We start from the raw sequence: 57,185 nt of genomic DNA on the forward strand, positions 1-57,185 counted from the left end.
AAGCTGAGCAGGTTGGTTTCGCGGGTCTTGATGACGTCCTTCAGGCGGTAGGACGAGAAGGCAGTGTTGCCGACGAACTCGATCGACTTCACGCCGGTCTTCGCGCCTTCCTCGATCGTGAAGATCAGGTCGACGCGGTTGTTCGGCTGCTCGATGAATTCCGGCGTGACACGCACGTCATAACGGCCGGAGCGGCGATAGATCTCGGCGATGCGCTGCGCATCGGACTGCACCATCGGCTTCGACAGCGTGCCGCGCGGCTTCGACTGCACCTCGGCCTGCAGCTGCTCGTCCTTGACCTTCTTGTTGCCCTCGAAGGCGACGCGGCCAATGACCGGGTTCTCGACGACGCTGACGATCAGCCGCCCACCCTGGCGATTGATCCTCACATCGGAGAAAAGGCCGGTCTCGATCAGCGCCTTGAGGCCGTCGTCGACCCGGCCGGCGTCGAGGACGCCGCCAGGGCCGGGCTTGAAGTAGGAGCGGATGGTCTCCAGCTCGACGCGGCGGTTGCCCACCACTTCGATCGAGTTGACCGTCTGAGCCGCAGCTGGCGACGACCCGACCACGCTCGCCAGCGGCAAAGCCACCGGAACGGCGAACATGATAAAGGCGGCCGCCAAGCCCCCCCGCACCCGCAATCCGAACTTCATGCGCTACGCGCCCTTATATTCCGTGGCCGGTTCGGTACCCCTACCAAACCGACAGATTCCCATTTGTCGTTCGCTTGTAGCCAATTTGGACCCGACGGCAAACGCCGGATCTCTCTGAATTTTCAAATTCGTTTCAAAACGTTGCCTATCCGCCACGTCGTAAAAAAGCCGCCTTCAGGAGCCGGCGAGATGCAGGATGTCGTTATAGGTTGCGAAGACCATCAGCATGAGAACCAGCCCCAGGCCGATTCGGAACCCCATCTCCTGGGCCCGCTCCGACAGCGGCCGTCCGCGGACCGCCTCGACCCCGTAAAACAACAGGTGTCCGCCATCGAGCAGAGGAACCGGGAACAGGTTCAGGAGCCCGATGGACACCGAGAGCGTGGCGCAGAGCTGAACGACGAACTGGAAGCCGAGGCTCGCCGCCTGCCCCGAGAGCTGCGCGATTCGGATCGGGCCGCCGACATCGCCGGCACTCCCCGCTCCCGCGAACAGCGAGGCGATGAACTTGAAGGTTGTGGCGATGATGAACCAGACCTGCTCGAAGCCGATCTTGATCGATTCGAGGAACCCGACCGGGATCGAGCGCGATTCGTCCGGCTTGGCGTTGTACTGGATGCCGAGGACGCCGATTCGGTGGGCATTGCCGAACAGGTCCTTGACCTCCTTCAGCGCCGGGGTCGCCTTCAGGGTCAATTCCGAGCCGTTGCGCTTGATCAGGAAGTTGAGTTCCGTCCCGGCGCTCACCGAGACGACCCGCTGCATATCGGCGAAGGTCTCGATCGGCCGGCCGTCGATGGCCGCGATCACGTCGCCATCCTTGAAGCCGGCCTGAGCCGCAACGCTGTCCGGCTGGACCGCATCGACCCGCGGGGTCGTGTTCGGCTTGCCGAAATACAGTGCCATGCCGGCAAAGATGATCACGGCGAGAATGAAATTGGCAATCGGGCCGGCCGCGACGATGGCGGCACGCTGGCCGACCGTCTTGTGATGGAAGCTGTCGGCGCGCTCGGCGGCCGTCATCTTGGCCAGCGCCTCGGCCGAGGGGGTCGAGGCCTCGGATTCGTCGCCGAAGAACTTCACGTAACCGCCGAGCGGGATCGCGGAGATCTTCCAGCGGGTGTTGTGGCGATCGTTGAAGCCGATCAGTTCGGGACCAAATCCGAGCGAAAACGTTAAGACCTTCACGCCGGCCCAGCGGGCGATCAGGAAGTGGCCGAGCTCGTGGAAGAACACGACGATCGTCAGCACGAACAGGAAGGGGACGATGTAGCCGAGAAGGCCGTTGCTCAACGTATTGAAAATATGGTGGAAAAATTCGGACATCGATGACCTTCCCGATGGGCCGAGGGCCCGTCCAACCCTTTAAGATGCTTTTGCGGCGATTTGAGGCAAGAGGCTAGCCGCCCTTTTTCGCGCATCATGGTCAATGGCGATGGCATCATCCGCCGACGTCAGCGGTGCCAAATTACCTGAACGGGTCCAACTCTCGAGCGTCGCCTCGACCAGGCGGGCGATCGCGCCGAAGCGGATCTGGCCGGCGATGAAGGCCGCCACGGCCACCTCGTTCGCCGCATTGAACACGGTGGTCGCGCCGTGGCCGGCGCGCAGCGAGTCGTAGGCCAGCCGCAGGCCGGGGAACCGCTCGAAGTCCGGCGCCTCGAAGGTCAGGGTCCCGATCTTGGCGAGGTCGAGCCGCGCCGAGGGGCCCTTGATGCGCTCCGGCCAGCCCAGGCAATGGGCGATCGGGATCCGCATGTCGGGGGCGCCGAGCTGGGCCACGACCGAGCGGTCGGAAAACTCGACCATGCCGTGGACGATCGATTGCGGATGCACCAGCACATCGATCTCGTCCGGCGCCAGCGCGAACAGATAGGACGCCTCGATCACCTCGAGGCCCTTGTTCATCATCGAGGCCGAATCGATCGTGATCTTCTGGCCCATGCTCCAGTTCGGATGCTTGAGCGCCTGCGCCAGGGTCGCCTGCTCGATGTCGGCGGCGGCCCAGGTGCGGAACGGACCGCCGGAGGCGGTGATGATCACGCGCAGCAGCTCTTCCCGGTTTCCGGATGACAGCGCCTGGAACAGCGCGTTGTGCTCGGAATCGGCCGGCAGGATGCAGGCGCCTGCCTGGGCAGCCCGCTGCATGAAGAAATCGCCGGCGCAGACGAGGCATTCCTTGTTGGCGAGCGCAACGGTGGCGCCGCGGTCGACCGCCGCCAGCGCCGGCTTCAGGCCGGCCGCGCCGGACACGGCGGCCATGACCCAGTCGGCCGGCCGCGCGCCGGCCTCGATGATCGCGCTCTCCCCTGCCCCGCAGGCGATGCCGGTGCCGGCCAGCGCCTCGCGCAGCTCTCCGAGCCGGGCGGGATCGGCGACGGCAACGAAGCGCGGGTTGAACTCGCGGGCGAGCTTGGCGAGCCCCTCGATGTTGCTGTTGCCGGTCAGCGCCTCCACCCGATAGCGCTCCGGCGCGCCGCGCAGCAGGTCCATGGTCGAATCGCCGATCGAGCCGGTGGCGCCGAGCACGGTGATGCTGCGCACGTCAGTCGTTTCGGCCTTGTTGTTCCGCAATGGCACTGCGCTCATGATCTCACCAAACATCTTGACCGGCAGCGATGCTGCCCGTCACCAAACCAAAACACCGCGGCCGACCCCGTCGAGGCCGCCGCGCAGCAAACCGAGCAGCGCCGCAAAGACGATCGCCGCGACATAGCCATCCAGGCGGTCCAGTAGGCCGCCATGGCCGGGAATGATGTGACTGGAGTCCTTGACGCCGAAGTGCCGCTTGACCGCGGACTCGGCGAGGTCGCCGAGTTGCGACACCACCGACAGCACCGCGGCCATCGCCAGCATCGCGAGCAGGCTGCCACCCGCCAGGGACCAGCCCGCAGCGGCGACGAGACTGGCGCCGAAGCCGCCGATCGCGCCCGCCCAGGTCTTGTTGGGGCTGATGCGCGGCGCAAGCTTGGGTCCGCCGATGCCGCGTCCGGCGACATAGCCGCCGATGTCGCTGGCCCAGACGACGAGAAACACCAGCACCAGCGCGTGCCAGCCCTGCTGCTGATCGAACCGCACCAGCACGGAGGCGAGTTCGGCGCCGGCGGCATAGACGAAGCCGGCCGCTGCCCAGAGCCGGCGGCCGGCGGCGAGAACGGCCACCGCAACGAGGCCAAGCGCCAGCACGGCCACGGCAAAGTCGATCAGCCCGAATGCACAGCAAAGTCCTGCGATGGCGATCGCCAGCGCGCCCAAGGTGCCGACGCTGGCGGTGCGGACCTCGCCGACCACCATCAGCCATTCGAGATACAGCCCGACCGCGACGACCGTGACCAAGGCGGTCCAGAACATCCCGCCGGCATAGGCCGCGCCGAGCGCGAGAGGCACCAGCACCAGGGCGGCGGCGATGCGCAGCATAAGGTTGCTCGGCGCAGCCTTCTTCGGCGGCGCGGCGGCATCACCCACGGCTGCGGTGTCGGGTTTGCTCACGAGGCGGTTTTCGCCACGAGGCCGCCGAAGCGGCGTTCACGCCGGCCGAACTCGGCAATCGCGCCTTCGAGCGCGGCCTTGTCGAAATCCGGCCAATGGATGGGCACGAACACCAGCTCGCTATAGGCCGCCTGCCACATCAGGAAGTTGGACAGCCGCTGCTCGCCGCTGGTGCGGATGATCAGGTCGGGATCGGGAATGTCGGGGGCGTCGAGATGGGCGCCGATCGCATCGGCATCGATCGAGGCCGGATCGCGCCGGCCCTCGGCCACCTCGCGCGCCAGCCGTTGGGCGGCGCGCGCGATTTCCTGGCGGGAGCCGTAGTTGAACGCCACCACCAGCGTGAGCTTGGTATTGGCGCGCGTCAGCTCCTCGGCCTCGCCGAGCAGCGCGCAGATGTCCGGCTCGAGACCGCCGCGCTCGCCGATCACCCGCACGCGCACGCCGTCGCGATGCAGGGTGGCGAGATCGTTGCGGATGAAGCGGCGCAGCAGGCCGAACAGGTCGCCGATCTCGCTCGCGGGCCGCGACCAGTTCTCGGAGGAGAACGAGAAAATCGTGAGATAGCGGATGCCGAGCTCATCGCAGGCGCGCACGACGCGGCGCAACGCCTCGACGCCGCGGCGATGCCCTTCGGCGCGCGGCAGGCCGCGTGCCGCAGCCCAGCGGCCGTTGCCATCCATGATGATGGCAACATGGGCCGGACCGTCGGAGCGATCCGGCGTCTCCGTCACCGGGGCCGCGGCATTGGACATCGAACGTTTCCTTAGACGGTGAGGATTTCCTTTTCCTTCGCCGCCAGCAGCTGGTCGATCTCCGAGATCACGCTATCGGTCGCCTTCTGAATGTCGTTGGCGATGCGCTCCTGGTCATCCTCGGAGATCTCGTGATTCTTCTCGAGCTTCTTCACCGTGTCGAGCCCGTCGCGGCGGACATGGCGGACGGCGACGCGCGCAGCTTCCGCATATTTGTGCGCGACCTTGACCAGTTCCTTGCGGCGCTCCTGGTTGAGCTCGGGAATGCGCAGCCTGATCACCTGGCCTTCGGTGGCCGGCGACAGGCCGAGGTTGGAGTCGACGATGGCTTTCTCGACCGCCTTGACCATGCTGCGGTCCCAGACCTGCACCGACAGCAGGCGCGGCTCGGGCACCGAGACGGTGGCGAGCTGGTTGAGCGGCATATGCGAGCCATAAGCCTCGACCTGGACCGGCTCGACCATCGATGCCGACGCGCGGCCGGTGCGCAGGCCGCCGAGCTCGTGCTTCAGCGCCTGGGTTGCGCCCTGCATGCGGCGCTTCAGGTCGTTGAGATCGAAATTGCCCGTGGTCATCACGCTTTCCTTTCCTGCAACCCCGGGCCCTTCAGCCGGTTCGGCCGCGCCTTGAAAGGCCATCGGCTGGACTCGACTGCTCCCGGACGAATTCCTGTGTCGCTTACGCTTCTACCGCAGGCACGGAGCCGGTCCAACACCGGCCGCCGACGGTGCCGCGGATCACCCCGCGACGATGGTACCGCGCCCTTTGCCCTGCAGCATCGCGCCGATCGCGCCGGGTTCGGCAATCGAGAACACAATGATAGGCAGCGACGTTTCGCGGGCAAGCGCGAATGCCGTCGCATCCATGACCTTGTAGCCGCCTTCGATGGCCTGGGAATGGGTCAGCCGGTCGAAGCGCTTGGCGGCCGGATCCTTCTTCGGATCGGCGCTATAGACGCCATCGACATTGGTGGCCTTGAGGACGGCCTGAGCCCCGATCTCGGCGGCCCGCAGCACGGCGGTGGTGTCGGTGGTGAAATAGGGGTTGCCGGTGCCGCCGCCGAGCACGACGATGCGCCCGTCGGCCAGCGCCTTGTGCGCCGCAGCGCGGGTGAACAGCTCGCAGACCTCCGGCATCACGAAGGCGGACAGTGCCAGCGCCGGGCTGCCCTTGCGCTGGATCGCCGCCTCCAAGGCGAGGCAGTTCATCACAGTGGCGAGCATGCCCATGGTGTCGCCGGTCGCGCGCGACACGCCCTGCGACGACACTTCGACGCCGCGCACCATGTTGCCGCCGCCGACGACGACGGCGATCTCGATTCCGAGTTTCTGGGCGGCGATGAGGTCGTCGGCGATGCGATCGACGGTCGGCTGGTCGATGCCGAATGAATGCGGGCCGGCGAGATATTCGCCCGACAGCTTGACCACGACGCGACGATAGACCGGCTCAGCCATGTGCCAACATGTCCCTATCCCGCGCGTTGAGATCCGGCGCGAAGACCGCGCCGGATCGTAACTGTCTTCGTCGTTACTTCTTGCCGCTGGCGGCGGCGACTTCGGCGGCGAAGTCGGTCTCTTCCTTCTCGATGCCCTCACCGAGAGCATAGCGGACGAAACCGGCCACCTTGATCGGACCGCCGACCTTGCCTTCGGCTTCCTTCAGCGCCTGCGCGACCGACTTGCCGCTGTCGTGAATGAAGGCCTGCTCGAGCAGGGTGACTTCCTTGTAGTAGGTCTTCAGGCCAGACTCGACGATCTTCTCGATCACGTTTTCCGGCTTGCCCTGCTGACGATACTTGTCGGCGAGCACGTCCTTCTCGCGCTTGACGAGTTCCGGATCGAGACCGGCGGCATCGATCGCCTGCGGGTTGGCAGCGGCCACATGCATCGCGAGCTGACGGCCGAGCACCGCAAGCTCGTCGGTCTTGCCCGGCGACTCCAGCGCCACGATCACGCCGAGCTTGCCCGCGCCCTCGACGACGGCGCCATGCACGTAGCTCGACACCACGCCTTCGCTCACTTCGAGCGCGGCTGCGCGGCGCAGCGTCTGGTTCTCACCGATGGTCGCGATCGAATCGGCGATCGCGGCCTCGACCGTGATGCTGCCGACCTTGGCGGCCTTGATCTTCTCCACGTCTGCACCGACGTCGAGCGCGACCTGGGCGATCATCTTGACCAGGCCCTGGAAGTGCTCGTTGCGCGCGACGAAGTCGGTCTCCGAGTTGACCTCGACGACCACGCCCTTCTTGCCCGAGGTCAGCGCGCCGATCAGGCCCTCAGCCGCGACGCGGCCGGCCTTCTTGGCGGCCTTCGACAGGCCCTTCTTGCGCAGCCAATCCTGCGCCGCCTGCATGTCGCCGCCGTTCTCGGTGAGCGCGGCCTTGCAATCCATCATGCCCGCGCCGGTCGACTCGCGCAGGTCCTTCACCATCGCTGCGGTGATATTCGCCATTGTTGAACGTCCTTTTGCCTGTCCAAAGCGCGACGCAGCGGATGGCTCATCGCCGTCCGCTGCCAGGAAAGATACCTATCTCAGTCGCGATGGCCGGCGTGCGACGCCGGCCAGATTCGTGTCGTGTCGTCTTAGGCGTCGGCGAGCGACTTGGCCTGGGCGACCCAGGCATCGGCCCGGCTCGGCAGACCGACTTCTTCGCCGATCTGATGCGCCGTGTCGTGGTTGAGCTCGGCAAGCTGCCAGAAATGGAAGATACCGAGGTCGTTCAGCTTCTTCTCGATCGCACCCGACACGCCGGTGAGCTTCTTGAGGTCGTCGGCCGTGCCGCGCGGACCGGGCAGACCCTGGAAGGTCGACGCGGACGCAGCCGGAAGATCCTCTTCGAGCGGCGCCGCGGAGGCGCCGACGTCGATGCCGAGCTCGCCCTGGGCGCGCGAGATGCCGTCGATGGCGGCGCGGGCGATCAGGTCGCAATACAGCGAGATGGCGCGGCCGGCGTCGTCATTGCCCGGGACCACGTAGGTGATGCCCTTGGGATCGCAGTTGGTGTCGACGATCGCGGCGACCGGAATGTTGAGGCGCTGGGCCTCCTGGATCGCGATGTCTTCCTTGTTGGTGTCGATCACGAAGATCATGTCGGGCAGGCCGCCCATGTCCTTGATGCCGCCGAGCGAGCGGTCGAGCTTGTCGCGCTCGCGCTGCAGGGTCAGGCGCTCTTTCTTGGTGTAGGAGTTCGCCTCGCCCGAGGACAGCACCTCGTCGAGGTGACGGAGGCGCTTGATCGACGCCGAGATCGTCTTCCAGTTGGTCAGCGTGCCGCCGAGCCAGCGCGAATTGACGAAATACTGCGCGCAGCGCTTGGCCGCATCGGCAACGTTGTCCTGCGCCTGGCGCTTGGTGCCGACGAACAGGATACGGCCGCCCTTGGCGACGGTGTCGCTGACGGCCTGCAGCGCCGTGTGCATGAGCGGCACGGTCTGGGCCAGGTCGATGATGTGGATGTTGTTACGGGTCCCGAAAATGAAATCGGCCATTTTCGGATTCCAGCGGTGAGACTGGTGACCAAAGTGAACGCCAGCTTCGAGCAGCTGGCGCATCGTGAAGTCGGGCAGAGCCATTTGGATATTCTCCGGTTGATTCCTCCGGAAACGCGTGAGCAAAAACGGGCCGTTTGGCCCGGCTTGCCACCGGACGCCCTCTAGGAGAGCCAAGTTTCCGTGTGAGATGGCGCGCTATATAGCCGGATTTTGGCGCAACGCAAGGAAAATGGGCCTATTCGGCCTGAAGAAGCTCCGCCAACGCCGCCTTGGCCTGCCCCTCCTGCAACGGAACGAAGTCGACCGGCCCCTTGTTGTCGGCCCCTGACGACGCCGCGGCCATGACGCCCACCCCCAGCAGGCCGAACGCCATGCCGCCGCCCTGCATCGCCCGGGAGCGTTCACTGGGCCGGATCGAGTAGAAATAGGTCTTTCCGGGCTCGGTGCTGAAATCGAGGTAGGATTCGCCCGGAAACAGCAGCTGCGTGGCCACCACGTGGTGCGGACCCGCCGGACGGTCGACATAGGCGTACGTCCCGGGCAGCAGCCGGGGAAGCGCCACGCCATCGACCTTGGCGTCGCAATTGGTCCGGTCGAGCCAGGAGTCCTTCAGGCTCATGATGACGATGCGGGAGTGGCCCGGGCGCGGCGCCCCGATCTTCTGCGATACCACCGCGAATTCGGTGCCCTCTTTGCCCGTCAGGCACCCTGATACCAGAAGCGCCAACCCCAATCCCAGAAATGCCCGCCTGCTCATTGCAAACCCCCGTAGTTCCCCGGGAGCCAAGGCTATGACGGGAACTCGGCCGTTTTCAACCTCCGGAAGCGAAGAGAGTCCAGCTGTGCTCAGCGCTCCACACCGGCCGGCTTCAGCTCGGCCCGGTCGGCGTCCAGCCTCGCCTTCAGTCGGGCGATATCAGCGAAGAAGGCCTGATCGTCGCGAACGGGTGCCAGGCGCAGGGCCGGCGGCATCAGCACCTGGCTGACGTCGGCACGACCGGAATTGGCGAAGGCCTCCGAGCGCTGCACCGTCTGGACCGCGATCGCGACGATGAGCAGCAGGCCGACGACCGCCCCCTTGATGAGTTGATGCGTGCGTCCGACCTCGCGCACATGCAGGAAGACGATCGCCGCCAGCACAATCCAGGCGATGACGTAGCCATAGGTCGAGATGGCTGACCAGGTCAGCGCGAAGGACGCGAATTGTCCGGCCTCGCTGTAGATCCAGAACGCGAAAAGGCCCGCCTCCGCGATGAGGAGATGACGCAGGAAGTGCGAGCGCCCCGCGAACAGGCGCGACAGCAGCGCCCAGACGCCGACCCAGGCCACCACGGCCCCGACCAGGACGAGGCTCGGCACGAGATAATCGGACAGGTGCGACTCGGATGTCTGGCCAAGCCAGATCTTGACCGCGTCGATCACCAGCAAAGCGAGGCCGAGCACGATCGCGGCAGCGATCGGCAGCACGCCGCGCTCGCGACCCGCCAGCCGCTCCGGCTCCACGTCATGACCGGCGTCGCGGACCCGCAGCCAGGTCTGTCCGATCCGGATCGGCTGGCTGCCATCGAGGATAAGCTGCGGCTTCCGGCTCTTGCTGCGGTCGAGATAGAGCCCGTTGGCGCTGCCGAGATCCTCGGCGACGAGGCGTCCCTCATCGTCACGGAAAATGCGCAGGTGGCGCGCGGCGACATAGGGATCGTCGAGGATGACATGGTTGTCGTAGCCGCGACCGATCCTGACATCGGCGGCGTCGACGCGGAAGCGGCCGGCCACCTCGCGGTGCTTGGAGAGAATCTCGACCCAGATCATCGGACCACCTGCAGCCGGTCGAGAAAGCTCTTGCCGAGCCGCAAGGCATCGTCATAGGCGATGGCCTGCAGGTTCAGCCGCGACACCAGCGCCTCGTCGGCATGGTCCTGGGTGACGGCAACCAGGACGACGTCATAGAGCCCGTCGAATTCGCGGTAGCCTTGCGCGCACCACAGCACACGCAGCGGCGGATGCGCCGCCGCCGGCGCGACGCCGACGAAATCCTGATGGCAATGCTGCGGCGTGTACCATTTGCGGAAGCCGCCCCCGAGCGTGAGCCGCGGCTGCGCCAGGCTGGTCAGCACGGTTGCGAATTGAAACGAATTGAGATCGATCGATTTCGCGTAGGAATGGGTGACCTCGACCGTGCCGGTGTTGAGATCGGAGGCGACATAGACGCTCGCGTCAGCCTTGCAACTGGTGGAATTGATGCTGGCGCGCGGCTTCGGCGACGCGCTGGCATTGGTGCTGGCCCAGCAGTCGAACCACGCCGCTCGCGTTTCCGGCGCCTGATAAGAGCCGAGCACGCGGTCGCGAAAGCCCTCCTCGCTCAGCGATTTGTAGAGCGCGCCACGCCAGCTAGCGAGTTGCGCGATCACGTCCTTGCGCAGGTCGGCCGGTGCCGGCTTGGCATCCTGCCCGCGCGCCAGCAGCGCTGCCGCGAAGCGCGCCGGCACCAGGAAGCTGATCAGCTGGCCGCCGCGGCGGGTCGCGACGTTGATGCCGACCACCTGCCCTTGTGAATTGACGGCCGGCCCGCCGCTCATGCCCGGATTGAGCGCGCCGGTGAAGTGGATGTGATCATTGTAGCTGTGCTCGACCAGGCCGTTGTAGGTGCCCTCGATGATGGTGAAGCCGAGATCGAGCGGGTTGCCGAGCGAATAGAGCCGCTCGCCCTTCGGCAGCGTGCCGTCGAGGGCGGCCTTGTCGAAGGAGAAGAACGGCGCATTCTGCTTGTCGACGCGCACCAGCGCGAGATCATTCGGCAGATCGACGGCGAGCAGCGACACCGCGCCCTGGCTGCCATCGGCGCCCGTATATTCGAGCCGGTAGGTCTTCGGCTCGAGCGCGGCGTCGGAGACGACGTGATAGTTGGTGATGGCAAGGCCGTCGGCGGAGACGAGAAAGCCCGAGCCGGTCGAGGTCTGGCGGCCGGCATCGGCCAGCAAGGTGCGAATTTGCAGCAGTCGCGGCGGCGCCGACGCGTACACGGTTTCGGCGCCGGGCAGTGCCTGCGCATCAGCTTGCGAGCAGAAGGCCGCGGCGAGAGCGATGCAGAAAGCAGCGAGGATCGCGCTCCGCCGGAGCAGCCCGCGCACGGGTCCAACATACGCTGAAATCACTGATGCCCCCGCAACAGGTCGTCGGCCGACGCCCTGCGCCCATGATCGATGTGTCCGGCGGACCGGCCAATATCGAAAACAGGCCTGCGTTGCAACCGCGACTCCACCGCGCCGATGCGCGGCGGTCGCTCAGCAATGCGGCACGTTCGGCGGACACCGCTTGCCTGCCTGCGGCGGCGGCGCCGCGGGCCTAGCCATCTGCGGGGGCGGTGCCGGCCGCGCCATCGCCATCGGCGGCGGGCTCGGACGCGCCATCTGCGGCGGAGGCGGAGGCGGCGCCGGCCGCGCCATCTGTGGCGGCGGCGCAGGGCGGGCCATTTGCGGCGGAGGCGGTGCGGGCCGGGCCATCTGCGGCGGCGGCGCAGGACGCGCCATTTGCGGAGGTGGCGCCGGGCGGGCCATCGGCGGCGGAGCCGACGGACGCATCGCTTGCGGCGGCGGCATCGGCCGCGGCGGGGCCGCATGGACCATCGGCGCAGGCTGCGGCCGTCCCGTCGCCGGCGGCGGGCTCAGGCGCGCGGTGGCCGGCGGCGGCGCACGGCGTTCGCTCGGCGGCGGCGCGGCCTGCTGAATGCGCGAACGCGGGTCGGGGCCGCGCGCAGCGGTCGACGGCACGACCTGGCCGGGCGGCGGACCACCCGGCCGTGCGGGCGGCGCAACCTGCGCACCCGGCGGCGTCCGATTTGCGCGCAGGTCAGGCCGCTCTGGCAAAGGCTGCGCCGGAGACGGCGACACCGGTTGAGGAGCAGATGCAGATCCAGGTGCAGGCAAACGCGGATTGGGCGCCTGAACCGATGGCGGCGCCGGAGGACCGCCGCGCCCAGGAATCGGAAGCGCGTTGGGTGAAACGGCTGCTGGACGGGGCGCGTCCGGGCCGGCTCGGCCCGGGACCGCAGCGGGCGTCGTCCCCATCACTCCCATGGCAGGCACGACTCCCATGGCAGGCACGTTGCCCGGTCCGCGCGCACCCGGCCCCATCGGCGCGCCGGGAATTGGTGCCTTGCCCTGCTGGATCAGCGAAGCGCGCTGCATCGCCGCAGCCGGCAGGGCGGGCGCGACAACCGGGGTCGCAGCCTGCTGCGCTCCTCCCGGTCCACCACCCGGACCGGCCGGCACCGTCGGCGCCACCACGGGACGATTGATGACCGTGTTGATGACCGTGGTGTTGTGGATGTTCTGATAGATGATGTTGTTCGGCGGCGGCGCGACGATCGCCGGCGGCCGGACGTAGACCGGGATCGGCACGAACACCGGTCGCGGCAGGATGAACACGCCGACCGGCGCGTAAGGCGGAGGGAGATCAACGAACTCCGGCGGCGGCGGCGGCAGGATGTAGACCGGCGGCGGCGGCGGCGGTGCGAAGCCGAATTCCGGATCCGAGAACAGCAGCACCGGCTGATCGACATAGACCACCTCGTCCGGCGGCGGCGGCGGCACGTCGTAGTCGATCATGGCGAAGGTCGCCGGCGGCTCCGGCGGCGACGACAAGATCGCCAGGCGCCGGCGTGCATCCGCGGCGTGCGCGCCATTCGGATAGCGGCGCAGATACGACCAATAGGCCTCGGGGCTGTCGGCGCGGTAGGTCCGCCGCCAGGTGATGGCCTCGCGGCGCGCCGCGACGATGGCGCGCACGCGCCGTGCGAGCGGATCGTCCGGATAGGCGGCGATGAAGTCCTCATAGCCCTGCAGGGTGTCGCGCTCGAGTGCGGCCGTGTAGGCCTCCTGCACCGGGAAATCGCGGATCGGCCGCGCGCGCAGCGCGGCGGTCTGCTCGGCGGAGGCCTGCGGCGCCGGCGCGTCCGGCGCGCGGTCGAAGAAGGTGAAGGGGGCCTGGATCTTCTGCGCATTCCACGGCACCTGGGCGCCCTTGGTCGCCTCGTTGACCCGCAGCCGCAGACGATCGAACACCTCCGGCAGCGACAACCCGCCGGTGCGGATCATCTCCGCCAGCGATTGCGCATAGAGGCCGTAGGAGCCGGTCTCGTTCGGCGCGATCGTGCCCGGCGCCGCATTGAACGCGATCAGCATGTTGTTGTCGGGCTCGACCAGCGCCAGACCACCGGCGATCGTCCCACCGCTGGTGATGAACGGCTGCTGCCGCGCGGCGTCGAGCACGACGATGCTGGCCTTGACCGGAGTCGCCGCGAGCTGGCGGACATAGTCGCTCAGGCGCAGGCCTTCGGTCGGAATATCGACATCGCTGCCGATATTGGCATCGACCGGAATGAAGTAGTTCTCGCCCGCGAGCTGCATGCCGTAGCCGGCGAGATAGACCATCGCGACCGTGTTGCTGTCGGCCGACTGGGCCTTGTGAATGAAGTCGCGGAAGCTCTTGCGCAGCGTGTCGGCATCGAGATCGCGCGCACCGACGACGTCGAAGCCGGCCGCCTGCAAGGTCTGTGCGATCAGACCGGCATCGTTGGCCGCGGTCGCCAGCTGCCCTTTTGCATAAGCGCCGTTGCCGATCACCAGCGCGATGCGCTTTTCGGCTGCAGGCTCCTGCGCCGCAGCGGCGCCGATCCAGGCAGCGATCGCTACGAGGCACAGAGAAACAGAGTAGACGAATCGTGAGTGGATCATGGCCGCGCGCATCACTGTTCCCACCCTTTCGAGGCAACCCCGCCCCGGATTCAGCGCGTCGATGGCTGAACCGCGGTTGAACGGAGACATGTCCATACAACTCGGTACAGCCCTCATGCGGCTTTTTTGTTCCATCTCGCCGCCCGGCAGGGCCGAACGGCGAGCGATTAGAGCTGGTGGACGTCCACCACCCCGGTGACGGCCTTGATGGCACCCGCGATTTGTGGCGAAACCTTGAAGCGGCCGGGCAGCTTCATCTCCACCTCGGTCTCGAGGTCCAGGATCATCACCAGCGAGACCTCGCCCTCGCCCGCAGCGGCGCGAGGAGCGATCGGCGGCGCCGCGGCCTTGGCGGCAGCGCCATTGCCATTGGCCGCAGCCCCCTCCGGTCCCTGCAATCGCTTCACGATGGAATCGAGCGGCTTGGTGTCGCGCAGGAAGATGCGCAGGCCGCGCTGGGTCTTGGCGGCGGCATCGTCGAGCGGCTCGGCATGGAGCACGCGGGCGCGGACGTCCTCGCCCTGCAGCTCGGCGCCGAGCTGCAGCAGCACGGCGGCACCCGGCTCCAGCACGTCGCGATATTGTGCGAGGCCTTCCGAGAACAGCACCGCTTCGAAATGACCTGTCGGGTCGGACAGGCCCATGATGCCCATCTTGTTGCCGGTCTTGGTGCGGCGTTCCATGCGCGACACCACGGTCGCCGCGACCTTGCCGGCGGTGGCGCCGGTCTTCACCGCGCGGGAGAATTCCGCCCAGCTCTGCACCCGCAGCCGCTTCAACGCTGCCGCGTAGTCATCGAGCGGATGGCCGGACAGGAAGAAGCCGATCGCATCGTATTCGCGGCGCAGGCGCTCGGCCGGCAGCCAGTTCTCGATGTTCGGCAGGATGATCGCCGGCGCGTCGGCGGCGTTGCCGAACATGTCGTTCTGGCCGGAGGTCGCAGCCTCGTTGGCACGCTGGCAGGCGGCGACGATCGCGTCCGCGCCGGCGAAGACACGAGCGCGGTTCTTGTCGAGACAATCGAAGGCGCCGGCCGCGGCCAGCGTCTCGATGATACGCTTGTTGATGGCGCGCGGATTGACGCGGGATGCGAAGTCCGCAAGCGAGGTGAACGGGCCGCCCTTGTTGCGGGCCTCGACGATCATCTCGATCGCCTGCGGGCCGACGCCCTTGAGCGCGGCGAGCGCGTAGAAGATGGTGTTGCCGCTGACCTCGAAGGTCGGCCCCGAGCGGTTGATCGACGGCGGCTCAACCTTGATGCCAAGGCGCTGCGCCTCGGCGCGGAATTCGGACAGCTTGTCGGTGTTGTTGAGATCGAGCGTCATCGACGCCGCGATGAACTCGACCGGATAATGCGCCTTCATGTAGGCGGTGTGGTAGGACACTAGCGCGTAGGCGGCCGCGTGCGACTTGTTGAAGCCGTAGTCGGCGAACTTCGCCAAGAGGTCGAAGATGGTGTCGGCCTGGTCCTTCGGCACGCCGTTCTTGACGGCGCCCTCGACGAAGCGGACACGCTGCTTGTCCATCTCGGCACGGATTTTCTTGCCCATGGCGCGGCGCAGCAGGTCGGCTTCGCCGAGCGAGTAGCCCGACATCTGCTGCGCGACCTGCATCACCTGCTCCTGGTAGATGATGACGCCGAAGGTCTCCTTCAGGATCGGCTCCAGGATCGGGTGCAGATACTCCGCCTCCTCCTCGCCGTGCTTGCGAGCGCAATAGGTCGGGATGTTGGCCATCGGGCCCGGGCGATAAAGCGCGACCAGCGCGATGATGTCCTCGAACCGGTCCGGGCGCATGTCGATCAGCGCCCGCCGCATGCCCTGACTTTCAACCTGGAACACGCCGACCACGTCGCCGCGCGCCAGCATCTGATAGCTCGGCGCATCGTCGATCGGCAGCGTCGCGAGATCGACATGGATGTCGCGCTGCTTCAAGAGCTTCACCGCGACGTCGAGCACGGTCAGCGTCTTCAGGCCAAGGAAGTCGAACTTCACCAGACCGGCCGGCTCGACCCATTTCATGTTGAACTGGGTGACCGGCATGTCCGATTTCGGATCGCGATACATCGGCACGAGTTCGCTGAGCGGCCGGTCGCCGATCACGATGCCCGCGGCGTGGGTCGAGGCGTGGCGAGTCAGGCCCTCGAGGCGCATGGCGATGTCGAAGGCGCGCGCCACCACCGGATCCTCGTCGCGGAAGGCCTGCAGCTTCGGCTCGCCTTCGATGGCGGCGGCGAGCGTCACCGGCGCGGCCGGGTTCTGCGGCACCAGCTTGGTCAGCTTGTCGACCTGGCCGTAGGGCATCTGCAGCACGCGGCCGACGTCGCGCAGCACGCCGCGCGCCTGCAGCGTGCCGAAGGTGATGATCTGCGCGACCTGGTCGCGGCCGTAGCGCTGCTGGACGTAGGAGATCACCTCGCCGCGGCGGTCCTGGCAGAAGTCGATGTCGAAGTCCGGCATCGAGACGCGCTCGGGATTGAGGAAGCGCTCGAACAGCAGCGCGAACCGCATCGGATCGAGGTCGGTGATGGTCAGCACCCAGGCGACCAGCGAGCCTGCGCCCGAGCCGCGGCCCGGCCCCACGGGAATGCCGTGCGACTTGGCCCATTTGATGAAGTCCGACACGATCAGGAAGTAGCCCGCGTACTTCATGCGCATGATGACGTCGAGCTCGAAGGCGAGGCGCTTCTGATAGTCCTCCTCCGTCATGCCCGGCGCCATGCCGTGCACCTTGAGCCGTCGCGCGAGGCCCTCCTCGGCCTGGCGCTTCAGCTCGGCCGCCTCGGCGCTGGCCGCGTCCCCAGCCTCGGCACTATTGCCGGCGCCGACGGTGAAGAACGGCAGGATCGGCTTGCGGGTGCGCGGCCGGTACGAGCAGCGCTCGGCGATCTCGACCGTCGAGGCGAGCGCCTCGGGGATATCGGCGAACAGCACCGCCATCTCGGCTCGGGTCTTGAAGCGGTGGTCGGGCGTGAGCTGCACGCGCTCGGTGTCGGCGATGAGATGGCCGCCGGCGATGCAGAGCAGCGCGTCATGCGCCTCGTAGTCGTCAGCGGTCGCAAAATACGGCTCGTTGGTCGCGACCAGCGGCAGGCCCTTGCCATAGGCGATGTCGATCAACCCGCCCTCGACGCGGCGCTCGCGGTCGGTGCCGTGGCGCTGCAGTTCGATATACAGCCGGTCGCCGAACAGGCTCGCGAGCCGCTCGCAACGCTGCGTCGCCAAGGCGGCCATGTCGTGCTGGAGCGCGAGCGAGATCGGGCCGTCCGGCCCGCCCGTCAGCGCGATCAGGCCGTCGACCCCCTCGTTCAGCCAGTCGAATTTGATGTGCGGCGCCTGGTGCGTCGGGGTGTCCAGGAACGCGCGCGAGTTCAGCCGCATCAGGTGGCGGTAGCCCTCCTCCTTCGCCGCCAGCAGGACGATTCGCGAGGGCTGCGCGACCGCGCCGGCATTGCGGGCGTTGGGGTCCATGTCGCCGAAATCGATCGCGAGCTCACAGCCGGCGATCGGCTGGATGCCGTAGCCAGCCATCTTGTCGGAGAATTCGAGCGCACCGAACATGTTGTCGGTGTCGGTGAGCGCCAGCGCGGGCTGCCGGTCGGCCTTGGCCAGTTCGCCGAGCTTGGCGATCTTGATCGAGCCCTTCAGCAACGAATAGGCGGAGTGGACGTGGAGATGGACGAATCCGGCGCCGGACATGCTTGACTGCAGCTTCCCTGGAGGGGTTTCCGTGATCGCTTTCCGGGATCACGGTGCGACGTCAGCTTCGAAGGGCCTGGAGCCTCATCGACTGCGTCGATGACCCGCCTTCCAACCGACTCGCTCGCATCATACCGGACGGCCATGAGCGAGTCCGGCACGCTCGCCCTGATGTCCCCAGTCGCTGCGACCCCTGCACTAAAGCTGTGGAATGATTTGCGCCCAGAGCGCGATCATGCCCACGAACAGCGTGATGGACGCCAGTGCGGCGGCTTCTTGAACGAAAACCTTCAGCATCGGAACCTCCCTCGGTCAGAACATATGAAGAACAATGTTCCTTTTCTGTTCTCGGGTCAAGCACCTTCCTCAGCTGGCCCTCCGACACCGTCCTTGCGTGGTTAACTGGCCTCTGCGGGAGGAGCGATCGAACAAAAAAAGCCCCGGCGAGACGCCGGGGCTGGTCGATTTGATCGGGTTCGATCCGCGGATCAGTAGCGCGTCGCCACCGGGCCGCCGAAGCGATAGTTCAGGCGCGCCGTGAAGATGTCGGCATCCTGCTTGATGCTGTCGGAGCCGAGCGCGCCGAAGCTGACGGTCTGGCGATCCATGAACAGATGGTTGTATTCGACGCCCATCGACCAGTTCGGTGCGAAGCCGTATTCGAGGCCGGCACCGACCACGCCACCCCAGCGGGTGCTGTCGTTGGAGGCGAGGAACCCGCCCGTCGCAGCGTTGGTGATCGTGTAGGTGTTGCTGGTGATCGCCGCACCGCCCTTGGCGTAGAGCAGCACGTTGTTCCAGGCATAACCCACCTGGCCGGTGAACAGGCCGAACGCGTCGGTCTTGGTGCGGTTGCGGGTGCCGAAGATGGCGCTCTGGTTGTCGCCGGAGAAATCAGCCCAGTTGCCCTGCGCCTCCAGGCCGAACACGAACTGGCCCATCTGCCAGCGATAGCCGACCTGACCGCCCACGGTGCCGCCCGACGAATCGTGCGAGCCCTCGCGGCCGCCGCCGACCACATCCCAGGTGTTGTGAGTCCAGCCGCCACCGCCGTTCACACCGATGTAGAAGCCGCTCCAGTCATAGATCGCGGCCATCACCGGCGGCGGTGCCTTCGTGTAGGGACGCGCGGCGAGATCCGCGGCCAGCGCCGGCGAGGCCAGCACCACGAGCGCCGTCGTCGTCAACAGAAGTTTCTTCATCACAGGTCCAGTCTCGTCTCATTTGGCCCCCAGGCCAGCCGCACCTCTTAACGATCTCAGCCACAATTGCTGTAGCGTCACGGTCACAGCTCGCGTCCGAAAGCGCGTGGGACATGTCTGGAAATTAATGTGCAATCACAGTGTGTTGATGGAACTTTCCGCCTTGCATTCGGGGCGCCAGCAGTTACACAAAAGGCGCCGCTTCCGCGCCCTGGCTCCGCCATTTCGCGCGCGTGTTCCGGTCATCATGAAGGGGAGATCGCCGATGCGTGACGTTCTATTTGCGGCCTTGGCTGCGGCCGGCCTCGTGGTCGCAACTCATGCTCCGGCGCAGGCCGTCGGAGTGAGGCACGCATTCTGTCTGCAAGGCGACGAGTTTCCCGGCCTGAGCAACTGCACGTTCGACACCTACGCGCAGTGCCAGGCCACGGCGTCGGGACGGCTGCTGAACTGCATTGCCAATCCGTATTTCGCCGGCGTCAGCAACGACCCGCGCGCCACGCCCTATCCGTATCCGAACCGGCCGCGGCTCAAGCCGCGTCCGCCGGCGCCGAATCCCTACGCGCCCTTCCCCAACCCGTTCGTGTTCGAAGAGGACTGAGCGCGGTCTCGCGTCTCTGTTTCAGACTTGAAAGCTCGTCGAAGCCATGGCTTCGACGAGCCGTCGCGCCCCGCTTGTTCAATGCATCATGCCGAAGCCGGGACCGAACTTGTAGTTCAGCCTCACGAGGCCGATGTCGACATCCTGCTTGATGCGATGGGTCATCGCCGGCTGCCCGGCGGCCGCGACGAAGTTCAGGTTCTTGTTGCCGAGGAAGATGTGGTCGTATTCGACGCCCACGGACCAGTTCGGCGCGAAGCCGTATTCGAGACCGGCGCCGATGGTGGCGCCCCAGCGCGTCGTGTTGGCGCGGTCGAGCATCACGTTGGTGCCAGTGGTGAAGGTGTCATAGCGATCGCCGACGACGGCGGCACCGCCCTTCACGTAGCCCAGGATGTTGTCGAAGGCGTAGCCGACCTGGCCGGTGAACAGGCCAAAGCCGTTGGTGCGTGAACGGTCGCTGACATTGGGTAGAATCAGGTTGCGATTGGTGCTCTTGAAGTTCGCCCAGTCGCCCTGCGCTTCGACGCCGAACACCCAGTTGGCCGTCTGATAGCGGAACCCGACCTGGCCGCCGACCGCGGCGCCGCCGCCGCCGGAGCAGCCTTCGCGGTTCGCCGCCGGGTTCACCGCGACGCCTCCGACCGACACCAGGCTCCAGCAGTCACGGCTGGAGCCGCCACCGGCGTTGGCGCCGATGTAGAAGCCACTCCAATCGTAGACCGTGGCGACCACGGCGGGCGGCGCCTTGGTGTAGGGCCCCTTCCTCACCGGGAGGTCAGCCGCGAAAGCAGACGTCGCCGCGGCGATCGCGCCGAGCCCCACCGTTGCGCCGAAAAGCGTCTTCATCATCGAACTCCGTAGCTTCTGTCCCAAAGTCCCCAGGCCCTCTGGTTCCGCTCAAAACACGCAGCGTGACGAAGCGTTCATGCTCCAGCGCACTCGCTTCGCCCGTATCAACCGATGTGTCAGATTAGAACCGTTCTTTCCGGCAATTATGGGATTGCGCGCAAATGCCTGTTTTCAAAGGGTTTGACCGCTACATGAACAAACAACTAATAGGATGTATGGAGGAGTCGTGACCGATGTCCGCCGCTCGCCACAATGCGACGCGACGTCGAAATCGTGACCGAGAGCCCTCTCGTGACCGAACAACCCTCGACGCGTCTCAGTCGTGATCTCTTCTGGGCAGAACGGCTGAATTTGCGAATGCTTGGCATCATCAACCGCAAACCGGTCGATTGTATGGTGAGCCCGCGGTTCAACCCGCGATATGCGGCCGATGCCTACTCGCACCAATGACGACGCTCACGTGTAGTAGATCGCGAGCTTCAGCGCGGGATCGTCGTTGGCTTGAAAGGTCGCGTAGCGCAGCTTCACGCGGCCCTTCTTCGGATGATCGAGCAGCTTCTCGCCGGCCGCGAGCGCGTTGATGTCGTGGGCCGCCCACAACTCCTCGAAGTCACGGCTGCCATCTCGCAGCCGCGCGAGCAGATCCAGGAAGGCCGGATCGCCGGCCCAGAGATCGTAGGTCGCGCGAAACTGCGCGACCATGCGGCGTGCCAGCTCCTTCCATTGCGCGCCGAACAGCCGGCGGACGCGGGGCGTGCACAGCATCAGCAGCAACGTGTTACGGTCGGCGTCGGCAAGTTGCGAGAAGCCGAAGATCTCGTCCGCCGCGTCATTCCACGCCAACACGTCCCAGCGCCGTCCCGAGATGTAGGCCGGCTGATTGAGGCTTTGCACCAGTTCGCGCAATCTGTCCGGCACCTGCTCGCGTACGAACGGCTTGCGCGCCGTCTCCCGGGCCAGCGCCTTGAGATGGGCATGCTCCGCCTTGGTGAGACGCAGCGCGCGCGCCAGGGCATCGATGGTCGTCGATGACGGCTTCACCGCGCGGCCCTGCTCGAGCCGGATGTACCAGTCGACCCCGATGCCGGCGAGCTCCGCCACTTCCTCCCGGCGCAGCCCGACCGTGCGCCGCCGTCGTCCGGCCGCGAGCCCGAGCGCTTCGGGCGCGAGCTTCTCGCGCCGGGAGCGCAGGAAGTTTCCGAGCTCGGCATGGCGCGGATCCGTCATCGTGGTCTCTCCTGCGAGCCGGTCGTGCACACTGGGTGCAGACAATCCTAGGATAATACCAGGCCTTCCCGCGCGCAGCATAGAGCTGCCACCGTACATCGCCGCCACTGCCAATGGAGACGATCATGAAAGCCGCCGTGCTGAACCGTTTTGGATCACCGCTCGCGATCGAGCAGGTGGAAGACCCCGTGCTCGGCACGGGCGAAGTCATCGTCGACATCGCCGCGGCGAGCGTGCTGTCCTATGCGAACGAAGTTTTCAGTGGCGAACGGAAGTACCTGCTGGAGCTGCCCGTCATCCCTGGAACAGGCGGCATCGGACGGGTCCGCGCGCTCGGTCCCGACGCGACGCATCTGGCGATCGGCGACTGGGTGTACTGCGATCCGACCGTGCGCTCGCGCGACGACGCCGTCGCGCCCGATATCACCCTGCAGGGCCTGAGCGCGCGCGGACCGGGTGGCTTGAAGCTGCAGCAGCATTTCCGGCACGGCTCGTTCGCCGAGCGCATGCGCATCCCGACGGAAAACGCCAAGCCGATCGGCGGCATCGCCCCGGGCGACGCCGCGCGCTGGTGCGCGCTCGGCACGCTGCTAGTGCCCTATGGCGGCTTCCTCGCGGCCCATCTGCAGCCCGGCGAGACCGTGCTGGTGAGCGGCGCCACCGGACGGTTCGGCGGCGCCGCGGTCGCGGTGGCACTCGCCATGGGCGCAGCCGCCGTGGTGACGGCTGGCCGCAACGAGGCCATGCTCGCGGAGTTGCAGCGCCGGTTCGGCCCGCGCGTCCATCCGGTGAAGCTCACGGGCGACGCAAACGAGGACACCGTCCGCATGACGCGCGCCGCGCCGTGCCCGATCGACTGCGTGCTCGACATCATGCCGCCGTCGGTCACGACCGACGTCGTGCGATCTGCCATCATGGCCGTTCGGCCGTATGGACGCGTCGCCTTGATGGGCGGCGTCGGGATGCTCGGCGGTCCCGGTCTCGACCTGCCCTATCCCTGGATCATGCGCAACTGCGTCACTATCCACGGCGTCTGGATGTACCAGCCGAGCGCAACCGTGAAGATGGTGGGGCTGATCAGATCGGGCCTGCTCGACCTCGCGCAATTCGAGCCGACCTGCTTCGCGCTCGATCACGCCAACGAAGCGGTCGCCCATGCCGCCAAGCACAGCCAGCCGTTCAAGATGACGGTGATCACGCCCTGACGGCGACGAGTCTCAATCGAGCTCGACGACCTTGCCGCCGACGATGGAGACGCGCCGGTCCATGCGGCCGGCCAGCTCCATGTTGTGGGTCGCGATCAGCATCGCGACCCGCGTCGCCTTCACGAGCTGCATCAGCGCGTGAAAGACATGATCGGCGGTCTCGGGATCGAGATTGCCGGTCGGCTCGTCCGCCAGCAGCGCCCGCGGCGCGTTGGCGACGGCGCGCGCGATCGCCACGCGCTGCTGCTCGCCGCCGGACAGCTCGGCCGGACGGTGCTTGATGCGCTCGCCGAGCCCGAGATAGGCCAGGATCTCGCTGGCGCGCTTCACCGTCTCGGAACGCTTCAGGCCACGGATCATCTGCGGCAGCATGACGTTCTCCAGCGCCGTGAATTCCGGCAGCAGGCGATGCGACTGATAGACGAAGCCGATATCGGTGCGGCGCATCTGGGTGCGCTCGATGTCCGTGAGCTGCGACGTCGGCACGCCGCCGACATAGACCTCGCCTTCGTCCGGGCTTTCGAGGAGACCCGCGATGTGCAGCAATGTCGACTTGCCCGACCCCGACGGCGCCACCAGCGCCACCGACTGTCCCGCCCATAAGGCGAGCTTGGCGCCGTCCAGAATGGTCAGCTGCTGCTCGCCCTGCATGTACCGCCGTTTGATCTCGTGGAGATAAACGACCGGTACATCCTCCGCCCCCTGCTCGTCCATCAGCGCCTCACTCGTAGCGCAGCGCTTCGACCGGGTCTAATCGGGCCGCGCGCCAGCTTGGGTAGAGCGTCGCCAGAAAGGACAGGGTCAGGGCCATGATGAGAACAGCCGCGGTCTCACCCGCATCGATCTCGGCCGGCAGCTTTGAAAGGAAATAGAGTTCCTGAGGAAACAGATCGGTGCTCGTGAGCCAGGACAGGAACTGCCTGATCGACTCGATGTTGGCGGAGATCAGCAATCCGACGACGAACCCGGTGAGCGTGCCGACCACGCCGATCGCGGCGCCCGTGATCAGGAAGATGCGCATGATCGCGCCCTGCGAGGCGCCCATGGTCCGGAGGACCGCGATATCCTGGCCCTTGTCCTTCACCAGCATGATCAGCCCGGAGATGATGTTGAGAGCGGCAACCAGCACGATCAAGGTCAGGATCAGGAACATCACATTGCGCTCGACCTGGAGCGCGTTGAAGAAGGTCGAGTTGCGCTGGCGCCAGTCGACCAGGAAGATGGGCCGACCGGCCGCCTCGGTCACCGTCTTGCGGAACTGCTCGACCTTGTCCGGATTGCTGGTGAAGATCTCGATCGCGGTGACGTCGTTGTTGCGGTTGAAATAGGCCTGCGCCTCGGCCAGCGGCATGAACACGAAGCTGGAATCGTATTCGGACATACCGATCTCGAACACGGCCGCGACCTTGTAGGGCTTGATCCGCGGCGTGGTGCCCATCGGCGTCACCGCGCCTTTCGGGGCGACCAGCGTGATGCTGTCACCGGCATGCAGCGAGAGCTGGTCGGCGAGACGCCGGCCGATCGCCACCCCCTGCCCCTCGTCAAACCCTTCCAAGGAGCCCTGCTTGATGTTTTTGGCGATCGACGTCAGGTTCGTTAGGTCCTGCGAGCGGATGCCGCGGATGAACACGCCGGAGGCGTTGAACGGGGAGGAGCCGAGGCCCTGGCCGTCGACGACCGGCGCGGCAAGCCGGATGCCCTGCACCTGCGCGATGCGCTCGGAGACGTCCTTCCAGTCCGTCAGCGGCGATTCCAGCGGTTGCACCAGCAGATGGCCATTGAGGCCGAGGATCTTGTCGAGCAGCTCCTTTCGGAAGCCGTTCATGACCGCCATCACGATGATCAGCGTCGCGACGCCGAGCATGATGCCGAGGAACGAGAACCCCGCGATCACCGAAATGAACCCTTCCCGGCGCCGCGCACGCAGATAGCGTCCCGACAGCATCCACTCGAAGGGGGCGAAGGGCGCGGTCTGCACGGGTTCGGTCATGGCGTCATCCATTGCGCGATCATCCCATGATTCGGGCCGATTGTGGCCGGATTGGCCGGAAGGAAGGGGCTACCCCCGGTGGATAATCCGATGATCGAACGCCCGCCTCAGGCCGGCTGAGTTCCGCCGCCGAGACGCGCCACGACGTCGGCGGGCGACATCATCTGGCGCGCGCCGTCGCTGCGGGTCTTCACCTCGACCTTGCCCTCGGCGAGGCTCTTGGGTCCGACCATGATCTGCCAGGGGATGCCGATGAGATCGGCGGTGGCGAATTTGCCGCCGGCGCGCTGCTCCGTGTCGTCGTAGAGCACGTCCACGCCCTTGGCGAGGAGATCGCGATAGAGCTGCTCGCAGGCCGCATCGGTGTCGGAGCCACCCTGCTTCAGGTTCAGGATGACCGCGCGGAACGGCGCAACCTCTTCCGGCCATTTGATGCCGGCATCGTCATGGCAGGCCTCGATGATCGCGCCAGCCAGACGCGACACGCCGACGCCATAGGAACCGCCATGAATGGTGACCTCGGCGCCATCGGGACCGGCAACCAGGGCCTTCATCGGCTCGGAATATTTGGTGCCGAAGTAGAAGATCTGGCCAACCTCGATGCCGCGGGTGTGAACGCGGCGCTCTTCCGGCACCTCGCTCTCGAAGCGGGCGTGATCATGCACGTCCTCGGTCGCCGCGTAGAGCGAGGTCCATTCCTTGATGATCGGCGTGAGGTCGCCGTCGTAATCGACCGAGGCCGGCGGGATCGGCAGATCGAGCACGTTGCGATCGCAATAGACGCCGGACTCGCCGGTTTCCGCCAGCACGATAAACTCGTGGCTGAGATCGCCGCCGATCGGGCCGGTCTCGGCGCGCATCGGGATGCCCTTCAGGCCCATCCGCGCGAAAGTCCGCAAATACGCGACGAACATCTTGTTGTAGGCGCGCCGCGCGCCGGCCTCGTCGAGGTCGAACGAATAGGCGTCCTTCATCAGGAATTCGCGGCCACGCATCACGCCGAAGCGCGGACGCTGCTCGTCGCGGAATTTCCATTGAATATGATAGAGGTTGAGCGGAAGGTTACGGTAGGACTTCACATAGGCACGGAAGATTTCCGTGATCATTTCCTCGTTGGTCGGCCCGTACAGCAGCTCGCGCTTGTGACGGTCGCTGATACGCAGCATCTCCGGACCATAGGCGTCGTAGCGGCCGCTCTCGCGCCAGAGATCGGCGAGCTGGAGGGTCGGCATCAGCAACTCGAGCGCGCCGGCCCGGTTCTGCTCCTCGCGCACGATCTGCTCGATCTTCTTCAGCACCTTGAAGCCCAGCGGCAGCCAGGCGTAGATGCCGGCGGCCTCCTGCCGCAGCATGCCGGCGCGCAGCATCAGCCGGTGCGAGACGATCTCGGCTTCCTTCGGATTTTCTTTCAAGATTGGCAGGAAAAACCGCGACAAACGCATGGGGCGAGGCCTTCGAGATTCGGTTCGGGCTGGCGCAGTCAAACCGGATCAGGCGGCAAAACACAAGACTGGGATTGAAAAAAGGCGGCTAAGCCTCCGTATTCCCGATCATTTTACTGCCCTCGCTCACGTGGAGGATGAACCAGCACAGGCGCCTCGTTGCGAACCGGCCGCGCCCGCGCGGCCAGCCCGAGCCGCCACGCGGCGCCACCCTAGTGCGGGCGTCCCTGCTCCGACCACCATTTGTCGAGATCACTGATCTCGGCGCTGCCTTCGATCGTCGACATCGCGCCGTCGCGGGAGACCAGGATGGTGCGGGGAATCTCGCCCTGCCAGGACGGATCGATCTCGAACCTGAGACGCTCGGCATAGCCGTCGTTGAAGATGAAGTTCTCGGCTGCGGCGAGGCCCGCCTTGTCCAACATGGCCTGGGTCGCGGCATCCAGATTCGGCACGAGGTCGGCGCTCACGGTGACGACGTCGATCTCGGGATGATCCGCCATGAACTTGCCGAGCTGCGGAAGCTCGATCTTACAGGGGCCGCAGGTCACGCCCCAGAAATGGATCAAGGTCGGCCGTCCCGCATGGGACCGCAGCACCTCGCGCCAGGAGCCGCGCTCGAACGGCTTGAGCGACGGCGGCGCCGCGGTGCTCGACGCGGTCAGGGCGAGAAGTCCCGCAATGGCCAAGCCCAACATGGCGCGCTTCATGACTCGTCTCCGATCGCCTGCAGCCGATAGCCGTCCGCCTTGGTCATCCAGGACAGGAACACCTTGCCGCCTTTCGACACAAGGAGCGGATGGTCCGACGCATTGTCGGTGCTGGCGAGGGCGCGCGGTTTCGACCAGGTTTCGCCATCGTCGTGCGACTGCATCACCATGACCGTGGTCCGCTCGCCGTCGAACTCCTTCCACACCAGCGTCGTGAGCTCCGCCGTTGCCAGCAGATACGGCCGCGTCGGGTTGCGGTCGGGGCGGCCGATCGGCATCGGGTCGGAGAAGGTCCGGCCGCCGTCGCGCGAATGCGCATAGAATAGGCCCTTGCGGACCTTGCCGCTGGTGAACCAGGCGACATGGTAGGCGCCGCTGGGCGCGACCGTCAGGGTCGGCCCCTGGTGCGGGCAGGCCTTGATCTGCCAATCGTCGGTACTGACCCGGTAGACGTCGCCGGGCGTGGCGAGGTCCTTGAAGGTCACCACCGCATGATCGCGGACGCTGCCCTCGAAGATGTTGCGGAAGATCACGACCGGACGTCCGGGCCCCGCAAACGCGAGGCCCAGCCGGCAGCATTCGCAGGTGTTGTCCTGGGCCATCGTCGCCTCGGCATAAGTGGCGCCGCCATCGCGCGACGAGGCGAAGAACAACGCGGCCCCTTCGTAAGCACGCCCCGCAGCCTTCGCCGGCACGCGGTTGCGCTTGTCGAGCCAGGCCACGAAGACGGTCCCATCCTGGTCGAGCGCCAGCGCCTCGAAACGCTGGCTTTCATTGCTCGCCGTGACCGGACGGACGGCCGCGAAGCTCTGGCCGCCATCGTCAGAGCGCGTGGTGAGCACTTGGCCGTTGAAGGCCTGGTCGCGGAAGATCGAGAACGCGACCGCGATCCCGCCCTTGCCGTCGACCACCAGCTTCGGACGGGCATCCGGTCCCCAGTCGAGATTGAGCGGCTGGTCGTTGACCGGCACCGCCGTGGACAGCGTGCGGCCCTCATCACTCGAGCTTGCGACCGACACCCGCCCGCCGGCCATCCAGGCCAGCCAGAGCTTGCCGTCGCTGGCGAAGAACGGGGTCACCTTGGTGGCGCATCGCAGTTCGGTGCCTTCGCAGGCCGCGTCCGAGCCATGCTGATGCGCCATCTGGGCTTGGGCGATCGGCGCACAAAGCAGACCTATCGCTACTCCGAGCAGAGCACTCTTGAGCCGTACCGTTGCTGTCATGCTGGTCCTCATCGGAATGCCACCTTCATGCCTGCCAGGAACGCGCGGGGCGAGCCGGCGTAGATCGTCCCGGTGGTCGCCACGTCCTGTACGCCGGATTTCATCGCATTCTGCAGGTTGTTTGCTGAAGCGATGTAGGTGCGGTCGAACACGTTGCGGACTTCGAAGAAGACGTTCAGCGACTTGAACGTCTCCGAAGCCAGCTCAGTCTTGTAGTGAACGTTCAGGTTGACGAGCTCGTAGCCGGGCGCCTTCTGCAGGTTGCCGTTGTCCATATAGAAAGAGTCCTTCCATTGAACCTCGACGAAACCGCCGAGCCCGGCCAGTCTCCCGCTGTCGTGATCGTAGCCCAGCCGAGCCGTCAGCTCGTTCGGCGAGATGCCAGGGATCTTGTTGCCGGCGCGGTTGAAGCTGAAAAGCGTCGATCCGCTGGCGAGGTTCTCCGTGTAGTCGGTGTAGACTTGATCGAGGTAGGTGTAGGCGGCTGTGAACCGCCAGCCCGGCAGAAATCTCCAGTCCGCCGCCAGCTCGACGCCGCGATGCTCCGAACGCGGCGCGTTGAACGTGTAGGAGGAGTTGAGCGAACCCGTAACGGCCTGGGTGACGATCTCGTTGCGGAAGAACTCGTAGAAGCCGGTCGCACTGACTGTCACCGTCCGGTTCGGCGTCCAGTCGAAGCCGACATCGTAGCCGAGATTGGTCTGCGATTTCAGCTGGGTGTTGTTGCCGAAGGCGCCGGTCGGCAGCACGAACAGGTTCGACGCCTGCGGCGTCCCATAGCCGGTCGCGACGCGCGCGCGCAGCAGCCAGTCGCTGTTCACCTTGTAGAGCAGCGCCAGCTCTGGAGCGAGATTGTCAAACTGGCGGTCCGCGGTGGTGATTGATGTCGTCGCAATGCCCGTCGCGTCCTTGTAGTTATACGCCGTGTTCACCCCGCGCAGATGCGTGCGCTCCCAGCCGAGTCCGGCCACCGCAGTCAGGGCAGCCGTCAGCTTGAGCTCTTCGCGCGCGCGGAAGCCATAATTGGTGGTTTCGCTCCAGGTGTTGCCCGAAAGACGTCCGAGCGCCGCGTTGCCGCCGGGCACCACGAAGCGCGTATCCCCCGACGCGGTGAGCGTATTGTAGAACGCACCGAAGAAGGCGGTCGATTCCAGGCCGAAGATCTCACCGCGCCTGGTGATGTCGCTCATGTAGTTATAGGAGGGATAGTCGCCGATCGCGCTAGTGGATCCCGTGGGCTGGCTGATGTTGCGATCGTCGAACACGAATTGGTTGCGCCATGTCGTATTGTTGTCGAAGTCATGCTCCCAGCGACCGCCGACGATGGTGCGGCGGTCGTTGCGGCCGAGGCCGGCCTGCAGCGCGGTTTCCGTGTCGACGCCACCCAGCGTATTGAATCCGTTTTTGTTGAGGCCGACGGTCTGGCAGCCGGCTGCAAACGACTTCCCGTTGGTGCAGCCCTGCTGATATGGATTGAGATAGTAATTGCTCAGCGTGTATCGGACCGGCAGCCGCGTCGTGAGATCGTTGTTGATGATCTTCACCGTGAAGCGATCGTCCGGCGTCACCTTCACCGTGCCCAGGAAATTGACCGTCTGTGTGTTGAACCAGCTGTTGCCGAGATAGCCGTCGCCGCGCACGTCGCTGGTGAACAGCGATCCCTCGAAATTGCCGACCTTCTTGCCGAAGGCGAGATAGTTGCTGAGATAGCCGAAGCTGCCGCCCTCGCTGCCGATCTCCGCGCCGTCGATGCTGCCGCCGGGGCGGGTGCGGAAATTGATCGCGCCGCCGGTCGCGTAGTTGCCGTACAGCGCCGAGGACGGTCCTCTGATGACGTCGACCGCGCCATAGGCGTGCGGATCGATCAGATCGCTGCGCGACAGGCCGTCCGGCTGGGTGACCGGGAAGCCATCCTCGAACAGCACGATGTTGCGGATGCCGAAGCCGTTGCGCGCATTGGAGCCGCGGATGGAGATGCCGAGATCGCGCGGGCCGTTGCCCTGCTTGACCGACACGCCGGGGCTTTCGCGCAGGATGTCGCCGACCGAGAAGGCAGGCCGGTCGTCGAAGCGGCTGCGGTCGATGGTGGTTGCCGTCTGGCCGGACGGCGACTGGCTGAGCTGGTCACGGGCGGCGCTTGCTCCGGCGAGCCGGCCCGACGCGGCCTGCCCCTGGCCGGAGATGTTGGCGGCCGACGCCACCGGCTTCGGCGCGCGGGCGCTGACCGAAATGGGCTGCGCCGCCGGCTTGCGCGCGGCGCGAGGCGCCGCAGGACGCGGGGCATCGACGGTGACGGATGGCAATTCCCTTGCGGACTGGGCGGACGCGACGGTGGCCGGCGGCAACAGCACGAGCTGCAAGGCGACCACGCTCACGCCACCGAGGGCATGACGACGAAACATGTGAGACTTCCCCAATGCCGGCTCGACGGCCGGTCTTCCTGATCAGTTGCAGACCGGCGCAAGCGCTTGTCGCGACGGTGATGATTTGCTTGGTCAGGAGAGGACGGGAGGTCCGCGCGGCTGCGTTTGTGAGCGAGAGGGAAGATGGATGAGGGTGAGTTCGCGCCCAATCCAGGCGATCCGCGCCCATCCGCGCAGCGGGGCCATGTTGGCGGCAACAGGCGGCAGATCGAGGGCGACGGCGGCGTGGAGCACGCAGCACATGACGCAATCGAGGCCGCAGGCCGTGCGGTCGGTCTCGCGATTGGACGGGGCGGCGTCCACTTCGGCATGGCAGATCGCGGCGCCGCCCAACGGATCGAGGGTTGAGGCCGCGGCAGCCGCGATGGTCGAAGCTGCCACCGGCGCCAGCACTTGAATGATCAGCGCCAGCAAGGCGATCGGCAGCAGGCTCGCGATCCAGCCACGCCGCGCATCGCCGTCGTCACGGCCATTGCGCGTGCGAGGATAAGAAGGGATCGCGCGACCTGGACTCATCGGACGCCGAGCCTCGATCCGGCCGCGCGCGCCGCCTGCTCGGCCTGCCGGATCAGCGGGCCGCGCTGCGTCAACACGGCATTGGCCGCCTCCACACCGGCACGCTCGGGTGATCCGGCCGCAAACGGCGGCTGCGGATCATATTCGATCAGAAGCTGAATGCGCTTGGCGTTCTCCTCGCTGGTGAGTTGCGCAGCCAGCGCGAGCCCGAAATCGATGCCCGCGGTGACGCCGCCCGCCGTGATGCGGTTGCGATCCGACACGACGCGGTCGGCCACCATGGTTGCGCCCATCAAGGGCAGCAGGTCGCGGACGTACCAATGCGAGGTTGCCTTGTAGCCCTTGAGCAGGCCCGCCGCGCCCAGGAGCAGCGCCCCCGTGCAGACGCTGGTGACAAAGCGCGCGGTCTCGCCGCGCTTCGCGACGAAGTCGACGGTCCGCGGATCGTTCATGCCGTCGACGGTGCCCTTCAGCCCGCCCGGCACGAACAGAACGTCGAGATCGGCTGTCGCGGTCTCGAAGCTGTGACTCGGGCTGACGGCGATCCCGACGTCGGTCGCGACCGGCGCCATGGATGCGCCGATCAGCCTGATGTCGGCCTGCATGATGTTGAAGACGGTCAGAGGGCCTGTGAGATCGAGCAGGATCACGCCCGGATAGACCAGCAGGCCGATGACCGGCTTGCCGGGCAATCGCTGTCCCGGCTCGGCATGTGCGCCGGGCAGGAGCAGGCCGCTGAGCGATCCCGCCAGCAGCGCCTGGTTGAAGACTCGTCGGTCCATGGAAAGCCCCTGGGCCAGGCCGCTACATCTTCATCCCAGAATGATCGTGCTGCTTCATCATGCTGCCGCCGCTCTCGCCGCCCGGCCCTTTCGCGCCGACCGCCTGAACTTCGATCGTCACCGCCACCTTCCCGGCCTTCTCGAACTCCAGGGTCATCGGCAGCTTGTCGCCCTGCTTCAGCGGGCTCTTGAGATCCATCATCATGAGATGATAGCCGCCCGGCGCCAGGGCCACGGTCTTGCCCGGCTCGATCGTGAGTCCGTTCTCGAGCGGACGCATCGTCATGACGCCGTTGTTCACGGCCATTTCGTGCACCTCGATGCGGCCGGCGACCTCGCCGGACACGGCGACGAGCCGATCCGGTGCCGTGCCCTTGTTTGCGATCGTCAGATAGCCCGCGCCGGTCTTGGCCCCGCCCGGCGTGGCCCGGCTCCAGGGCTGGCTGATGACGAGGTCACCGGCCTTGACGTCCGCGGCGAAGCTGGCGGGCGAGCCGATCAGGAGAAGAGCAAATGCAAACAGGGAACGTCCAAGCAGAGTCATGACGGTGATCCTTTCGATGAAAGTTGCCGCAAATACGCTGGGACGACACATGGACCCATATCCGTACGGACCGGGGCCGGACGAACAGAGAGACAGCGTCTTTGCGATTCGGAGTGGAGAGGAATCTCTTCGGCCGCGGAGCGGCCAGGCCGTCATGCCGCAGGAGGCGCTCTTGCGCGCGCAGATGACGACGCCAGGGCGGCCCGGATATCCGCAGCCATTGACCGCCACACGACGACCCGCGCTTCACGCTGGGGAAGATCGGCGCGGATGGGCGCCGGCCCCTCGAACACGACCGGCTGCACCGTGCAGCAGAGCGCGCACGCCGAATGGCCAAGCTTGCCGGAGGATTCATCGTCGGCCGGCTGGGATCCCGCTCGGCTGTGGCAGATCTCGACACCGCGCAGCGGATCGGATGCGTTCGCGGCCGTGGCCCAGGCAAACCCGATCGGCGCCAGGATCTGCACCATCAGTGCGATCAGCACGATCGGAAAAAACGCTTGCAGCCGCTGCCGCATGGATGCCCGCCAATTGAACCGGGATCTTGTGCCCCAGCCCTGCCCCCGAGTCGAGGACAGGATGGGCACAGTCCGGGACATTCGGACGGCGGTCGTTGATTAAGAACAACGCCGCGTCCGCTTTCGGGCCGCCAGATTACGAGGTATTTTAGCACCTAGTGAGGGAAAAAACGAAAATAAAACCCGCCAATTGCAGGCACTTATCGATCATTTCATGGAATGCGCGAAATTTGAACAATCGTTGCCGAAAAGGATGACAAACGCAAAAAGATCGTCTACGAATTCGGGCCTCAGGCTAACGCTTGCGGAAGTCTGGTGGTCCAAGTCTCGGGAGGAGCCCTGGCGCGCAAAAAGCAGCGTCACCCCGCTTAACAAGATCAAATCTGAACTTGCGGGATATCAAAGGGTCGACACAATTTCCGAGCAGGGCCCGCTGCCCTGCTCTATTTTTTTGAGCGGGCAGATCATCTGTCCAGAGACTATGCCTCTCCTCATGAACGCTGCCTGAACGTGGTCCGCCGCGGCTCTGCGTCAGCTCGTCGCGAATGACGGCAAGGGCGCGCGCCAGTGCGATTTGGTTCTCCGCCATGGCAGCATGAGAGACACCGGCTCTCTGCCCCGCACCACCCAGCGCAGTTCATCGGCCTCGACCTCCAGCACGCCGAACGACTCGGCCGGCTCGCCGGAGATGAAGGTCTCGGTCAATGATTGAAGCGTGATGTGCGGCGTGCCGTCGACCGTGGTCAGCGTATTCCAGTGCACATGACCGGCGAGCGCGACGATCGGACAGGGCGCGCCGGCGATGACCTTCCGGATCTCGCAGACGTCGGCATAGGTCGCATGCCCGGGATTGGCCTCGAAGTAATAGTTGCCGGTCTGCGCGTGCCCCGACAGCGGCACGTGGCTCACGAGCAAGGTCGGCCGCTCATCCTCGCCGAGCAAGGCCTCGAGGCCGTCGAGATCGCCGTCGGACAGATGCAGCCCGCGCGCGCGGGTGAGACGGACATCGGGCTGCCAGAACACGCATCTGATGTCGCCGATGCGGAGTGAACGCGACCCGCAGGGGAGATCGAAGATCGCTTCATTGTCGGCAAGCGTGAGACATGCGACATCATGGTTGCCGCTGAGGTGATGGTGTGCCACCGCAAGGCTCGCAAAGCCCATCGCGACGTCGCTCTGGAGCAGGCGATCTCGTTCGGGATCCTCATCCGAGATTCGGTCGCCGAGATCGATCACCGCATCGACGCGCGCGTCGTTGACCTGTGCGACAAATCGCTCCAGCAGCGGCAGCGCCATCGCGCCGCGCTTCGTTGGTGTGTCCTGTCCGTGATGGATGTCGCCGATCACAGCAATGCGCGTCGTTGCCAAAACCGCGTCTCCAACAAATGCATGGCGCAAGACGATGTCATGCGCCGCGTAGCATGGACGCATCACCGTTTTCTGACAACGCGCGTGCGCCGCGACATCAGTTGGATGCAGCGCACAACATCCGGCTGTAGCGCGTTCTCTGGGGTTGTGAAACAGTGCAGCTCTTGGCGGCGCGATCAATGACGACGCCAGACAACAATGGGACAGGGAGCACGGCATGTCCGGCACTGACGAAACGTCCAAAAAGTCATTCAAGAACAGGCGCGATATTCTCCAGGCGGCCACCGCCGCGGGCTCTGCAGCGGCCCTGCTCGCCGGCTTCGGCATCAATCCGGCGCTCGCCGCCGAGATGGGCCGCTCCGAGAAGCCGCTGAAGGCGGCGTTCTCCAACGCGGGTCTGCAGGCGACGTGGTGCGCGCAAGGCAAGCAGGCCGCCGAATGGTGGGGCAAGCTGCTCAACGTCGAGGTGACCTGGTTCGACGGCCAGCTCGATGCGGTGAAGCAGCGCGCCGCGATCGACAACATGGCCTCGCAGAAGTGGGACTTCGTCGCCATCCAGGCGTTCGGCATCGGCACGCTGACGCAGCCGGTGCAGAAGATGATCGACGCCGGCATCCCCGTCATCGACATGGACACGCTGATCGCGCCGCTCGATCAGATCAACGTCCACTCCTTCCTCGCACCCGACAACGAGTTCATGGGCGCATCCGTCACCCAGGCGCTCGCGAATGCGATGGGCGGCAAGGGCAAGATCATCATGACCCAGGGCGCGCTCGGCCACACCGGTGCGCAGGGCCGCGCCAAGGGCTTCAACTCGGTGATCAAGCAGTTCCCGAACATCGAGGTGCTCGACACTCAGCCGGCCGACTGGGACGTGTCGAAAGCGGCGCGCCTGTGGGAGACCTATCTCACGAAGTATCCGCAGATCGACGCGGCGTTCTTCCACAATGACGACATGGCGCTCGCCGCCTACAACATCATGAAGGCGCGCAATCGCACCAACATCCTGATCGGCGGCGTCGACGCCATGCCGCCCGCGATCCAGGCCGTCAGCGACGGCCGCATGTTCGCAACCGTCCGCAATCCGTCCTGCCGCATCCATGGCGGCGCGATCGTGGCCGGCGTCGCGGCGGTGACCGCGGGCGAGAAGAGTGGCCAGGGCATTCCGAAACATGTGATCACCGACGGCCCGGTCGTGACCAAGGCCAATGCGCCGGGCATGCAATGGATGGAGGATCACTTCCTGATCTGAAGTCTCTTCCCATGCTGGACAGCCGCCCACCACTTCTGCAGTTGCAGGACATCACCAAGTCGTTCGGCGGCGTCACCGCGTTGCGCGGCGTCGACTTCACCCTTCGACCCGGCGAGATCCATGGTCTCGTCGGGGAGAACGGCGCCGGCAAGAGCACGCTGATGAAGATCATCGCCGGCGTGCATACCGGTTTCTCCGGCCGCTTCCTGCTCGACGGCCGCGAGGTCCATTTCAATTCCGTCCGCGACGCGCGCGCGGCCGGCATCGCCATGGTGCATCAGGAGCTCAGCGTCGCGCCTGATCTCACCGTGGCCGAGAACGTGTTTCTCGGCAATCAGCCGACCAATGCGCTCGGCATCGTGCAGTGGCGACGCATGGCGCGCGAGGCGGCCGAGCAGCTCAAGAAGCTCGGCATCGACGCCGACCCGATGAGCCGGCTCGGCGATCTCCCGATCGGCGTTCAACAGCTGATCGAGATCGCGCGCGTGCTGTTCTCAGGCGCGCGCATCATCATCCTGGACGAGCCGACCTCCGCACTGTCGCCTCCCGAGGTCGAGCGACTGTTCGCGGCCTTGAACCGGCTGCGCGAGCAAGGCACGGGCATCATCTTCATCTCTCACTTCATCGAGGACATCCTGCTGATCTCCGACGAGGTGACCGTGTTCCGCAACGGCCGCAAGATCATGGAGACGAGGTCCGCCGACACCAGCAAGGCGGCGCTGATCGAGGCCATGATCGGCAAGGGCCGCGATGCACTCGAGGACAGCTACACCCATGACATCACCCTGCCCGCGCCGCCGGCCGACAAGCCGGTGGTCGTGGAAGCCGAAGGGCTGTCGCTGGCCCGCAATCTCAAGCGCGTGTCGTTCTCGGTCCGCGCCGGCGAGGTGCTCGGCATCTATGGCTTCATGGGGTGCGGCCAGCTCGAGCTGGCCCGGATCCTGTTCGGCAAGCTCGCGCCCGACGCCGGCGCGCTGCGGGTCGGCGGCGAGCCCAATCGTTTCAAGAGCACGGCGGATGCCCGCCGCGCCGGCATCGCCTTCGTGCCGGAGAGCCGGCGCGACATGCTGTTCCTGCAGGAGCCTGTCTACAAGAACGTCTCGATCAGCATCCTCGACCGCATCAATGCGGTGCTGCTGAAGCCCTCGCGCGAACGCGAACTGGCCCAGAAGCAGGTCGAGCAGTTGCAGATCCGCCCGGCCGATGTCGAGATCGACCTCGGCCTGCTCTCGGGCGGCAACCAGCAGAAGGTCGCACTCGCGAAATGGCTGAGCCATCCGCCGCGGCTGCTGGTGCTGTGCGAGCCGACGCGCGGCATGGATGTCGGCGCCAAGAGCGACGTCATCGGCATCGTGCGCAAGCTGCGCGACCAGGGCATCGCCGTCATCGTGATGTCGACGGAGCCAGAGACCGTGCTGTCGATGGCCGACCGGGTCATCGTTCTCAAGCGCGGCGAGGTCGTGCGCGAATTCGCCGGCGAAACAATCAGCAAAGACCGTCTGCTCGAGGCGGCGTAAGGAGACTTTCATGGCGCATGGCGAGACCGTTCCGATGCCCGAGGCGCAGCCGCGACGCGCGGGCGGGGTCGCCGCGCTGCTGCGCTCTCAGATGCGCAACATCGCGCCATTCCTGACGCTGATCTTCCTGACGGCGTTCTTCGCGATCGCCAGTCCGTCCTTCGCCACGCTGGACAATGTCGGCAACATCCTGACGCAGGTCTCGGTCACCGGCATCATTGCGGTCGGCCTGACATTCGTCATCCTTTGCGCCGAGATCGACCTGTCGATCGCGGCCATCGCCAACGTCACCGGCATCGCGGTCGCCTACTTCACCTTGCAGGACTCCTACGTCAACATCGCCAATGTGCCGATGCCGGGCTTTGCCGCCATCCTGCTGGCGCTCGCGCTGTGCGCCCTGCTCGGCGCCGTCAATGCCTTCGGCCTGACCGTCATCGGCATCCCCTCCTTCATCATGACGCTCGCGATGATGCAGATCGCGGCCGGCGTCTCGGCGATGCTGGTGCGCGGCCAGATCGCCTACAAGGTCCCGCCGATCATCACGACACTCGGCTCAGGCTCCATCGCCGGCATCCCGTGGATCGTGATCGTCGCCGCCCTGATGCTGCTGCTCGGTCACCTCGTGCTGACCTACACGCGGTTCGGCCGCTACGTCTACATGGTCGGCGGCAACCGCGAGGCGGCGGAATATTCCGGCCTGAACGTCAAGCTGATCCTCGGCAGCGTGATGGTGATCTCGGCGGTCTGCTCCGGCATCGGCGGCATGCTGGGCGTGGCGCATTTCGGCAGCGCGCAGCAGAACGAGTTCGACACCTATCTGCTCGACTCCATCGCCGCCGTCGTGGTCGGCGGCACCAGCCTGTTCGGCGGCCGCGGCGGCATCGGCAACACCATCGTCGGCCTGTTCGTGCTCGGCGTGCTCAACAACGGCCTCGACCACGTCAATATCGACAGCTTTTTGAAGATCCTGATCCGCGGCCTGATCCTGCTCGCGGCGCTGGTGATCAACGTCTATGCGCAGCGGCTGCGGGCCAAGGCGGCGGACTAACTGAGATGCCGTAGGGTGGGCAAAGCCGCCGCCAAAGGCGGCAGCGTGCCCACCGCCCATCCCCGAGCGCGGTGCGCGATGGTGGGCACGGCGCGAGAGGGACGGAGGCCGAGCCGATACATCATGGCGCGCCTTTGCCCACCCACGCACTGACCAAGATCCCAGTCGTTCTGGAGCTCGATCAGCCGTCGTCATCGGCGGTGCACCCTCTCCCCTTGTGGGAGAGGGTGCCGGAGATGCGAAGCATCGGAGGCGGGTGAGGGGTCTCTCTCCGCTTGCTCATCTGCGGAGAGAGACCCCTCACCCGGCTCGAACTCGCTTCGCTCGTCCGATCCACCCTCTCCCACAAGGGGAGAGGGTACGCCGGCGCGCTCCGAGAGGGATCAGCACCTCTCAACCCAACAACAACAGCGCATCAGAATCCTGGTTGCCAATGACGCAGTTCGCGCGCGGCGTTCGTCACCGACCCGATCGACGTGAACGATCCCCCCTCCACCATCAGCGTGCGCGCCAGCCGCAGCGCCCTTGCCTCGCAAGTCGCGCGCCGCTTGGCATCTTCGATCAGCTCGAAATCGATGTTGTGCGCCAATCCGAGAATGCGGCGGATGATCTTGGCGGCCGTGAAGCCGACGGCATCCTGGAACAGCCGGGCCATGTAGGCCTGACGCTCGGCCTCCAGCCGCGCCGCGCCTGCCTCGCCGGGAAACAGCGACAGCGGATACGCATCACCGCGAGCTTCGCTGCGCCAGAGCGTCAAGAACTTCTGCGCGAACCCGCTCCAGACCTGATCGACCGTGCCGAGCACCCAACTCTCGAACGCCTGCCGCTCCCCTTGTGATCTTTCGTGACCGTCCGAGGCGAAGTAGGCCATCAGCAGGTTGGCCAGCACAGCTCCGACATCGAACCCCATCGGGCCGTAGAACGCGAACTCCGGATCGATCACCTTGGTCTCGGTGTCCGTGACCATGATCGATCCGGTATGCAGGTCGCCATGGATCAGCGCCTCGGCGCTCGACAGGAATTTCAGCTTCAGCCGGGAGATCGCGACATGCAGGTCGAGATCGGCGCGGATGTCGGCGGCGGTCGCATCCAGCCATGGCGACGTCCAGCGGTTCTGCTCAGCGATCCGATAAGGGTCGGTGAAGATCAGATCCTCGGTGATCTTGCACAGCGCGTGATTGCCGGCAAAGCTCGCGATCGCCACCTTCTTCGCGGCGGCCGTCAAGGCGAGATCGGACGAGAAGAACAACGTTTGCGCCATGAACGTCGTGACGTGATCGACGAAGGATGGATAGATCGTACCCGCGACCAGCCCCTTGCGCATGATGATGTGGGGCTCGAGCAGCTCCATCGCCGTCAGCGCCAGCGCGGCGTCATGATGGACGATGGCCGGCACGAGGCCGGGTGCGAGACGGTTCTGATGCGTGAGCGCGAGATGCTCATAGTGCGCGCGCGAGAGCGGCAGCGGCCAGCTCTCGCCGACGAGGCGGACGTAAGGCAGCGCCTGCTTGACCGCGAGCCCTCCAGAACTGCCCTTGACGATGAAGACCAGATTGAGGTTGCCGTCGCCCACTTCGGTGATCGCCCAATGGTCGGCCGGCCCGCCGAGCTGGGTTGCAACCGACGGGATGGCAGCGAGATACGCTCTCAGATCCGCCTCGTTCAGAATGCGATAGCCCGATGGGGTCCCCTGCCGGGCTTCGGCCGATATGGTCACGCGCAACCTCCCTGTCGTCTTGTTTTGCCTCCTATAGCAAAAAAGCCGACGCACGTCCGCGCGTCGGCTTCGGAAGAATGTTTTGCGATGCAAGCGATCTAGAACGGCATGCCCATCAGTTTGGACAGCCGCTCGATGTTGAGATAGCCCGCCTGATAGGCCATCAAGGACAGCGCGAAGATCGCGGCCGACAGCAGCGTCGTCCAGATCAGGCGTCGGCCCATCAGACTGATCGTCGGTGCGCCGGGGTCGGTGCCCGGCGAAGCGCCGCCCGTCTCATGCTGGCTGCGGATGCCGAACGGCAGGGTGACGAACAAGGTCACCCACCACATCACGAAGTAGATCGCAAGCCAGGTGGAGATCGTATAGGCCATGATCGCGCTGCCTCAGGCCTGCTCGATTTCGACCAGCGCGCCCGAAAAGTCCTTCGGATGCAGGAACAGCACCGGCTTGCCATGCGCGCCGATCTTGGGCTGGCCGTCGCCGAGCACGCGGGCGCCTTCCTTGATCAGGGTGTCGCGCGAGGCGATGATGTCGGCGACCTCGTAGCAGACGTGGTGGATGCCGCCATCGGCATTGCGCTCGAGGAATTTGGCGATCGGCGAGGCCTCGCCGAGCGGCTGGATGAACTCGATCTTGGTGTTCGGCAAGGTGACGAAGACGGTGATGACGCCGTGCTCCGGCAGCGGCACGGCTGAGGAAATTTCGGCGCCGAACGCGGCGCCGTAGATTTTCGCAGCCTTCTCCGCATCCTTGACCGCGATGGCGACGTGATTGAGCCGGCCCAGCATGACATCCTCCACTGTTGTATCGCGGCCGTTCGATCGGCCTTGCTTTGCTCAGACTTCCAATACGTGGACGAGGCAGATCGGTTTCTTGCCCCACTGCTCGTTGACCGCAGAACGCACGGCGCGGCGCACCGACTCGGCCGCAGCGTCCGGGTCACGCCGGCGCGCCCGCGGCAGGCCTTCAAAGGTCGAGACCACGGCATCGAACACGATGTCGTCCATCTCCTCGCCCGCCGTCGTCTTCTCGGGGATGCCCACCATGTCCACTTCGGGATCGTCGGCCAGCTCGCCCTTCTCGGTGACCGCCATGGCCACGAAGATGCAGCCCGCGAAGCTCATCTTGCGACGCTCGACGACCGCGCGCGACTTCGAATCCTCGAGGATGGTGCCGTCTTTGTACAGCCGCCCCGACGGCAACTGGTCGATGATGCCGGGATCGCCGGGGCCGAGCTTGACCAGATCGCCGTTGCGGCAGGTGATCACCTTCGGCACGCCGCAGGCACGCGCCAGCTTGGCATGCTCGTTCAGGTGCAGCGCCTCGCCATGGACGGGGATCAGGAGCTGCGGCCGCGTCCAGGCGATCATGTCGCGCAGCTCGTCGCGGCGCGGATGGCCGGAGACGTGCACCAGATGGTTGCGGTCGGTAATGATCTCAATGCCCTGCTGCACCAGGCCGTTGATGACGGCGCCGACCGCCTTCTCATTGCCGGGAATGGTGCGCGAGGAGAAGATGACGGTGTCGCCCTTGTTCAGGGTAACCAGCGGATGGTCGTCATTGGCGATGCGCGCCAGCGCCGCGCGCGGCTCGCCCTGACTGCCGGTGCACAGCGCCAGCACCTTGTCCGGCGGAAAGTGGCCGTACAAATCCATGCCGCGGAAATTCTGCACGCCGTCGAGATAGCCGGTCTCGCGCGCGACCTGCACGACGCGCTCCATGGCGCGGCCGACGATGACGACCTCGCGCTCGGCTTCTCGCGCGGCTTCAGCGACGGCACGAATGCGTGCGACGTTCGAGGCGAAGGTGGTGACCGCGACGCGGCCCTTCGCTTCCTTGACGAGAGCCGCGATGGTCTTGGCGACCTCGGCCTCGGATGGCGAGCGCCCCTCGCGCACGGCATTGGTGGAATCGCCGATGAGCGCGAGCAGCCCGGCATCGCCAAGCTCGCGCAGGCGCTTCTCGTCGGTCGGTGCGCCCAGCACCGGCGTCGGATCGATCTTCCAGTCGCCGGTGTGCAGGACTGTGCCGACCTCGGTGTGGATGGCGAGCGCATGCGACTCCGGAATCGAATGCGCGACCGGGATGAACTCGACGTTGAACGGGCCGATGTCGACGCGGCCGCCGGACGGGATCACCCTGACCGGGATTTTCGCGGGCAGCCGCTCGGCCTCGCACTTGGCCTCGAACAGCGCCGCGCTGAACTTGGTCGCGTAGATCGGGCATTTCAGCCGTGGCCAGAGATCGATGATGGCGCCGAAATGGTCCTCATGCGCATGCGTCAGCACCAGGCCGACGAGGTTCTTGCCTTCTTTCTCGAGAAAGCTCACGTCGGGCATGATCAGGTCGATGCCCGGCAGATGCTCCTCGTCGCCGAAGGACACGCCGAGATCGATCGCGAGCCAGGAGCGCTGGTGGCGATTGCCGAGGCCGTAGATCGACAGGTTCATGCCGATCTCGCCCACGCCGCCGAGCGGCGCAAATGTCAGTTCGTCGGGACGCGCCATCTAGACCGCTCCTTTGGATGCGACCGAGCCGAAATGAACATCACCGGCCGTGATCGGCTCCAATCGTCCCTCCGCGGTCCGCACCAGCATACAACCCTGTTCGTCGATCGTGTCGAAAATCCCCTCGATGATAGCATGTCCGGACCTGATGGCGACGGGCTGCCCGAGGCCGGCCGCGCGCTCCAGCCACAGCTTTCGGATGTCGCCGAAGCCGCGGCCCGCGTTCCAGATGCCGAAATATTCGACCCAATTGTCGGACAGCGCCGTGAACAGGTCCTCGGCACTCACCTCGACGCCGAGATCGCGCAGCGACACCGCCGGTGTCGGGGTATCGGTCGGCGCGGCCACCACATTGGTGCCAATGCCGGCCACGACCGCGAGGCCGCCCGCGACCTGCTCGGCTTCGAGCAGCATGCCGACGATCTTGCGGCCACCGGCGAGCACATCGTTGGGCCATTTCACGGAGAAATCGAGGTTCGAACGGCCACCCGATCGCAGCACGGCCTCCCGGCTGACCTGCCGGAGGGCGCTCGAGATCGCGAGGCAGGCGGCAAAGCCGAGGGTCGCGGCAACCGCTGGCGCAACATTCAGGACTTCAAGAACCGAGGATGCCAGATTGCCGCGCGGGGCGATCCAGGGACGCTGGCGTCGGCCGCGGCCGGCCGTCTGCTCTGTGGTGACGAACCAGCTCGCCTTGGCGCCCTGCCGCGCGGCGGAAAGGGCCTCAATATTGGTCGAGCCGGCCTGATCGAAGACGACGAGCCCGTAGCCGCTGGCAGCGGCACGGGCCCCGAGAGCAAAAATCATCTAGAACAGCGACTTCGCCGCGGCCGCGGCGGCGCTGACCAGCGGGCCGGGATAGGCGAAGAACAGGATGTTGAAGATGCCGGAGATCGCGAGCACGGTGCGCAGTTCGATCCGGACCGGATCGACGGTCGGCAACGGTTCGTCGAAGTACATGGTCTTGACGATCAGCAGGTAATAATAGGCGCCGACGACGCTGGTCAGCACGCCGATCACCGACAGCGTGAACAGGCCGCCCTTGATCGCGGCGACGAACACGTACCATTTGGCGAAGAAGCCCGCGAGCGGCGGCACGCCGGCCAGCGAGAACAGCAGCATCGCGAACATGAAGGCGAGCAGCGGATTGGTGCGCGAGAGACCCGCGAAGTCGCTGATCTTCTCGAACGACTGGCCGTTGCGCTTGATCGCCATGATCACGGCGAAGGAGCCGAGCGTCATCGCGACGTAGATCGCGATGTAGGTCAGCACGCCCTGCGCGCCCTCCACCGTGCCGGCGGCGAGGCCGACCAGCGCAAAGCCCATGTGGCCGATCGACGAATAGGCCATCAGGCGCTTGATGTTGGTCTGGCCGATCGCGGCGAACGAGCCGAGCGCCATCGAGGCGATCGAGACGAACACGATGATCTGCTGCCACTGGAAGGTGATGCCAGGGAATGCCGTCAGCGCAACGCGGGCGAACACAGCGAGCGCAGCCACCTTCGGGGCGGAGGCGAAGAACGCGGTCACCGGAGTCGGCGCGCCTTCATAGACATCCGGCGTCCACATGTGGAACGGCACCGCGGAAACCTTGAAGCACATGCCGGCGAACAGGAAGACGAGGCCGAAGATGATGCCGACGCCGCCGGTCTTGGTCGCCGCAGCAATCCCGGCAAAGCTCACCGTGCCGGTGAAGCCGTAGATCAGCGAGGCGCCATAGAGCAGCATGCCCGACGACAGCGCGCCCAGCACGAAGTACTTCAGGCCCGCTTCGGTCGACTTGACGTTGTCGCGGTGGCTGGCGGCGACGACGTAGAGCGCGAGCGACATCAGCTCGAGGCCGAGGTAGAGCGTGATCAGGTCGCCGGCCGAGATCAGCACCAGCATGCCCAAGGTCGAGAGCAGCACCAGGATCGCGTATTCGAAGATGCGGCGGTCGGGCTTGGACAGAAACTCGGCCGACATGATCAACGTCGCGATCGAGCCGATGATCGCCAGGATCTTCAGGAAGCGCGCGTAGCTGTCAGCAATGAAGCTGCCGCCGAACGCCTGTCCGGCCGGCTGCCTCAGCACGAGGATGCCGACCACGATCAGCAGCACGACCGCGAGGCCGGTGACGACCCCCGTCGTCCCCTGCCCGCGAAACGCACCCAGCATCAACAGCGCCATGGCCCCCAAGGCCAGCAGCAGCTCCGGCAGCACCACCCAAAGCTGAGGCCCAAGATTCTCGATCATCGTATCTGTCCCGACCCCTTAAGGTCTCATCATTGGAGCAGCGCGGCGGCCTTCACGGCCGTCACGGCGGTATTATAGTTGGTGACGAGCTGCTGCACCGAGGCCGCGGACATGTCCAGGATCGGCTTCGGATAGACGCCGAACAGGATGGTCAGCGCCACCAGCGGAAACAGGATCACGCCTTCACGCAGCGTGAGGTCCTTGATGCTCGCGAGCGACGGCTTGGTCAGCGCGCCGAACACCACCTTGCGGTACAGCCACAGCGCGTAGCCAGCCGACAGGATGACGCCGAAGGTGGCGAAGAACGCGGTCGGGATCGACACCTTGAAGGTGCCGAGCAGGGTCATGAACTCGCCGACGAAGCCGGAAGTGCCGGGCAGACCGACATTGGCCATGGTGAACACCATGAACACCAGCGCGTAGATCGGCATGCGGTTGACGAGGCCGCCATAGGCCGCGATCTCGCGGGTGTGCATGCGGTCGTAGACGACGCCGACGCAGAGAAACAGCGCGCCAGAGACGATGCCGTGGGAGATCATCTGGAACACGCCGCCGGCGACGCCCTGCATGGTGCCGGCGAAGATGCCCATCGTGACGAAGCCCATATGCGCCACCGACGAGTAGGCGATGAGCTTCTTGATGTCCTCCTGCATCAGCGCGACCAGCGAGGTGTAGATGATCGCGATGGCCGAGAGCGTCCAGACCAGCGGCGCGAAGTCGTGCGACGCCAGCGGGAACATCGGCAGCGAGAAGCGCAGGAAGCCGTAGCCGCCCATCTTCAGGAGGATCGCGGCCAGGATCACCGAGCCCGCCGTCGGCGCCTCGACGTGCGCATCCGGCAGCCAGGTGTGCACCGGCCACATCGGCATCTTCACCGCGAAGGAGGCGAAGAAGGCGAGCCAGGCCCAGGTCTGCAAGTTCCGCGGCACCGCGGTGTGCATCAGGGTCGGGATGTCGGTCGTGCCGGCGTTCCAGTACAGCGCCATGATGGCGAGCAGCATCAGCACCGAGCCGAGCAAGGTGTAGAGGAAGAACTTGAACGACGCGTAGACCCGGCGCGGACCGCCCCAGACCCCGATGATCAGGAACATCGGGATCAGGCCGCCCTCGAAGAACAGGTAGAACAGCACGAGGTCGAGCGCCGAGAAGGTGCCGACCATCAGCGTTTCCAGGATCAGGAACGCCATCATGTATTCGCGCAGGCGGGTCTTGACCGACTTCCAGCTCGCCACGATGCAGAACGGCATCAAGGCGGTGGTCAGGATCACGAACGGCAGCGAGATGCCGTCGACGCCCATGTGATAGCTGATCCCGGCCGCCAGCCAGTTCTTCTTCTCGACGAACTGGAAGTCGGTCTGGCCGGGGTCGAAGCGCAGCACCAGGATCACCGACACCGCGAAGGTGATCAGCGTGGTCCATAGCGCGATCCAGCGCGCATTGCGCTGGGCCGCCTCGTCGTCGCCGCGGACCAGATAGATCAGCAGCGCGCCGACGAGCGGCAGGAAGGTGACGACAGAGAGAATTGGCCAGGTGGTCATTGCTGGCCCCCCATGAACATGAACCAGGTGATCAGGCCGGCGACGCCGATCAGCATGGCAAAGGCATAGTGATAGAGATAACCGGTCTGGATCTTGACGACGTTGCGCGTGACGTCGAGCACCCGCGCCGAGACGCCATCCGGACCGAACCCGTCGATGACGAAACCGTCGCCCTTCTTCCAGAGGAAGCGGCCGAGCCACTTGGCCGGACGGACGAAGATGAAGTCATAGAGCTCGTCGAAGTACCACTTGTTGAGCAGGAACTTGTAGAGCAGCGGCTGCTGCGCGGCGAGCTCCTCCGGGATGTCCGGACGTTTGACGTAGAAGAAATAGGAGACGACGAATCCCAGCACCATCATGACGAAGGGGAGCTCGGCGAGCAGAGCCGGCATGTGCTCCATGTCTTCCAGGATGTGCGGGTTCATCTTCAGCGACTCGCCGAAGAAGTGCTCGACACCGTGGGGGTCGACGAACAAGGCCTTGAACGGGAAACCCGCGAGGATCGAGCCGGCGGCGAGCACGCCGATCGGGATCAGCATCCAGATCGGGCTCTCGTGGGCCGCGTCGTAGTGATGCTGGTCGTGCGGGGTGCCGAAGAAGGTCTTGAACACCAGGCGCCAGGAATAGAACGACGTCAGGCCGGCGGCCGCGATGGTCAGGAAGTACGCGTAGGTCGCGAACGGATTGTGCGCGGCATAGGCGGCCTCGATGATCGCGTCCTTGGAGAAGAAGCCCGCGAAGCCCGGGAAGCCGGTCAGCGCCAGGGTGCCGACCGTCATCACCGCGAAGGTGTACGGGATCTTCTTCCACAGCCCACCCATGTTGCGGATGTCCTGCTCGTGGTGCATCGCATAGATCACGGAGCCGGCACCTAGGAACAGCAGCGCCTTGAAGAAGGCGTGCGTGAACAGATGGAACATACCGACCGAATAGGCCCCTGCTCCCATCGCCACGAACATGTAGCCGAGCTGCGAGCAGGTCGAGTAGGCGACGATGCGCTTGATGTCGTTCTGTACGAGGCCGACGGTCGCCGCGAAGAACGCGGTGGTGGCGCCGAAGAACATCACGACAGCCTGCGCGTTCGGCGCGAGCTCGAACAGCGGCGACAGGCGCGCCACCATGAAGACGCCGGCGGTGACCATGGTCGCGGCGTGGATCAGCGCCGACACCGGGGTCGGACCTTCCATCGCGTCCGGCAGCCAGGTGTGCAGCAGGAACTGCGCCGACTTGCCCATCGCGCCCATGAACAGCAGCAGACAGGTGAGCGTCAGCGCATCCGCATGCCAGCCGAGGAAGTTGATCGTCGTCTTGCCGGCGATGCTCGGCGCAGCGGCGAAGATGGTCTCGAAGTCGGTCGACTTCGTCAGCAGGAAGATCGCGAAGATGCCGAGCGCGAAGCCGAAGTCGCCGACGCGGTTGACGACGAAGGCCTTGATCGCGGCGGCATTGGCCGAGGGCTTCTGGAACCAGAAGCCGATCAGAAGATAGCTGGCGAGACCCACGCCCTCCCAACCGAAGAACAGCTGCACGAGGTTGTTGGCGGTCACCAGCATCAGCATCGCGAAGGTGAACAGCGAGAGATAGGCGAAGAAGCGCGGACGGTTCGGATCCTCGTCCATGTAGCCGATCGAATAGAGATGCACGAGCGAGGACACGCTCGTCACCACCACCAGCATCACGGCCGTCAGCGTGTCGACGCGCAGCGACCAGGACACCTGCAGCTCGCCGGAATTGATCCAGGGCAGCAGCTCCTTCACGCCGGCTTCGTGGTGCATGAAGCCGACGCTGACCAAGGTCGCCCAGGACAACGCGGCGGAGACGAACAGCAGCGCGGTGGTGATCGCCTGCGCGGCCCAGGTGCCCGAGGCCGGCGGCTCGGCGACATGATGATCGTCGTGGCCGTGATCGTCGTGAGCGTGGTCGTCATGCGCATGAGCATGCGCGTCGGCCGCGCCATGCGCATGACCGTCGTCGTGATGCTCGACCTCGTCGCCGCTCGGATGGCGCCCATGGGCGCCGAGCAGCGCGATCAGGCCGGCCAGGATCGCGCCCAGCAGCGGCAGAAAGACAATGGCCTGGATCATTCGCCCGTTCCCTTACGCATGACCTTGCCGGCGAGCCGGCCCCCACATCTGCGAGTCATGCGCCTTAGCCCTTCATCAGATTGACGTCTTCGACCGCGATCGAGCCGCGGTTGCGGAAATAGACCACCAGCACGGCCAGACCGATCGCGGCCTCGGCGGCGGCGACCGTCAGCACCAAGAGCGCGAACACCTGGCCGACGATGTCGCCGAGGAAGGTCGAGAACGCCACCAGGTTGATGTTGACGGCGAGCAGGATGAGCTCGACCGACATCAGGATGACGATGATGTTCTTGCGGTTCAGGAAGATGCCGAGGATGCCGAGCGTGAACAGCATCGCGGCGACCGCGAGGTAATGTCCCAGTCCGATGGTCATTTCACCCACTCCGCCGCATCCGTATCCTGCAGCCCCTGCCCGACCGCGACCTTGCGAACGGCCATCGCCATCTCCGGCGTGCGGGCGTTCTGGACGTTGATGTCCTGGCGCTTGACGCTGGCCTTGTGTCGCAAGGTCAGCACGATCGCGCCGATCATCGCCACCAGCAGGATCATGCCCGACAGCTGGAAGTAATGGACGTACTTCGTATAGAGCACGAGGCCGAGCGCCTCGGTGTTGGTGACGTTGGTCGGAATCGCCGCCGTGATCGCCTTCGGCGTCGACGGGTTGATGACCCAGTAGGACACGGTCAGCAGCAGCTCGAACAGGAAGATGCCGCCGATCACGAGACCGATCGGCATGTACTGCAGGAAGCCCTCGCGCAGCTCGGTGAAGTCGACGTCGAGCATCATGATCACGAACAGGAACAGCACTGCGACGGCGCCGACATAGACGACGACCAGGATCATCGCCAGGAACTCGGCGCCCATCAGCACGAACAGGCCGGAGGCGTTGACGAAGGCGAGGATCAGGTAGAGCACCGAGTGAACGGGGTTCTTCGAGACGATCACCATCACGGCCGAGGCCACGCAGACCGCCGCGAACAGGTAGAAGAAGAGCGCAGGAAGGATCATCGAACGGCCTCAGCGGTACGGCGCGTCGAGCGCGATGGCTTTGGAGATTTCGCGCTCCCAGCGGTCGCCGTTCGCGAGCAGCTTGGCCTTGTCATAGTACAGCTCCTCGCGGGTCTCGGTCGCGAACTCGAAGTTCGGGCCCTCGACGATCGCATCCACCGGACAGGCTTCCTGGCACAGGCCGCAATAGATGCACTTCACCATGTCGATGTCGTAGCGCACCGTGCGGCGGGTGCCGTCGTTGCGGCGCGGACCGGCCTCGATGGTGATCGCCTGCGCCGGGCAGACGGCCTCACACAACTTGCAGGCGATGCAGCGCTCTTCGCCGTTGGGATAGCGGCGCAACGCGTGCTCGCCGCGGAAGCGCGGCGAGATCGGGCCCTTCTCGAACGGATAGTTCAGGGTCGGCTTGGGCTGGAAGAAGTAGCGCATCGCGAGGAAGAACGCGGAGACGAACTCCTGCAGCAGCAGCGACCGTGCAGTGGCGGAGATGTTCATGACAGCCTCATTTCGGCGCGATGCCGGCGAAGTGCAGCACGCCTGCGACGATCACCACCATGACCAGCGACAGCGGCAGGAACACCTTCCAACCGAGTCGCATCAACTGGTCGTAGCGGTAGCGCGGCACGATCGCTTTCGCCATCGCGATCAGGAAGAACATGAAGAACAGTTTCAGCGAGAACCAGATGACGCCCGGCACCCAGTTGAACGGCGGCAGGTCGATCGGCGGCAGCCAGCCGCCGAGGAACAGGATGGTCGCCAGCGCGCACATCGTGGTGATCGCGACGTACTCGCCGAGCATGAACAGGAGATACGGCGTCGAGCCGTACTCGACCATGAAGCCGGCGACGAGCTCCGATTCCGCTTCGACCAGGTCGAAGGGCGGGCGGTTGGTCTCGGCCAGCGCCGAGACGTAGAACACCACGAACATCGGGAACAGCGGCCAGACGTACCAGTTCAGGATCGTCAGCTGCGGCAGGCCGATCAGGCTGGCGAGGCCGCGCGCATGCTGCGCCTCGACCACGGCCGACAGGTTCAAGGTGCCGGCGCAGAGCAGAACGGTGATGATGACGAAGCCGATCGAGACCTCGTAGGACACCATCTGCGCCGCCGAGCGCAGCGCCGCCAGGAACGGATATTTCGAGTTCGACGACCAGCCGGCCATGATGATGCCGTAGATCGACAGCGACGAGATCGCGAAGATGAAGAGGATGCCGACATTGATGTCGGCGATCGCCCAGCCGAGATTGGTCGGGATGACCGCCCAGGCCGCCAGCGCGAGCACGCAGGACACCAGCGGCGCCAGCAGGAACACGCCCTTGTTGGCGCCGGCCGGAATGATCGGCTCCTTGAGCACGAACTTCAGCAGGTCGGCGAACGACTGGAACAGGCCGAACGGCCCGACCACGTTCGGGCCCCTGCGGATCTGCACCGCCGCCCAGATCTTGCGGTCGGCGAGCAGGATGTAAGCGATGGCGACCAGGAGGACGACGAGGAGCAGCACGCTCTGCGCGATCATGATGATCAGCGGCCAGAGGAAGCCAGTCCAGAACGAGCTTGCGAAGAAATCAGCCATCAGGTCACGCTCACTCCGCTGCCGTCAGCATCTGCCCGGAAGCCAGGCGGGAGCATTCCGCCATGACCGCCGAGGCACGCGCGATCGGATTGGTGAGATAGAAGTCGTCGATGACAGGCTTGAACGGCGCCTTTTCGAGGCTGCCGCCCTTGCCCGCCAGGGTCTTGATGTCGGCGATCTTGCCGGCCTCGATCTGGTCGATGCGGCCGAGATGCGGCACCGCCTTGATGATCTCGGCGCGCAGCGCCGCCAGCGAGTCATAGCCGAGCTTGCGTCCGAGCACGTCTGACAGCGCGCGGATGATCGCCCAGTCCTCGCGGGCCTCGCCCGGCGGGAACGACGCCCGCGCCGCGATCTGCACCCGGCCCTCGGTGTTGACGTAGAGGCCGGACTTTTCGGTGTAGGCGGCACCCGGCAGGATGACGTCGGCGCGATGCGCGCCGCGGTCGCCATGGGTGCCGATGTAGACGGTGAACACGCCCTCGGGCACCTCGACCTCGTCGGCACCGAGCAGGAACAACACGTCCATGGTGCCGAAGGTGGTCATCTGGGCGCCGGTCAGGCCCGTGCCGTTGAAGCCGATGTCCAGCGCGCCGACGCGCGACGCGGTGTCGTGCAGCACGGCAAAGCCGTTCCAATCGTCACGCACCGCGTTGACGTCCATCGCGATCTTGGCGGCGAGCGCCAGGATCGCGCCGCCGTCGTGACGCGCGGCCGCGCCGGCGCCGACCAGCACGATCGGGTTCTTGGCGTTGCGGAACGTAGTCGCGAAGGAGTGCTTGCCGGCGGCGACATCGCTCAGCGAGTCCGTGCCGGCGCCGATGTGCTCATAAGAATAGGTCAGATCGGCCTTGGGGCCGACCAGACCGACCTTGAGCTGGCCCGAGCGCCAGCGCTTGCGAATGCGGGCGTTGAGCACGGCCGCTTCCCTGCGCGGATTGGCGCCGATGATCAGGATCGCGTCGGCCTGCTCGATGCCGGCGATGGTCGGATTGAACAAATAGGACGAACGGCCAAGCTTGGCGTCGAAGCTGTCACCGCCCTGCACCGCCACGTTGGTCGAGCCGAGCTTCGCGAGCAGATCCTTCAGCGCATACATCTCCTCGACGGCCGCGAGATCGCCGGCGATGGCGCCGATCCGCTTGCCGTCGATGCGCGACAGTTTTGCGGCGATCGCCTTGAACGCCTCCGGCCATGTGGCCGGGCGCAGTTTGCCATCCTCTCGGACGTAAGGACGATCCAGCCGCTGCGTCCGCAGGCCGTCGACGACGTGACGGGTCTTGTCGGAGATCCACTCTTCGTTCACGGAGTCATTGATACGCGGCAGGATGCGCATCACCTCGCGACCGCGGGTGTCGACGCGGATCGCCGAGCCCACGCCATCCATGACGTCGATCGACTGCGTCTTGCCGAGCTCCCACGGACGCGCCGCGAAGGCATACGGCTTGGAGGTCAGCGCGCCGACCGGGCAGATGTCGACCAGATTGCCCTGCAGCTCCGAGCTCAGCGCCTGCTCGAGATAGGTCGTGATCTCCATGTCCTCGCCGCGGCCGGTCGCGCCCATTTCCGGCACGCCGCAGACTTCAGCGGAGAAGCGGACGCAGCGCGTGCACTGGATGCAGCGGGTCATCGAGGTCTTGACCAGCGCGCCGAGATATTTGTCCTCGACGGCGCGCTTGTTCTCGGCGTAGCGGCTGGTGTCGACACCATAGCCCATCGCCTGGTCCTGCAGGTCGCACTCGCCGCCCTGGTCGCAGATCGGGCAGTCCAGCGGATGGTTGATCAGAAGGAATTCCATCACGCCTTCGCGTGCCTTCTTGACCATCGGCGACCGCGTCGAGATCTCCGGCGGCTCGCCCTTCGGGCCCGGCCGGCAATCGCGCACGCCCCAGGCGCAGCTCGCGACCGGCTTCGGTCCGCCCTTCACTTCGACGAGGCACATCCGGCAGTTACCGGCGATCGACAGCCGCTCGTGATAGCAGAAGCGCGGAATCTCGGCGCCCGCCGCCTCGCACGCCTGCAGCAGCGTGTACTCCGGCGGCACATCGATCTCTTTGCCATCGATGATGATCTTGGTCATTGCCTCACATCTCTCTCAAACCACGGACCACCGCGCCGCGCGCCGTGAGGGCGCAAGCGCGGGGGAAAACCTCGCTGGCGGACCGGACTGCCATACCTACTCCGCCGCCACCATGTGCGCGGGATCGCGCACGCCGACGTCGTCGACATCGGCCTTGTGCGAATACTGGTCGATGCGCGCTTCGATCTCGTGACGGAAATGCGTGATCAGGCCCTGGATCGGCCAGGCCGCAGCGTCACCCAGCGCGCAGATCGTGTGTCCCTCGATCTGCTTGGTGACCTCCAGCAGCATGTCGATCTCGCGCTTGTGGGCGCGGCCCTCGGCCATGCGGGTCAGCACGCGCCACATCCAGCCGGTGCCTTCGCGGCACGGCGTGCACTGGCCGCAGCTCTCGTGCTTGTAGAAATATGAGATGCGCGCGATCGCCCGGATCAGGTCGGTCGACTTGTCCATCACGATCACGGCCGCGGTGCCGAGCCCCGAGCGCAGCTTCGACAGGCTGTCGAAATCCATCGGCGTGTCGATGATCTGCTCGGCCGGCACCATGCGCACCGACGAGCCGCCGGGAATGACCGCCTTCAGATTGTCCCAGCCGCCGCGGATGCCGCCGCAATGCTTCTCGATCAGCTCGCGGAACGGGATGCCCATCGCCTCTTCGACGTTGCAGGGCCGCTCGACGTGACCGGAGATGCAGAACAGCTTGGTGCCGACATTGTTTGGACGGCCGATGCCGGCGAACCACGACGCGCCGCGGCGCAGGATGGTCGGCGCGACCGCGATCGACTCGACGTTGTTGACGGTGGTCGGGCAGCCATAGAGGCCGACATTGGCGGGGAATGGCGGCTTCAGCCGCGGCTGTCCCTTCTTGCCCTCGAGGCTCTCGAGCAGCGCGGTCTCTTCGCCGCAGATATAGGCGCCGGCGCCGTGCGCGACATAGATGTCGAACGGCCAGCCGTGGATGTTGTCCTTGCCGACCAGCTTCGCCTCATAGGCCTGGTCGATCGCCGCCTGCAGCCGCTCGCGCTCGCGGATGAACTCGCCCCGCACATAGATGTAGCAGGCATGCGCGTTCATCGCGAAGCTGGCGAGCAGACAGCCCTCGACGAGATGATGCGGATCGTGCCGCATGATCTCGCGATCCTTGCAGGTGCCGGGCTCGGACTCGTCGGCATTCACGACGAGATAGCTCGGCCGGCCGTCGGTCGATTCCTTCGGCATGAACGACCATTTCAGGCCGGTCGGGAAGCCGGCGCCGCCGCGGCCGCGCAGGCCGGACGCCTTCATCTCGTTGATGATCCAGTCGCGGCCCTTGTCGATCAGCCCCTTGGTGCCGTCCCAGCTGCCACGACGGCGTGCGCCTTCGAGGCCCCAATCATGCAGGCCGTACAGGTTGGTGAAGATGCGGTCCTTGTCGTCGAGCATCAGACGGCTTCCTCTGACATCAGCGGTTCGACTGCATGGTGGCGATGAAGGCGGCGCAGCCGCCGAATACCAAGGCCCACAGCAGACTGGACTCCAGCGTCGCGTTGAGCGCGAACCGCTGCAGTACGAAAATGAAAGCGGCGGCTGCAAGCGTATGCAGCGCCACGTAGCGCCAGTTCTTCATCGCGGCGCCCTCTTGGCTCATGGCCGCAACGCGGGTGCGATTGCGGCTCATGTCTTCTCCTTCAGCGTGGTCGGTCCGCCCGCCGGCGCCGAGAACTGGCGGCCGTTCTGCGGACCCGGCGTTGGCAGATTGCCGGTCGCGAAGCCGTCGAGCACCTTGCCGAAGCTCTCCGGCGTCAGGTCCTCATAGGTATCCTTCCAGACCTGCACCATCGGCGCATTCACACAGGCGCCCAGACACTCGACTTCTTCCCAGCTGAAATCGCCGTCCTTGGAGAGGTGGAAGGGGTCGTGATGGATGCGGTGCTTGCAGACCTCGATCAGTTCCTCGGCGCCGCGGAGCCGGCACGGCGTGGTTCCGCAGACCTGGACGTGGGCCTTCTTGCCGACCGGCTGCAGCTGGAACATCGTGTAGAAGGTCGCGATTTCGAGCACGCGGATATAGGGCATGCCCAGCATGTCGGCGACGACCCGGATCGCGGCCTCCGAGACCCAGCCCGCATTCTGCTCCTGGGCGCGCCACAGGATCGCGATCACGGCCGAGGCCTGGCGGCCTTCCGGATATTTGGCGATCTGGGCCTTGGCGAAGGCGAGGTTTTCCTCCGTGAACGTAAAGCTCGCGGGCTGGAGGTCCTTCGGGGCAAGACGGCGGACGGACATGGCTCTCTAGTCTTTCATTGCATGCGGCGCGCGGCACTTGCATTGAGCGCTGCGACGCGATTCTGCCAGAAGGCACTTGCAGTTCCGAACACGTTGTAGCCGACGTGCGAGGACACCTTGATACGGTCGAGGATCGACAATTCGGTCACGGTCTCGAAACGACCGCTCGCGGGGTCATAGACCATCAGCTGCATCGGCGTCTGGTCGAGGATGTAGCGCGACACCGTATGGTTACGGTCCTGGCCGTGCTCCTCGCAGAGGATCATGCTGTCGGTCGCGAGCAGCCGCGCCCCACCCTTGATCGCCTCGATCTCGACGCCCTCGACGTCGAGCTTGATCAGATATCTTCCGGACGCCGCGACCTTACCGTCGTCGATAAGGTCGTCGAGCGCCATCACCGGCACCTGCTCACCGTCCGCACCCTCGCCGGCGATGCTGAAGGCCTCGTGCTTGGTGCCGCTCAGATGCGCCACGCCGCGGCGCTCGCCGATCGCGCACTTCATCACCTCGAAGCGCCCGCCATTGATATCAGCATTGTTCGCGAGCTTGGCGAAGTTCGCCGACGACGGCTCGATCGCGATCGCTTTGTGCGATCCATAGGGCGCGCTCGACACCAGCACCGACCAGTAGCCATAGTTGGCGCCGCCATCGATGAAGGTGTAGTCGACATCGACGGTGCCCAGGAAGAGCAGCTCGAGCTCATCCTCATAGTGATAGGCGCGGTTGAGCAGCTTGCTCCAATAGCCGTCGCCGTAGGGAAACTCGAACACCGCATCCGGGTTGAGCTTCACCGCGAGGTTGCGCTCGGGCAGCGCGAGGCGCAGCAGATTGGCGCAGCGATTGTAGCCGCGATGCGAGAAGTGCGAGGAGATCTTCGAGCCGGTGGACAGCGCCAAGGCAGCCGTGCGCTCCCAGAGGTTCGCTCCTTCGAGCGCCCCGGAAGCACGATCGAACTGGATCGGCGCATGGCCCATCAGCGATCCACCTCTCCGAACACGATGTCGAGCGAGCCGAGGATGGCCGAGACGTCGGCGAGCAGATGGCCACGGCACAGGAAGTCCATCGCCTGCAGATGGGCGAAGCCCGGCGCGCGGATCTTGCACTTGTACGGCTTGTTGGTGCCGTCGGCGACGAGGTAGACGCCGAACTCGCCTTTCGGCGCCTCGACGGCGGCGTAGATCTCGCCCGCCGGCACGTGCACGCCCTCGGTATAGAGCTTGAAGTGATGGATCAGCGCTTCCATCGAGCGCTTCATTTCGCCACGGCGCGGCGGCGCGATCTTGTTGTCGGTGATCAGCACGGGCCCCTGCCCGTCCGGCGCGCGCAGCTTGGCAATGCACTGCTTCATGATGCGCACGGACTGACGCATCTCTTCCATGCGGATCAGATAGCGGTCGTAGCAGTCGCCGTTCTTGCCGATCGGAATGTCGAAATCCATCTCGGCATAGACGTCGTAAGGCTGCGACTTGCGCAGGTCCCAGGCGGCGCCGGAGCCGCGCACCATCACGCCGGAGAAGCCCCACTCCCAGGCCTGCTTCAGGGTGACGACGCCAATGTCGACGTTGCGCTGCTTGAAGATGCGGTTGCCGGTCAAGAGCTGGTCGAGGTCGTCGACGACCTTGAGGAACGGATCGCAGAACGCGTCGATGTCGTCGATCAGCTTGGTCGGCAGGTCCTGGTGGACGCCACCGATACGGAAGTAGTTGGCGTGCATGCGCGAGCCGGAGGCGCGCTCATAGAACACCATCAGCTTCTCGCGCTCCTCGAAGCCCCACAGCGGCGGGGTCAGCGCGCCGACGTCCATCGCCTGCGTGGTGACGTTGAGCAGATGCGACAGCAGACGGCCGATCTCGGAGTACAGCACCCGGATCAGCTGGCCGCGGCGCGGCACCTCGATGCCGAGCAGCCGCTCGGCTGCGAGGCAGAACGCATGC

The 57,185-nt window shown here is 65.6% G+C and carries 51 protein-coding genes (2 of these 51 cut by a window edge); 5 read left to right on the forward strand and 46 right to left on the reverse strand.

All coding sequences use genetic code 11. From position 1 onward, the window contains the following. The 15 genes from bamA to ACQR1L_RS17295 all read right to left on the reverse strand — a co-directional run. Window positions 1-653, reverse strand: the 5' portion of a protein-coding gene (gene bamA / locus ACQR1L_RS17225) for an outer membrane protein assembly factor BamA (RefSeq protein WP_434859122.1). 1,894 nt of this gene lie to the left of the window's left edge; the window shows 653 of its 2,547 coding nt (coding positions 1-653); it begins with the start codon at window positions 651-653; its stop codon lies beyond the left edge, outside the window. 174 nt (window positions 654-827) lie between these two features. Further along, window positions 828-1,979 (reverse strand): RIP metalloprotease RseP, encoded by a 1,152-nt coding sequence (rseP, locus tag ACQR1L_RS17230; RefSeq protein ID WP_434859123.1) that lies wholly within the window; start codon window positions 1,977-1,979, stop codon window positions 828-830. A 39-nt stretch (window positions 1,980-2,018) separates the two neighbouring features. Then, on the reverse strand, window positions 2,019-3,242 hold the full coding sequence (dxr, locus tag ACQR1L_RS17235; protein WP_434859124.1) for a 1-deoxy-D-xylulose-5-phosphate reductoisomerase: 1,224 nt from the start codon (window positions 3,240-3,242) through the stop codon (window positions 2,019-2,021). A gap of 39 nt (window positions 3,243-3,281) precedes the next feature. Then, window positions 3,282-4,142, reverse strand: coding sequence for a phosphatidate cytidylyltransferase (locus ACQR1L_RS17240; RefSeq protein ID WP_434859125.1), 861 nt, complete (start codon window positions 4,140-4,142; stop codon window positions 3,282-3,284). Next, window positions 4,139-4,897: an isoprenyl transferase gene (locus ACQR1L_RS17245; protein ID WP_434859126.1), complete on the reverse strand. Its 759-nt coding sequence runs from the start codon at window positions 4,895-4,897 to the stop codon at window positions 4,139-4,141. Before ACQR1L_RS17245 ends, ACQR1L_RS17240 begins: the two co-directional genes overlap by 4 nt. An 11-nt stretch (window positions 4,898-4,908) precedes the next feature. Next, window positions 4,909-5,472, reverse strand: coding sequence for a ribosome recycling factor (gene frr, locus ACQR1L_RS17250; protein WP_434859127.1), 564 nt, complete (start codon window positions 5,470-5,472; stop codon window positions 4,909-4,911). A 162-nt stretch (window positions 5,473-5,634) separates the two neighbouring features. Continuing rightward, entirely contained in the window at window positions 5,635-6,351 is a 717-nt protein-coding gene (gene pyrH / locus ACQR1L_RS17255; protein WP_434859128.1) for a UMP kinase, read from the reverse strand. A 73-nt stretch (window positions 6,352-6,424) separates the two neighbouring features. Further along, window positions 6,425-7,348: a translation elongation factor Ts gene (tsf, locus tag ACQR1L_RS17260; RefSeq protein ID WP_006611109.1), complete on the reverse strand. Its 924-nt coding sequence runs from the start codon at window positions 7,346-7,348 to the stop codon at window positions 6,425-6,427. A gap of 131 nt (window positions 7,349-7,479) precedes the next feature. Next, window positions 7,480-8,469 carry a 30S ribosomal protein S2 gene (locus ACQR1L_RS17265; RefSeq protein ID WP_434859129.1) on the reverse strand — a complete coding sequence of 330 codons (990 nt, stop codon included), beginning with the start codon at window positions 8,467-8,469 and terminating at the stop codon, window positions 7,480-7,482. Window positions 8,470-8,623: 154 nt separating this feature from the next. Beyond that, on the reverse strand, window positions 8,624-9,115 hold the full coding sequence (locus ACQR1L_RS17270) for a DUF2846 domain-containing protein (protein ID WP_434859130.1): 492 nt from the start codon (window positions 9,113-9,115) through the stop codon (window positions 8,624-8,626). A 119-nt stretch (window positions 9,116-9,234) separates the two neighbouring features. Further along, window positions 9,235-10,197, reverse strand: a complete 963-nt coding sequence (locus tag ACQR1L_RS17275) for an FHA domain-containing protein (RefSeq protein ID WP_434859131.1) — start codon at window positions 10,195-10,197, stop codon at window positions 9,235-9,237. Beyond that, entirely contained in the window at window positions 10,194-11,540 is a 1,347-nt protein-coding gene (locus ACQR1L_RS17280) for a S1C family serine protease (protein ID WP_434859132.1), read from the reverse strand. The genes ACQR1L_RS17275 and ACQR1L_RS17280 overlap by 4 nt, the downstream gene beginning before the upstream one ends. A gap of 129 nt (window positions 11,541-11,669) precedes the next feature. Next, window positions 11,670-14,120 (reverse strand): caspase family protein, encoded by a 2,451-nt coding sequence (locus tag ACQR1L_RS17285; RefSeq protein ID WP_434859133.1) that lies wholly within the window; start codon window positions 14,118-14,120, stop codon window positions 11,670-11,672. Window positions 14,121-14,287: 167 nt separating this feature from the next. Beyond that, window positions 14,288-17,818 (reverse strand): DNA polymerase III subunit alpha, encoded by a 3,531-nt coding sequence (dnaE, locus tag ACQR1L_RS17290; RefSeq protein ID WP_434859134.1) that lies wholly within the window; start codon window positions 17,816-17,818, stop codon window positions 14,288-14,290. Window positions 17,819-18,306: 488 nt separating this feature from the next. Beyond that, window positions 18,307-19,020 (reverse strand): outer membrane protein, encoded by a 714-nt coding sequence (locus ACQR1L_RS17295; RefSeq protein ID WP_434859135.1) that lies wholly within the window; start codon window positions 19,018-19,020, stop codon window positions 18,307-18,309. Between the two features lie 265 nt (window positions 19,021-19,285). Here ACQR1L_RS17295 and ACQR1L_RS17300 point away from each other — a divergent pair, with 265 nt between their 5' ends. Continuing rightward, window positions 19,286-19,621 (forward strand): DUF3551 domain-containing protein, encoded by a 336-nt coding sequence (locus tag ACQR1L_RS17300; RefSeq protein WP_434859136.1) that lies wholly within the window; start codon window positions 19,286-19,288, stop codon window positions 19,619-19,621. 78 nt (window positions 19,622-19,699) lie between these two features. Here ACQR1L_RS17300 and ACQR1L_RS17305 read toward each other — a convergent pair whose 3' ends face one another. Both ACQR1L_RS17305 and ACQR1L_RS17310 read right to left on the reverse strand, forming a co-directional pair. Next, window positions 19,700-20,473 (reverse strand): outer membrane protein, encoded by a 774-nt coding sequence (locus tag ACQR1L_RS17305; protein WP_434859137.1) that lies wholly within the window; start codon window positions 20,471-20,473, stop codon window positions 19,700-19,702. A 456-nt stretch (window positions 20,474-20,929) separates the two neighbouring features. Next, window positions 20,930-21,700, reverse strand: a complete 771-nt coding sequence (locus tag ACQR1L_RS17310) for a helix-turn-helix transcriptional regulator (protein WP_434859138.1) — start codon at window positions 21,698-21,700, stop codon at window positions 20,930-20,932. 125 nt (window positions 21,701-21,825) lie between these two features. Between ACQR1L_RS17310 and ACQR1L_RS17315 the strand changes: the two genes are divergently transcribed. Next, complete coding sequence (locus tag ACQR1L_RS17315; protein ID WP_434859139.1) at window positions 21,826-22,905, forward strand: alcohol dehydrogenase catalytic domain-containing protein; 1,080 nt, start codon at window positions 21,826-21,828, stop codon at window positions 22,903-22,905. A gap of 12 nt (window positions 22,906-22,917) precedes the next feature. Here ACQR1L_RS17315 and ACQR1L_RS17320 read toward each other — a convergent pair whose 3' ends face one another. The 11 genes from ACQR1L_RS17320 to ACQR1L_RS17370 form a co-directional block, all read right to left on the reverse strand. Continuing rightward, the gene (locus ACQR1L_RS17320) at window positions 22,918-23,619 is read right to left on the reverse strand and encodes an ABC transporter ATP-binding protein (RefSeq protein WP_434859140.1); all 702 of its coding nucleotides are present in this window, start codon (window positions 23,617-23,619) and stop codon (window positions 22,918-22,920) included. 7 nt (window positions 23,620-23,626) lie between these two features. Beyond that, a complete protein-coding gene (locus ACQR1L_RS17325) occupies window positions 23,627-24,907 on the reverse strand; it encodes a lipoprotein-releasing ABC transporter permease subunit (protein ID WP_434859141.1) in 1,281 nt (426 codons plus the stop codon). A 95-nt stretch (window positions 24,908-25,002) separates the two neighbouring features. Next, window positions 25,003-26,337 carry a proline--tRNA ligase gene (gene proS, locus ACQR1L_RS17330; protein ID WP_434859142.1) on the reverse strand — a complete coding sequence of 445 codons (1,335 nt, stop codon included), beginning with the start codon at window positions 26,335-26,337 and terminating at the stop codon, window positions 25,003-25,005. A 212-nt stretch (window positions 26,338-26,549) separates the two neighbouring features. Beyond that, window positions 26,550-27,047 (reverse strand): TlpA family protein disulfide reductase, encoded by a 498-nt coding sequence (locus ACQR1L_RS17335; protein ID WP_434859143.1) that lies wholly within the window; start codon window positions 27,045-27,047, stop codon window positions 26,550-26,552. Continuing rightward, the gene (locus ACQR1L_RS17340) at window positions 27,044-28,270 is read right to left on the reverse strand and encodes a sialidase family protein (protein WP_434859144.1); all 1,227 of its coding nucleotides are present in this window, start codon (window positions 28,268-28,270) and stop codon (window positions 27,044-27,046) included. Before ACQR1L_RS17340 ends, ACQR1L_RS17335 begins: the two co-directional genes overlap by 4 nt. An 8-nt stretch (window positions 28,271-28,278) precedes the next feature. Then, window positions 28,279-30,672 (reverse strand): TonB-dependent receptor family protein, encoded by a 2,394-nt coding sequence (locus ACQR1L_RS17345; protein WP_434859145.1) that lies wholly within the window; start codon window positions 30,670-30,672, stop codon window positions 28,279-28,281. 93 nt (window positions 30,673-30,765) lie between these two features. Continuing rightward, window positions 30,766-31,107: a DUF2946 family protein gene (locus tag ACQR1L_RS17350; protein ID WP_434859146.1), complete on the reverse strand. Its 342-nt coding sequence runs from the start codon at window positions 31,105-31,107 to the stop codon at window positions 30,766-30,768. 98 nt (window positions 31,108-31,205) lie between these two features. Continuing rightward, the gene (locus tag ACQR1L_RS17355; RefSeq protein WP_434859147.1) at window positions 31,206-31,991 is read right to left on the reverse strand and encodes a DJ-1/PfpI family protein; all 786 of its coding nucleotides are present in this window, start codon (window positions 31,989-31,991) and stop codon (window positions 31,206-31,208) included. 22 nt (window positions 31,992-32,013) lie between these two features. After that, on the reverse strand, window positions 32,014-32,535 hold the full coding sequence (locus ACQR1L_RS17360) for a copper chaperone PCu(A)C (RefSeq protein WP_434859148.1): 522 nt from the start codon (window positions 32,533-32,535) through the stop codon (window positions 32,014-32,016). Between the two features lie 152 nt (window positions 32,536-32,687). Further along, on the reverse strand, window positions 32,688-33,053 hold the full coding sequence (locus tag ACQR1L_RS17365; RefSeq protein WP_434859149.1) for a DUF2946 family protein: 366 nt from the start codon (window positions 33,051-33,053) through the stop codon (window positions 32,688-32,690). Between the two features lie 531 nt (window positions 33,054-33,584). After that, window positions 33,585-34,706, reverse strand: a complete 1,122-nt coding sequence (locus tag ACQR1L_RS17370) for a metallophosphoesterase family protein (protein WP_434859150.1) — start codon at window positions 34,704-34,706, stop codon at window positions 33,585-33,587. Between ACQR1L_RS17370 and ACQR1L_RS17375 the strand changes: the two genes are divergently transcribed. The 3 genes from ACQR1L_RS17375 to ACQR1L_RS17385 are packed head-to-tail and all read left to right on the forward strand — an operon-like array spanning window position 34,639 to window position 38,238. Beyond that, window positions 34,639-35,673 carry a sugar ABC transporter substrate-binding protein gene (locus tag ACQR1L_RS17375; protein WP_434859151.1) on the forward strand — a complete coding sequence of 345 codons (1,035 nt, stop codon included), beginning with the start codon at window positions 34,639-34,641 and terminating at the stop codon, window positions 35,671-35,673. The genes ACQR1L_RS17370 and ACQR1L_RS17375 overlap by 68 nt on opposite strands. Window positions 35,674-35,684: 11 nt before the next feature. Next, window positions 35,685-37,190, forward strand: a complete 1,506-nt coding sequence (locus ACQR1L_RS17380; protein ID WP_434859152.1) for a sugar ABC transporter ATP-binding protein — start codon at window positions 35,685-35,687, stop codon at window positions 37,188-37,190. Window positions 37,191-37,200: 10 nt separating this feature from the next. Next, window positions 37,201-38,238, forward strand: coding sequence for an ABC transporter permease (locus tag ACQR1L_RS17385; RefSeq protein WP_434859153.1), 1,038 nt, complete (start codon window positions 37,201-37,203; stop codon window positions 38,236-38,238). A 415-nt stretch (window positions 38,239-38,653) separates the two neighbouring features. Here the strand turns inward: ACQR1L_RS17385 and mtnK are convergent, their stop codons facing one another. From mtnK to ACQR1L_RS17475, 18 genes are all read right to left on the reverse strand, one after another. Next, the gene (gene mtnK / locus ACQR1L_RS17390; RefSeq protein ID WP_434859154.1) at window positions 38,654-39,955 is read right to left on the reverse strand and encodes an S-methyl-5-thioribose kinase; all 1,302 of its coding nucleotides are present in this window, start codon (window positions 39,953-39,955) and stop codon (window positions 38,654-38,656) included. Between the two features lie 98 nt (window positions 39,956-40,053). Continuing rightward, the gene (locus ACQR1L_RS17395; RefSeq protein WP_434859155.1) at window positions 40,054-40,329 is read right to left on the reverse strand and encodes a DUF1467 family protein; all 276 of its coding nucleotides are present in this window, start codon (window positions 40,327-40,329) and stop codon (window positions 40,054-40,056) included. 12 nt (window positions 40,330-40,341) lie between these two features. Continuing rightward, a complete protein-coding gene (gene mce, locus ACQR1L_RS17400; protein WP_012044572.1) occupies window positions 40,342-40,746 on the reverse strand; it encodes a methylmalonyl-CoA epimerase in 405 nt (134 codons plus the stop codon). A 48-nt stretch (window positions 40,747-40,794) separates the two neighbouring features. Beyond that, complete coding sequence (locus ACQR1L_RS17405) at window positions 40,795-42,465, reverse strand: ribonuclease J (RefSeq protein ID WP_434859156.1); 1,671 nt, start codon at window positions 42,463-42,465, stop codon at window positions 40,795-40,797. After that, window positions 42,466-43,272 (reverse strand): biotin--[acetyl-CoA-carboxylase] ligase, encoded by an 807-nt coding sequence (locus ACQR1L_RS17410; RefSeq protein ID WP_434859157.1) that lies wholly within the window; start codon window positions 43,270-43,272, stop codon window positions 42,466-42,468. Beyond that, window positions 43,273-44,700: an NADH-quinone oxidoreductase subunit NuoN gene (nuoN, locus tag ACQR1L_RS17415; protein ID WP_434859158.1), complete on the reverse strand. Its 1,428-nt coding sequence runs from the start codon at window positions 44,698-44,700 to the stop codon at window positions 43,273-43,275. A gap of 29 nt (window positions 44,701-44,729) precedes the next feature. Next, entirely contained in the window at window positions 44,730-46,238 is a 1,509-nt protein-coding gene (locus ACQR1L_RS17420; RefSeq protein WP_434859159.1) for an NADH-quinone oxidoreductase subunit M, read from the reverse strand. Further along, window positions 46,235-48,322, reverse strand: a complete 2,088-nt coding sequence (gene nuoL / locus ACQR1L_RS17425; protein WP_434859160.1) for an NADH-quinone oxidoreductase subunit L — start codon at window positions 48,320-48,322, stop codon at window positions 46,235-46,237. The genes ACQR1L_RS17420 and nuoL overlap by 4 nt, the downstream gene beginning before the upstream one ends. 64 nt (window positions 48,323-48,386) lie before the next feature. Continuing rightward, a complete protein-coding gene (nuoK, locus tag ACQR1L_RS17430; protein ID WP_006611001.1) occupies window positions 48,387-48,695 on the reverse strand; it encodes an NADH-quinone oxidoreductase subunit NuoK in 309 nt (102 codons plus the stop codon). Continuing rightward, the gene (locus tag ACQR1L_RS17435) at window positions 48,692-49,330 is read right to left on the reverse strand and encodes an NADH-quinone oxidoreductase subunit J (RefSeq protein ID WP_315779400.1); all 639 of its coding nucleotides are present in this window, start codon (window positions 49,328-49,330) and stop codon (window positions 48,692-48,694) included. Before ACQR1L_RS17435 ends, nuoK begins: the two co-directional genes overlap by 4 nt. 9 nt (window positions 49,331-49,339) lie before the next feature. After that, a complete protein-coding gene (gene nuoI / locus ACQR1L_RS17440) occupies window positions 49,340-49,828 on the reverse strand; it encodes an NADH-quinone oxidoreductase subunit NuoI (RefSeq protein WP_006611003.1) in 489 nt (162 codons plus the stop codon). A gap of 7 nt (window positions 49,829-49,835) precedes the next feature. Then, window positions 49,836-50,906, reverse strand: coding sequence for an NADH-quinone oxidoreductase subunit NuoH (gene nuoH / locus ACQR1L_RS17445; RefSeq protein WP_434859161.1), 1,071 nt, complete (start codon window positions 50,904-50,906; stop codon window positions 49,836-49,838). 10 nt (window positions 50,907-50,916) lie between these two features. Beyond that, complete coding sequence (gene nuoG / locus ACQR1L_RS17450; RefSeq protein ID WP_434859162.1) at window positions 50,917-52,986, reverse strand: NADH-quinone oxidoreductase subunit NuoG; 2,070 nt, start codon at window positions 52,984-52,986, stop codon at window positions 50,917-50,919. 96 nt (window positions 52,987-53,082) lie between these two features. Then, window positions 53,083-54,408, reverse strand: coding sequence for an NADH-quinone oxidoreductase subunit NuoF (nuoF, locus tag ACQR1L_RS17455; RefSeq protein WP_434859163.1), 1,326 nt, complete (start codon window positions 54,406-54,408; stop codon window positions 53,083-53,085). A gap of 19 nt (window positions 54,409-54,427) precedes the next feature. After that, window positions 54,428-54,643, reverse strand: coding sequence for a hypothetical protein (locus ACQR1L_RS17460; RefSeq protein WP_434859164.1), 216 nt, complete (start codon window positions 54,641-54,643; stop codon window positions 54,428-54,430). Beyond that, the gene (gene nuoE, locus ACQR1L_RS17465) at window positions 54,640-55,251 is read right to left on the reverse strand and encodes an NADH-quinone oxidoreductase subunit NuoE (protein WP_434859165.1); all 612 of its coding nucleotides are present in this window, start codon (window positions 55,249-55,251) and stop codon (window positions 54,640-54,642) included. The genes ACQR1L_RS17460 and nuoE overlap by 4 nt, the downstream gene beginning before the upstream one ends. Before the next feature lie 14 nt (window positions 55,252-55,265). Continuing rightward, window positions 55,266-56,225 (reverse strand): FkbM family methyltransferase, encoded by a 960-nt coding sequence (locus tag ACQR1L_RS17470; RefSeq protein ID WP_434859166.1) that lies wholly within the window; start codon window positions 56,223-56,225, stop codon window positions 55,266-55,268. After that, window positions 56,225-57,185: the 3' portion of an NADH-quinone oxidoreductase subunit D gene (locus ACQR1L_RS17475; RefSeq protein ID WP_009026255.1), read on the reverse strand. The gene runs 236 nt beyond the window's last position; only the last 961 of its 1,197 coding nucleotides appear in the window; its start codon lies beyond the right edge, outside the window; its stop codon occupies window positions 56,225-56,227. Before ACQR1L_RS17475 ends, ACQR1L_RS17470 begins: the two co-directional genes overlap by 1 nt.

It is taken from the genome of Bradyrhizobium sp. HKCCYLR20261 (genome assembly GCF_051168435.1).
Lineage (GTDB): Bacteria > Pseudomonadota > Alphaproteobacteria > Rhizobiales > Xanthobacteraceae > Bradyrhizobium.

Bases quoted from the DNA above. Each gene is read 5' to 3' on its own strand.
- rseP (WP_434859123.1), bottom strand. From the start codon at position 1,979: ATGTCCGAATTTTTCCACCATATTTTCAATACGTTGAGCAACGGCCTT.
- dxr (WP_434859124.1), bottom strand. From the start codon at position 3,242: ATGAGCGCAGTGCCATTGCGGAACAACAAGGCCGAAACGACTGACGTG.
- ACQR1L_RS17245 (WP_434859126.1), bottom strand. From the start codon at position 4,897: ATGTCCAATGCCGCGGCCCCGGTGACGGAGACGCCGGATCGCTCCGAC.
- frr (WP_434859127.1), bottom strand. From the start codon at position 5,472: ATGACCACGGGCAATTTCGATCTCAACGACCTGAAGCGCCGCATGCAG.
- pyrH (WP_434859128.1), bottom strand. From the start codon at position 6,351: ATGGCTGAGCCGGTCTATCGTCGCGTCGTGGTCAAGCTGTCGGGCGAA.
- tsf (WP_006611109.1), bottom strand. From the start codon at position 7,348: ATGGCGAATATCACCGCAGCGATGGTGAAGGACCTGCGCGAGTCGACC.
- ACQR1L_RS17265 (WP_434859129.1), bottom strand. From the start codon at position 8,469: ATGGCTCTGCCCGACTTCACGATGCGCCAGCTGCTCGAAGCTGGCGTT.
- ACQR1L_RS17275 (WP_434859131.1), bottom strand. From the start codon at position 10,197: ATGATCTGGGTCGAGATTCTCTCCAAGCACCGCGAGGTGGCCGGCCGC.
- ACQR1L_RS17285 (WP_434859133.1), bottom strand. From the start codon at position 14,120: ATGATCCACTCACGATTCGTCTACTCTGTTTCTCTGTGCCTCGTAGCG.
- dnaE (WP_434859134.1), bottom strand. From the start codon at position 17,818: ATGTCCGGCGCCGGATTCGTCCATCTCCACGTCCACTCCGCCTATTCG.
- ACQR1L_RS17295 (WP_434859135.1), bottom strand. From the start codon at position 19,020: ATGAAGAAACTTCTGTTGACGACGACGGCGCTCGTGGTGCTGGCCTCG.
- ACQR1L_RS17300 (WP_434859136.1), top strand. From the start codon at position 19,286: ATGCGTGACGTTCTATTTGCGGCCTTGGCTGCGGCCGGCCTCGTGGTC.
- ACQR1L_RS17305 (WP_434859137.1), bottom strand. From the start codon at position 20,473: ATGATGAAGACGCTTTTCGGCGCAACGGTGGGGCTCGGCGCGATCGCC.
- ACQR1L_RS17310 (WP_434859138.1), bottom strand. From the start codon at position 21,700: ATGACGGATCCGCGCCATGCCGAGCTCGGAAACTTCCTGCGCTCCCGG.
- ACQR1L_RS17315 (WP_434859139.1), top strand. From the start codon at position 21,826: ATGAAAGCCGCCGTGCTGAACCGTTTTGGATCACCGCTCGCGATCGAG.
- ACQR1L_RS17320 (WP_434859140.1), bottom strand. From the start codon at position 23,619: ATGGACGAGCAGGGGGCGGAGGATGTACCGGTCGTTTATCTCCACGAG.
- ACQR1L_RS17325 (WP_434859141.1), bottom strand. From the start codon at position 24,907: ATGGATGACGCCATGACCGAACCCGTGCAGACCGCGCCCTTCGCCCCC.
- proS (WP_434859142.1), bottom strand. From the start codon at position 26,337: ATGCGTTTGTCGCGGTTTTTCCTGCCAATCTTGAAAGAAAATCCGAAG.
- ACQR1L_RS17335 (WP_434859143.1), bottom strand. From the start codon at position 27,047: ATGAAGCGCGCCATGTTGGGCTTGGCCATTGCGGGACTTCTCGCCCTG.
- ACQR1L_RS17340 (WP_434859144.1), bottom strand. From the start codon at position 28,270: ATGACAGCAACGGTACGGCTCAAGAGTGCTCTGCTCGGAGTAGCGATA.
- ACQR1L_RS17345 (WP_434859145.1), bottom strand. From the start codon at position 30,672: ATGTTTCGTCGTCATGCCCTCGGTGGCGTGAGCGTGGTCGCCTTGCAG.
- ACQR1L_RS17355 (WP_434859147.1), bottom strand. From the start codon at position 31,991: ATGGACCGACGAGTCTTCAACCAGGCGCTGCTGGCGGGATCGCTCAGC.
- ACQR1L_RS17360 (WP_434859148.1), bottom strand. From the start codon at position 32,535: ATGACTCTGCTTGGACGTTCCCTGTTTGCATTTGCTCTTCTCCTGATC.
- ACQR1L_RS17365 (WP_434859149.1), bottom strand. From the start codon at position 33,053: ATGCGGCAGCGGCTGCAAGCGTTTTTTCCGATCGTGCTGATCGCACTG.
- ACQR1L_RS17375 (WP_434859151.1), top strand. From the start codon at position 34,639: ATGTCCGGCACTGACGAAACGTCCAAAAAGTCATTCAAGAACAGGCGC.
- ACQR1L_RS17380 (WP_434859152.1), top strand. From the start codon at position 35,685: ATGCTGGACAGCCGCCCACCACTTCTGCAGTTGCAGGACATCACCAAG.
- ACQR1L_RS17385 (WP_434859153.1), top strand. From the start codon at position 37,201: ATGGCGCATGGCGAGACCGTTCCGATGCCCGAGGCGCAGCCGCGACGC.
- ACQR1L_RS17395 (WP_434859155.1), bottom strand. From the start codon at position 40,329: ATGGCCTATACGATCTCCACCTGGCTTGCGATCTACTTCGTGATGTGG.
- mce (WP_012044572.1), bottom strand. From the start codon at position 40,746: ATGCTGGGCCGGCTCAATCACGTCGCCATCGCGGTCAAGGATGCGGAG.
- ACQR1L_RS17405 (WP_434859156.1), bottom strand. From the start codon at position 42,465: ATGGCGCGTCCCGACGAACTGACATTTGCGCCGCTCGGCGGCGTGGGC.
- ACQR1L_RS17410 (WP_434859157.1), bottom strand. From the start codon at position 43,272: ATGATTTTTGCTCTCGGGGCCCGTGCCGCTGCCAGCGGCTACGGGCTC.
- nuoN (WP_434859158.1), bottom strand. From the start codon at position 44,700: ATGATCGAGAATCTTGGGCCTCAGCTTTGGGTGGTGCTGCCGGAGCTG.
- ACQR1L_RS17420 (WP_434859159.1), bottom strand. From the start codon at position 46,238: ATGACCACCTGGCCAATTCTCTCTGTCGTCACCTTCCTGCCGCTCGTC.
- nuoL (WP_434859160.1), bottom strand. From the start codon at position 48,322: ATGATCCAGGCCATTGTCTTTCTGCCGCTGCTGGGCGCGATCCTGGCC.
- nuoK (WP_006611001.1), bottom strand. From the start codon at position 48,695: ATGACCATCGGACTGGGACATTACCTCGCGGTCGCCGCGATGCTGTTC.
- ACQR1L_RS17435 (WP_315779400.1), bottom strand. From the start codon at position 49,330: ATGATCCTTCCTGCGCTCTTCTTCTACCTGTTCGCGGCGGTCTGCGTG.
- nuoI (WP_006611003.1), bottom strand. From the start codon at position 49,828: ATGAACATCTCCGCCACTGCACGGTCGCTGCTGCTGCAGGAGTTCGTC.
- nuoH (WP_434859161.1), bottom strand. From the start codon at position 50,906: ATGGCTGATTTCTTCGCAAGCTCGTTCTGGACTGGCTTCCTCTGGCCG.
- nuoG (WP_434859162.1), bottom strand. From the start codon at position 52,986: ATGACCAAGATCATCATCGATGGCAAAGAGATCGATGTGCCGCCGGAG.
- nuoF (WP_434859163.1), bottom strand. From the start codon at position 54,408: ATGCTCGACGACAAGGACCGCATCTTCACCAACCTGTACGGCCTGCAT.
- ACQR1L_RS17460 (WP_434859164.1), bottom strand. From the start codon at position 54,643: ATGAGCCGCAATCGCACCCGCGTTGCGGCCATGAGCCAAGAGGGCGCC.
- nuoE (WP_434859165.1), bottom strand. From the start codon at position 55,251: ATGTCCGTCCGCCGTCTTGCCCCGAAGGACCTCCAGCCCGCGAGCTTT.
- ACQR1L_RS17470 (WP_434859166.1), bottom strand. From the start codon at position 56,225: ATGGGCCATGCGCCGATCCAGTTCGATCGTGCTTCCGGGGCGCTCGAA.